34 protein-coding genes are annotated in these 44,176 nt (G+C 49.4%); 18 read left to right on the forward strand and 16 right to left on the reverse strand.

Annotated elements, in window-relative coordinates:
- The first annotated feature begins 192 nt into the window (after positions 1-192).
- Together MRY86_RS11615 and MRY86_RS11620 are read left to right on the forward strand one after the other, a co-directional pair.
- Positions 193-2,718, forward strand: a complete 2,526-nt coding sequence (locus MRY86_RS11615) for a zinc-dependent metalloprotease (protein ID WP_293563643.1) — start codon at positions 193-195, stop codon at positions 2,716-2,718.
- A 118-nt stretch (positions 2,719-2,836) separates the two neighbouring features.
- On the forward strand, positions 2,837-3,292 hold the full coding sequence (locus tag MRY86_RS11620; protein WP_293563641.1) for a hypothetical protein: 456 nt from the start codon (positions 2,837-2,839) through the stop codon (positions 3,290-3,292).
- Between the two features lie 6 nt (positions 3,293-3,298).
- Here MRY86_RS11620 and MRY86_RS11625 read toward each other — a convergent pair whose 3' ends face one another.
- On the reverse strand, positions 3,299-3,994 hold the full coding sequence (locus MRY86_RS11625; protein WP_293563639.1) for a hypothetical protein: 696 nt from the start codon (positions 3,992-3,994) through the stop codon (positions 3,299-3,301).
- 121 nt (positions 3,995-4,115) lie between these two features.
- Entirely contained in the window at positions 4,116-4,898 is a 783-nt protein-coding gene (locus MRY86_RS11630) for an MBL fold metallo-hydrolase (RefSeq protein WP_293563637.1), read from the reverse strand.
- A 193-nt stretch (positions 4,899-5,091) separates the two neighbouring features.
- Between MRY86_RS11630 and MRY86_RS11635 the strand changes: the two genes are divergently transcribed.
- Positions 5,092-5,787, forward strand: coding sequence for a hypothetical protein (locus MRY86_RS11635; protein ID WP_293563635.1), 696 nt, complete (start codon positions 5,092-5,094; stop codon positions 5,785-5,787).
- Between the two features lie 61 nt (positions 5,788-5,848).
- On the opposite strand, the gene MRY86_RS11640 is transcribed toward MRY86_RS11635, so the two are convergent.
- Complete coding sequence (locus tag MRY86_RS11640; protein WP_293563633.1) at positions 5,849-6,991, reverse strand: two-component regulator propeller domain-containing protein; 1,143 nt, start codon at positions 6,989-6,991, stop codon at positions 5,849-5,851.
- A gap of 123 nt (positions 6,992-7,114) precedes the next feature.
- Here MRY86_RS11640 and MRY86_RS11645 point away from each other — a divergent pair, with 123 nt between their 5' ends.
- Entirely contained in the window at positions 7,115-7,993 is an 879-nt protein-coding gene (locus MRY86_RS11645; protein WP_293563631.1) for a winged helix-turn-helix domain-containing protein, read from the forward strand.
- A 127-nt stretch (positions 7,994-8,120) separates the two neighbouring features.
- Positions 8,121-9,029 (forward strand): T9SS type A sorting domain-containing protein, encoded by a 909-nt coding sequence (locus MRY86_RS11650; RefSeq protein WP_293563629.1) that lies wholly within the window; start codon positions 8,121-8,123, stop codon positions 9,027-9,029.
- Between the two features lie 57 nt (positions 9,030-9,086).
- Here MRY86_RS11650 and MRY86_RS11655 read toward each other — a convergent pair whose 3' ends face one another.
- The 4 genes from MRY86_RS11655 to MRY86_RS11670 form a co-directional block, all read right to left on the reverse strand.
- Complete coding sequence (locus MRY86_RS11655) at positions 9,087-9,473, reverse strand: Dabb family protein (protein ID WP_293563627.1); 387 nt, start codon at positions 9,471-9,473, stop codon at positions 9,087-9,089.
- Positions 9,474-9,494: 21 nt separating this feature from the next.
- The gene (locus tag MRY86_RS11660; RefSeq protein WP_293563625.1) at positions 9,495-12,179 is read right to left on the reverse strand and encodes a hypothetical protein; all 2,685 of its coding nucleotides are present in this window, start codon (positions 12,177-12,179) and stop codon (positions 9,495-9,497) included.
- Positions 12,176-12,655, reverse strand: a complete 480-nt coding sequence (locus tag MRY86_RS11665) for a hypothetical protein (RefSeq protein ID WP_293563623.1) — start codon at positions 12,653-12,655, stop codon at positions 12,176-12,178. Before MRY86_RS11665 ends, MRY86_RS11660 begins: the two co-directional genes overlap by 4 nt.
- Positions 12,656-13,054: 399 nt before the next feature.
- Positions 13,055-15,295: an alpha-L-fucosidase gene (locus MRY86_RS11670; RefSeq protein WP_293563622.1), complete on the reverse strand. Its 2,241-nt coding sequence runs from the start codon at positions 15,293-15,295 to the stop codon at positions 13,055-13,057.
- Between the two features lie 184 nt (positions 15,296-15,479).
- On the opposite strand from MRY86_RS11670, the gene MRY86_RS11675 reads away from it, so the two are divergent.
- Positions 15,480-16,628, forward strand: coding sequence for a hypothetical protein (locus MRY86_RS11675; protein ID WP_293563620.1), 1,149 nt, complete (start codon positions 15,480-15,482; stop codon positions 16,626-16,628).
- 88 nt (positions 16,629-16,716) lie between these two features.
- Here MRY86_RS11675 and MRY86_RS11680 read toward each other — a convergent pair whose 3' ends face one another.
- The 3 genes from MRY86_RS11680 to MRY86_RS11690 form a co-directional block, all read right to left on the reverse strand.
- Positions 16,717-16,965: a hypothetical protein gene (locus MRY86_RS11680; RefSeq protein WP_293563618.1), complete on the reverse strand. Its 249-nt coding sequence runs from the start codon at positions 16,963-16,965 to the stop codon at positions 16,717-16,719.
- A gap of 94 nt (positions 16,966-17,059) precedes the next feature.
- Positions 17,060-17,542, reverse strand: a complete 483-nt coding sequence (locus tag MRY86_RS11685; protein ID WP_293563616.1) for a hypothetical protein — start codon at positions 17,540-17,542, stop codon at positions 17,060-17,062.
- Positions 17,543-17,663: 121 nt separating this feature from the next.
- On the reverse strand, positions 17,664-19,553 hold the full coding sequence (locus MRY86_RS11690) for a sensor histidine kinase (protein ID WP_293563614.1): 1,890 nt from the start codon (positions 19,551-19,553) through the stop codon (positions 17,664-17,666).
- Between the two features lie 180 nt (positions 19,554-19,733).
- Here MRY86_RS11690 and MRY86_RS11695 point away from each other — a divergent pair, with 180 nt between their 5' ends.
- From MRY86_RS11695 to MRY86_RS11720, 6 genes are all read left to right on the forward strand, one after another.
- Positions 19,734-22,004 carry an MMPL family transporter gene (locus MRY86_RS11695; RefSeq protein WP_293563612.1) on the forward strand — a complete coding sequence of 757 codons (2,271 nt, stop codon included), beginning with the start codon at positions 19,734-19,736 and terminating at the stop codon, positions 22,002-22,004.
- A 134-nt stretch (positions 22,005-22,138) separates the two neighbouring features.
- Positions 22,139-22,915 carry an outer membrane lipoprotein-sorting protein gene (locus MRY86_RS11700; RefSeq protein ID WP_293563610.1) on the forward strand — a complete coding sequence of 259 codons (777 nt, stop codon included), beginning with the start codon at positions 22,139-22,141 and terminating at the stop codon, positions 22,913-22,915.
- Between the two features lie 3 nt (positions 22,916-22,918).
- Entirely contained in the window at positions 22,919-24,217 is a 1,299-nt protein-coding gene (locus MRY86_RS11705) for a hypothetical protein (RefSeq protein WP_293563608.1), read from the forward strand.
- Positions 24,214-25,149: an alpha/beta fold hydrolase gene (locus MRY86_RS11710; protein ID WP_293571469.1), complete on the forward strand. Its 936-nt coding sequence runs from the start codon at positions 24,214-24,216 to the stop codon at positions 25,147-25,149. Before MRY86_RS11705 ends, MRY86_RS11710 begins: the two co-directional genes overlap by 4 nt.
- A 3-nt stretch (positions 25,150-25,152) precedes the next feature.
- Positions 25,153-25,386, forward strand: a complete 234-nt coding sequence (locus MRY86_RS11715; protein WP_293570285.1) for a hypothetical protein — start codon at positions 25,153-25,155, stop codon at positions 25,384-25,386.
- Positions 25,362-25,979 (forward strand): response regulator, encoded by a 618-nt coding sequence (locus MRY86_RS11720; RefSeq protein WP_044226867.1) that lies wholly within the window; start codon positions 25,362-25,364, stop codon positions 25,977-25,979. Before MRY86_RS11715 ends, MRY86_RS11720 begins: the two co-directional genes overlap by 25 nt.
- A 17-nt stretch (positions 25,980-25,996) precedes the next feature.
- Here MRY86_RS11720 and MRY86_RS11725 read toward each other — a convergent pair whose 3' ends face one another.
- Positions 25,997-27,193, reverse strand: coding sequence for an ATP-binding protein (locus tag MRY86_RS11725; protein WP_293570286.1), 1,197 nt, complete (start codon positions 27,191-27,193; stop codon positions 25,997-25,999).
- A gap of 88 nt (positions 27,194-27,281) precedes the next feature.
- Between MRY86_RS11725 and MRY86_RS11730 the strand changes: the two genes are divergently transcribed.
- From MRY86_RS11730 to MRY86_RS11755, 6 genes are all read left to right on the forward strand, one after another.
- Positions 27,282-28,550 carry a hypothetical protein gene (locus MRY86_RS11730; protein WP_293570287.1) on the forward strand — a complete coding sequence of 423 codons (1,269 nt, stop codon included), beginning with the start codon at positions 27,282-27,284 and terminating at the stop codon, positions 28,548-28,550.
- A 179-nt stretch (positions 28,551-28,729) separates the two neighbouring features.
- Entirely contained in the window at positions 28,730-29,617 is an 888-nt protein-coding gene (locus tag MRY86_RS11735; protein WP_293570288.1) for a hypothetical protein, read from the forward strand.
- A 285-nt stretch (positions 29,618-29,902) separates the two neighbouring features.
- Positions 29,903-31,054 carry a hypothetical protein gene (locus MRY86_RS11740; RefSeq protein WP_293571470.1) on the forward strand — a complete coding sequence of 384 codons (1,152 nt, stop codon included), beginning with the start codon at positions 29,903-29,905 and terminating at the stop codon, positions 31,052-31,054.
- Entirely contained in the window at positions 31,055-31,606 is a 552-nt protein-coding gene (locus MRY86_RS11745; protein ID WP_293571471.1) for a hypothetical protein, read from the forward strand. It abuts the gene before it with no gap.
- A 35-nt stretch (positions 31,607-31,641) separates the two neighbouring features.
- Positions 31,642-32,679, forward strand: a complete 1,038-nt coding sequence (locus MRY86_RS11750) for a carboxypeptidase-like regulatory domain-containing protein (protein WP_293571473.1) — start codon at positions 31,642-31,644, stop codon at positions 32,677-32,679.
- A gap of 322 nt (positions 32,680-33,001) precedes the next feature.
- The gene (locus tag MRY86_RS11755; protein ID WP_293571476.1) at positions 33,002-34,903 is read left to right on the forward strand and encodes a metallophosphoesterase; all 1,902 of its coding nucleotides are present in this window, start codon (positions 33,002-33,004) and stop codon (positions 34,901-34,903) included.
- A gap of 10 nt (positions 34,904-34,913) precedes the next feature.
- On the opposite strand, the gene MRY86_RS11760 is transcribed toward MRY86_RS11755, so the two are convergent.
- From MRY86_RS11760 to MRY86_RS11780, 5 genes are all read right to left on the reverse strand, one after another.
- A complete protein-coding gene (locus MRY86_RS11760; RefSeq protein ID WP_293571477.1) occupies positions 34,914-37,130 on the reverse strand; it encodes a hypothetical protein in 2,217 nt (738 codons plus the stop codon).
- Between the two features lie 245 nt (positions 37,131-37,375).
- Positions 37,376-40,132: a pyruvate, phosphate dikinase gene (gene ppdK / locus MRY86_RS11765; protein ID WP_293563080.1), complete on the reverse strand. Its 2,757-nt coding sequence runs from the start codon at positions 40,130-40,132 to the stop codon at positions 37,376-37,378.
- Between the two features lie 277 nt (positions 40,133-40,409).
- Positions 40,410-41,606 (reverse strand): hypothetical protein, encoded by a 1,197-nt coding sequence (locus MRY86_RS11770; RefSeq protein WP_293571479.1) that lies wholly within the window; start codon positions 41,604-41,606, stop codon positions 40,410-40,412.
- Between the two features lie 86 nt (positions 41,607-41,692).
- Positions 41,693-42,508, reverse strand: coding sequence for an alpha/beta hydrolase-fold protein (locus tag MRY86_RS11775; protein WP_293571480.1), 816 nt, complete (start codon positions 42,506-42,508; stop codon positions 41,693-41,695).
- Between the two features lie 326 nt (positions 42,509-42,834).
- Positions 42,835-43,752 carry a hypothetical protein gene (locus tag MRY86_RS11780; protein ID WP_293571482.1) on the reverse strand — a complete coding sequence of 306 codons (918 nt, stop codon included), beginning with the start codon at positions 43,750-43,752 and terminating at the stop codon, positions 42,835-42,837.
- Positions 43,753-44,176: the final 424 nt, after the last annotated feature.

Consider the following 44,176-nt stretch of genomic DNA (forward strand, 5'->3'; position numbering starts at 1 on the left):
CCTCCTGCCTTTAAGGTGGTCAAAGCCCAAAGGCGACGGGACACGGGCAAGCATTGAGTAGGTTTGCTGTGGCAAACCACTTAATCGTCAGTATAGAGCGTGGTCAGGAGTACTCATTTCCATTTTCATTCCTATCTTTAGGCACAAACCCTGAGCCAAACACTAATCAAATTGTGTAACTATTAAAGACGTATGAAGCAATTAAACATTCTCGCTTTTAGCCTGATGCTGCTTTTTCTCTTCAGTGCCTGCGCGACTTCGCAAAAAACATCAGAAGCTTCGGCGGAAGCCACCGAAACCAAGGAAGAGGACAAGAAAAAAGACAAAGACAAGGACAAAAGCTACGACGACATTATCACGGATGAAGCCATCACGGATGAGGGGCTTTTCACCACGCACAAAGTGGAAGACAAGTACTACTTTGAAATCCCGACGGAGCTGCTCAGTAAGGAAATCCTGGTGGTCAGCCGGATTTCCGGGCACGTGAAAGGGCTCAATTTTGGCGGGGCAGGCATGAAGTCCCGCCCACAGCAGGTCATCCGCTGGGAACAGCAGGACGATCACATCCTGTTGCGCTCGGTTTCCTACAACAGCGTGGCCAGCTTCGAAGACCCGATCTACGAGTCGGTGAAGAACAACAACTTCGAACCCATTATAGAGCGCTTCAAAATTGAGACCTACAACCCGGATTCCACGGCAGTGGTCCTGGAGGTTGGGAAGTTCTTTGTAGAAGATGTGCCTATGCTGGGCCCGCTTTCGGACAGTCAGCGGAAAAACTTTGGCATTAAAGGGCTCGATGGCGGCCGCAGCTTCATCAAGCATTTGAAAGCCTACCCGTCCAATGTTGAAGTACGCCATGTGTTGACCTTCAAAGGAAGTGACCTGCCAGACAATCAGCTGACCGGCACGCTTTCCATTGAAATGAACCAATCGTTTATCGAACTGCCGGAAGAGCCCTGGCAGCCCCGCTACTACGATGACCGGGTGAGCTATTTCAGCCTGAGCCAGATTGACTACAGCGCCGATGAGCAGAAGGCAGCCAGAAAGCGGTACATCACCCGCTGGCGGCTCGACCCTTCCGATATGGAAGCCTACAAGCGGGGCGAACTGGTGGAGCCTAAAAAGCCTATCGTTTACTACATCGATCCAGCCACACCGGAAAAATGGCGCCCTTACCTCAAGCAGGGCGTGGAAGACTGGCAGAGCGCTTTTGAAGCCGCTGGTTTTAAGAATGCCATCATTGCCAAAGACCCACCGAGCAAGGAGGAAGACCCGGAATGGAGCCCGGAAGATGTCCGCTATTCGGTTATCCGCTACGTTTCTACAGAGATTCAAAATGCCATGGGCCCGCACGTGCACGATCCCCGCACTGGCGAAATCCTGGAAAGCGATATCATCTGGTACCACAACGTGATGAACCTCCTCCGCAACTGGTTTCTCATCCAAACGGCTGCCGTCAACCCGGCTGCCCGCAGCGTGAAATTTGAAGATGAGTTAATGGGCGAGCTGATCCGCTTTGTGGCGGCGCACGAAGTTGGGCACACCCTGGGGCTGCCTCACAATATGGGCTCAAGCGTAGCCTACCCGGTAGATTCCCTGCGCAAAGCGGGTTTTGTGCAGCGCATGGGCGTTGCACCATCTATTATGGATTACGCCCGTTTCAACTACGTAGCTCAGCCCGAAGATGAAGGTGCGGGCCTCTTCCCGACGATTGGCCCTTACGACACCTGGTCCATCATTTACGGCTACAAGCTCATTCCGGAAAGTGACAGCGCCGAAGACGAACGCGCTACGCTCAATGACTGGATCAAAGAGCGGGCAGATGATCCGGTTTACCGTTTCGGTCAGCAACAGTGGCGCGTAGTGGACCCCAGCGCGCAGACGGAGGACCTCAGTGGAGAGCCAGTCAAAGCCAGTGATCTGGGTATTAAAAACCTGCAGCGCATACTGCCCCAGCTTATCGACTGGACCAAGCGCGAAGGGGAAGACTACGATGACCTGGAAGAGCTGTACAAGCAGGTCGCCGGTCAGTTCCGCCGCTACGTGGGCCATGTAGGCAATAACGTAGGTGGTGTTTACGAATACGACAAGACCTACGATCAGGAAGGCCCGGTGTACACCCACGTTCCGAAGGACCGTCAGAAAGCCGCTGTAGATTTCCTCGACCGGCAACTGTTCACTACTCCATCCTGGATGATCGATAAGGACATCATCTCCCGTGTAGGCTCTACAGTGATTGTGGACCTTATCCGGGGCTTGCAGTCTTATGGCATCAACCTCCTGTTCGACAGCAAGCGCCTGAACCGAATGATGGAGAACGAAGCGCTCAATGGTACGGACGCTTACACCATGGGCAGCCTTTTCAAAGATACCCGCGATGCCATCTTCCGGGAAGTCCGGCAGGGCGATGCGGTAGGCCCTTACCGCCGCAACCTGCAGCGCCTCTACGTTGACCAAATGGGCGAATTGCTCATGGAGTCCGGCGAGGACGCCGACTACAGTGACCAAAAAGCAATGGCCCGCGCCAGCTTGTCCAGTATTGAAAAACTGCTGGAAGCTCAGGGCGGCAAGGCCAAAGATGCAGCCACCACCGCTCACTACGAAGACCTGCTGGCCCGTATCGACCTGATACAGGAAGGCAAAATGCCCGCTGGCAAAAGTGGCGGGTCAAGCAGCCTGCAGGAAAGCGGTTTGCACTTTAACTGCTGGCATGATTAGCATTGAATGCTGACTCCTTGACGAAAATCAACCACTGCCCCTTTCCGAAAACTCCGGAAAGGGGCAGTTTCTTTGCGCGAAGGTGTTATTTTTGGCGCACAACAATACCACATCAGTTATGCAACGATCTGCTTTCCGGTTTATCGCATCTGCTTCCCTTTTGGCAATCGCACTCTATGCCCTTTCCTGCAGCAGTGAAGCCGCCCCCGAAACCACCGAGCCCAAACTAACCGCCTCCTCTATCAATCCCAATGGCGATAGTGAGCTCGCCCTGCTGATGCGCGCCATGTACGACGATGCCGCACAGATGAAGAATGCCATTGAAAATGGAGAACAGCCGGTTTCCCAGCTAGATCATGAAAAAATCCTAACCGCTTCCGCTACTGAACCAGAGAAAGCAGCTTCTGATACCTACAAGGTACATGCTCAGTCTTACCTCCAAACCCTCAAAGCTTTGGAAAAGGCCGACATCGCCGAAGCAGAGGTGCTATTCAAGGACATGGTAGACAGCTGCATGGGCTGCCATACCGCGCTTTGCCCTGGGCCAAAAATGAAGATTAAGCATTTGTATTAGCGGTTGTCAAAATTCAATATCCCATACCGCTGTATCTCCTGGGGGAACCTGAAAGACTTTTCTTCTCGGCCCTCCTGAGGTAGCTCCGCTTTGGAGTATTTCCAAAATTGCCTCCACTTCATACGCTCCGGGGATAGTAGCATACAAAGTTCTATTCGCGAATGAGTCTGGCTCCAGGTCGTGAAATACGGTAGCTGTGCCTATGGAATTCGGATAGCTTGCATATATGAACTTTGCATTGACTGGAACCATAGGTTCATCGTTAACTAAATTAACCTTTAGGGTTGCTTTGGGATAAACAGCGATACCTTTTTCTTCCGGGTCGGCCTGTTCGGGGGCGAAATCAATGTTCCTCGAATTCCCAACCCCATCCGTCACATAGTCATCGTGCAAGGCAAATAGCTTGAGGTCAAACCCTGAATCAACCTCAAATCCATCATCATGCTCAATCGTTAACTGGTAAATACTGTCGTGCACATAAACGGTATCACTGGCTTGCCACATAACGTTAATGCCATCCCTCCACATAGCATAAACCCGGGCACTGTCCACATAACTTCCGGTAAGCGCATTCCTAACGTGCCCAAAGTAAAAATTGCAGGTGGTTAAACAGCCATCATCCGGTTGTGGCTCCTCTTTTTGGCAGCTTGTGAATAGAATAGAAACAAGTAGAAGAGCGGGAAAAAAGAGTGGAGCTCGCATAGTAAATGAATTGAATTTAGATAAATTTAGGAAAAAAACAACATAAACGTATTTCCCGGTTAGCAATTCTCAGCCTTCCTTCAAGTCGAAAATGCTCAAACTGCGGTATCTCCAATATGCACTACCCCTTCTCCGGGTACCAATTTGCCAGCCGAACTTCCGTTGCGGCAGCCGTCTCCTTAACCATGGCTTTGAACTCCTCCACATCGCTAAAAGTACCGTCTCCGTTGCGGTAATGATAGGGATAGACAACCTTTGGCTTAAAGTCAGCTACCGCAGAGGCAGCCTGCTCAATGCTCATGGTGTAGGGCAGGTTCATGCAAACAAAAGCGATATCGATATTCTCCAGCTTTCGCATTTCGTCAATGTCTTCTGTATCGCCTGAAATATAGACGCGTTGACCGGCAATCTGAATCACGTACCCATTGCCCCAGCCTTTGGGGTGGCGGGACTCTTCAGTCTCCGGCAGGTTGTACATGGGCACTGCATTCACCTCAATACCTTTGGTGCTGAGCGTTTCGCCATTCCCCATTACAGTTACTTTGGTGAAGGTGATCTCTCTGCTCATTTTGTCCACTACGGCCTGTGGAGCGATCAGCTCGGCTTTGCTTAGATCAATGCCCTTGAGTGTTTCTTCGTTGAGGTGGTCGCCATGTGGATGCGTAATGAGCACCACATCGGGTTGCCCAAAAGACTTGTACAGTTCCGGGCCGCCGTAGGGATCGACGAAAACCTTGGCGCCTTCTTGTTCTAAAACCAGGGAGCCGTGCAGTATCGGGTGAATGGTAAGTGCTTCCGTTTCAGTTGCAGCAGGCGTATCGGCAGTAGCTTCAGCATCAACAGGCGCTGTGGGAGCGCCGCAAGCGAAAAACAGGGTAGACAGGATCACAAGTACGTACTTCATAGTGCCGTATTTTTGGTTTAGGTGCAAACTTAAAAGGTTAAAAACCGGATTGTGTTTAGGGGATTTCACTAAAAGGAGATCAGAAAGAAAAAAAGTAATAAATTAGGGCTTATTCATTCTAACTGTGTTTGTTTAGTTCTTGATGAATCAAGGCCTTCAAAACCGCTTCACTTTGTAAAAAAATCTAAACCATATGAAATTTCCAATATCCATCACCTTACTGTTAGCCTTGTTCACCCTGCCCTTCCTAAGCAGCTGCAATCTGGACGATGGCACCGATGTAGACCCAGCAGAAGGGCTTCCTACCATCGATGTCGGTTCGTATAGCTTATTGCCGGAAAGTATTGCGCAAATCCCTTACGTGAATCAATCTGGGATTATTTTTGTGGACACATTCGGAACCGAAGTCTTTTTTAGTATTGAAGAGGAGGACATTTTCGAGTCCAGCGCCGCAAACTACTATAAATACGATGTCTTTGAGGAAGGAGATACCGTAGTTTACGAGTTCAATACAGAAATAAAGACCTTCAATCTGGTATCCACTGCGCTCGGCATGCAGTTCAGGCTCAGGCTGAGGGCTATGCCTTACTACGGAGACCCCGAAAGTGAGGCGGTTGCGGACATTATGGAAATTTCACTGCCATTCCTTAATTCACCCAACTTCTCTAGTCAAATCGTCTTTCGGCATGAGGTGGACACCCGGTCCTACCCTACCTCTTTCAATAATGAACCTATTCCGGAAATCGAAATATTTGACCGGGCGTTCACAGAAGTGATCTGGAATGATTATACCAATCCCATATCCCAGGTGTACTTTAATTTTGAGCATGGCATCGTTTCCTTTACCGACTACCAGGGAAAGCAATGGCGGTTTGAGGACTTTCAGTAAAAAATAGGCAGAACAGGCCCCTTCCTTCCGGAGGAGGCCTGTTCATGCATAATTTGTAGCCTTAACAATTATCCCAGGGGCCGCCTTTTTTTACATTGGTGAAGCGGGCGCCATCCAGGCGGAAGAGCCCTCCGCCCCCACCGACCCAAAGGCGGCCGATGCGGTCTTCAAATACTTCCTGAACAGCCTGTACACCAAGCCCGTCCAATTCGTTGTAATTCCGTAGCCGGATGCCATCGTAGCGGTACAGCCCGAAGCCCTCTGAGCTGAACCAGATTTCGCCCTGATGGTCCCGGTATACCTTCCAGGCTTCATTGTCTCCAATGGTGTCATTCGCTTTGAAGTGCAGTTGGGTCTTGCCTTCTGCATAATAGCTGACGCCATTGAACATCGTGCCCAGCCAGAGCCCGCCTTTCTCATCCGGTACAATGCTTGATATGGTATTTCCAGCTAGTCCGTCTGCTGTGGTATAATTAGTGAATGTATTACCGTCATAGTGGTATAGCCCGCTGCCATCCGTGCCCAACCATAGCTGCCCGGCAGCATCTTCGGCAATGCACATGACCCGGTTAGCGTCCAGTGTTTCCAAGGGCTTGGGTGCATCGGAGGATGGCAGGGCAACGGGGATAAAGCGACCTTTTTCGAACCGGCAAAGCCCCTCCAGCGTACCTACCCAAATTCGACCGCTTCGGTCTTCCAGAATGCTCCATGCCCAATTACTGGGCAGCCCATCCGCTATCGTATATGTGGTAAAAGCCACACCATCGTAGACCGAAACGCCTCCGTTGGTGGTCAGCCAGAGCCGACCTTGCTGGTCCTCAATCATACCCGTCACCTGTGAACCGCCGAGGCCATCCCCAGTAGAAAAATACAGGAGCTGTTGCCCGTCGTACCGGCAAACGCCAAACTGATTGGTGCCAAACCAAAGGTCGCCATTTTTGTCTTGGAAAATGCGGCGCACATACTCGCCAACTTGCATTTCTTCGGGTTTCTGTTGTCCAAGCGCTGCATAATAGGCATCCTCCAGACCGTAGCTAGCCGAACAGCCCTTGCCACTTGCAACGGCACTCTGGCCTGCACGGGTAAATACCGCTCTGCCGGTTTCGGTTTCAGCAGGTGTTGAAGACGGGCCGCAGGCCACGCCAAGGAATACAAGCCCCATTAAAATCAAGGCCGGGAAATCATTTTTCAGTTGCTTCATCATTGGTCGATTATTTTTCATAAAACTACCGGGAAAGGGGGCTTGGTAGCCAGTTTCGATTGTAAATTAGTGTAAAACCCCTTGTAAAACAGTGCGAATGTGGGGATTTACCAATAGCTTTGAACAATGAGCGCGAAGTACTGGATTTTAATTTTGGGGCTGATTCCTGCCCTGTTTTGCCGGGCCAGCAGAACAGATGCCGCCTTTCTGCAGGAGGATAGCCATATAGCGGTCACGCTGCGGGCCATTGGGCATGAGCTCCTGCTTAGCATTGGAGATAGTACTTCAAGAGTATTGCCCGTACAACAGGTCGGCAACCGGTATAAAGTGCCATTTGAAACGGCATTTCCGCTCGACCCCACTCATCTTACCACTTTGGTGGAACAGGTCACTGCCGGCCGGGCTTTCCCCAAAGACTATATTGTGGAAGTGGAAGCCTGCCATGCCCTTGAAATCGTTTATGCCTACGAAATCAGGGATGAAGCGAACAGCAACCTCATTCCCTGTCAGGGGCGGGCGTTGCCAACGGATTGCTACAACCTGGTCTTCACCTTTCCGGAGGACAGGATAGAAATGGCTGCTGAGGGTGCTGCACCTATCGCTAACTATTATAAATACGCTGCCCTGGCTTTTCTCTTCTTTCTATTGGCTGGTACTGTCTTCTACTTTAGCAAAAGGCGATCAAAAGCGACTGTCGGGACAGCAGATCACCGTACGCTCGGCAGTTTCCGCTTTTCGCCAACAGCAATGGAACTCTCTATGGACGGGCAAGTCACCTCCCTCACCGCCAAAGAAGCCGAACTGCTAGCGCTGCTACATGACCATGCTAATGAAACACTGGAACGGGATCTCCTCCTCAAAACCATTTGGGGCAACGAAGACAGCTATGTAGGCCGTACCCTTGATGTATTTGTCTCCCGCCTGCGCAAGAAGCTCGAAGGCGACCCCGCTGTTAAGATTGCCAATGTGCGGGGCGTAGGGTATAAACTAGTGCTAATCCCTTAGCAAAGAAGCTCTGTAAACCTAAAGACATTAAATGACTGGTAAAGGAAGTAAAAAACATGTACATTGTTTATTGTTGTAAACCTCTATGGAAACACTAATCCTGTTCCCGCTATAACCCCATTTGAATATGAAACCGCTCCTGCTAATCTTCAGTTTCTTCATCTCATCGGCTGTGCTTGGACAAGTCCCCTTTTGTGCATTGGGTGCTGAGTGGGGAGGCTATGTTCAATGTTCGCCCGCCTGGTTCCCCTGTGCACCGGGATACCCATTTTCCTATACAGCTAAAGTGACTGAAGATACCATCATACAGGGTAAGTACTGCACCATTATTCCTGAACAGGACTGGTGGGCTACCTCAAGCCCGCTCCCTAACTTAATTGTGCACCAGGATGGGCATCAGATTTACCGATACGACAGAGATTCAGCAGATTTCAAGCTTGTAATGGACTTTGAAAAGAATGTGGGCGAATCGTGGCAAATTGAAGTGCCTAAGTACTGGACAGGTAACGATATCGACACTTTAACTGTAACAGTGACGGAAAAAGATGGACCACTCAGACGGGTAAATATCAACGAGTGGGTGGACAATATACTACTCTATGAGGGCTTCGGTGGCGTAAACCCCAACTGCAGAATGTTTATCAGCCCATCCTTTTTTTACGTTAGTGATCCTTTCGTATGGGACGAGCTGACCTGCTATTCAGACCCAGTTGAGGGCTTGTTATATGGAAGCTCAACGGGATGCATGCCAACTTCTACCCATGACTCAAAACCTAAGGAAGTGGCTTACCGGATTTTCCCGAACCCGGCCTCTGCTCAAATCAACATAGTGAGCAGCTATCCCAATCATTTCAATGAAACCGCAGAATGGATATTAGTGGATGCCGTTGGTAAAGAAGTTCTGCGTGAACGGTTGCGCTCCGGATCTACAGCATCCGTTGCAAGACTAGATGACTTACCTGAAGGCATCTATTTCTGGAAAATAATGGTTAAGCATCAGTCCGTCGAGACAGGTAAATTATTGATAGCCAGATAAAGGACTTGACCAATTCTGTGAAATTCTGATTGACGGCTTAATCAAAAAAGCCAGTTGTTATCTCACCGAATCATAAATCTGCAGTTTGCTCCACAAACCCTTCGTCTTTTCAATAAAGTCGAGGTGCACCTGCTCTGTTTGGTATTGATCATGCTCGGCTTTTGAGGCAAACGTCACAATCAGGCAAAAGTCATAGGAATTGTCCACCACTGCCCGGTCTGTGCCGGCAGGCGTACCGATATGCATGCTTTGAGCGTAAGCAGAAGATTTGATAAAATCCTCCATATCCTTGCGGAAGGTAGCTTTGGCCGCCTCGCTCTGCCCTTCCATCCAGAACAGGACGATATGGGCAAAGTCGCCCGAAATGGGGCGGGGAAGTTTTGTGGACGTGCAGGAAGACAGCACCGTCAATAGGGCAAGAAGCGGTAAAATCCAGTTTTTCATTGAGCTTGGTTTATGATGTTTTTACAGGCCACATTTGCAGGAGGCCTTCAGTTCCCGTAATTGCTGTCTAACTTTTTGAGTGCGGTAGTCTTTATAAGTCTCCGGCAGCAAAGCCTCTGCCTCTTTTAGGAAAAAGCGAATTTCAGCTGCATCCGGGCGTTTCTTTTTTGGAAGCCCAAGGTAATAGCCAGCCAGAGCTGCCATGCCTTCGCTCCGGTACAGGCGATTGATGTCTAAGACCATGCTGCCCGACTGATTAAAAACCTGGATTTCCATGGAAGGCAAATGGTAAGACTTGATCATCTCATCAAGTGCCTGTGCCCAGTCAGCCCGGTCCTCTTTCCTCCCCTCTTTCAGAATTAATAGATCAGAAAGAGAAAGCAGGTAATAATGCCCCACCATTGGCCTATAGGCCTGAGGAGAATTGAGGTAGTAATCTTTATTTGCAGCCGACAATATATTCATGGCAGCTTCCGGATAACCTCGCCTCGCTTCTAATTCTGCTTCTGTAAATCGCATGAGGTAAATAATCGTTTGGAAATTGGCAGGATTTTGAAAAAACAAGCCCTCTACCTCTGCGCTTACCGCATTGAGATAACCTTTAGCCCGCGACAGCTCTCCAAAATTCAAGGCTACACATGCCCTGAAAATATCGATGGTCCGCAATTGCCCTTGGACTAAAAGCTGGGCCTGAGGATGCATACCATTAGTGCGGTCTACCAAAGCTGCGCTGCGGTCTAATAAATCATAGGCGGTCGTTGCATCTGCTGCCCCTACAGCGTTCAGTACCCCAATGTAAGCGGTAAGGCTTAAGCCTGAAAGATACCCCTGTAAAAACTGTACGCTGGGAGCAGGTTGTGCCTCCAGTAAACTTAGCGCACCTTCGACATGGCTTATGCCTTCGGAGTATCGGCCACTTCGGAATGCGGTATAGGCGGCAAACTGTTGAAGCTCCGCCTTAAGATTGCCACCATCACTTAAGCCAGTCCGAATATAAGCATCGAGGCGCGCAATAAGGCTGTCGGTTTCCTGAAGCGCTTGTTCCGGCTGATGATTGAACAGCAGAATGCCCACCAGGCTGGAATAAACCATTCGAAGGCCTCCGTAAGAAGATAAATTTTGATCCGGCTGAAAATAAGGTGTCAATGTAGCAGCTTCCTGATAAGCCTGGGCCGCCCGCTCCGAATGCCCGGCTGTAAATAGGAAGCCCCCGTACTTAAGCAAGGTCTGCGCATAGTACCAAGCCAGATTAAGCGGGCTTTGACTGTAATTTTCGCGCATGTAGCCCAAGACCTCCTGGTAGACGGTATCGGCTTCTGCAAAGGGCTCCACGGTGGGGATCCGTGAGGCCAGATTGGACAACAGAATAAACCGGTTGGGCAGGCGCCATAATGCCGGCGATTGCATGAGCTGGTCCAGGCTGTCCTGAACAGCCAGGCAGAGTGAGTCATAGTGGATGGCCAGGCGGATTTTCTCCTGCGCCTGGCTGAAGCCAGCCTGATCCTGAAGACTGCCTTGGGTATTCACTCCTTTTTGGAAATAGGCGTTAGCCAAAAAACCGTAAGCTTGGTTCCTCACACCTAGCAAGATGGTATCCCGCTGATCGTGGTAGGCATCACAAAGCCGGAGGGCTTCCTGGGCATGGGATTCCATACCGCTTATGTTTTGCAAACCGCCCTGTACAAAGCCCAGTTCGCTCTCTATTTGCAGCAACGTTAAGGTATCCTTAGCGATTCGCTTGGTCCGGGTGAGGATAAGGTTGGCGTTGTAGTAGTCGTTGACGCTCTCTGCCAGAAAACGCCCATAATGCAGCATCACCTCCACTTCTTCGTGAAGGGTAACCGATTGCCGGAGCAGCTTGCCTATTTCGGCGTTCAGGGAGTCAAAGTGAGCTGGGCTGAACCGCAGCATCATAATCCGCGCCTGCAGATAGCAGCCTTTAGCTACTTGCTTTTTAGTGCCTTCCAGTTCTCCGAGGACCAGCAGGGTGCTATCCAGTTTACCCTGTGCAAAATACTGCTGTGCCCTTGCTGTAAGCGTGTCCGGGCTATTGGCCAACAGTTTTTCCACCTCCCGGTACTTGTTGACCCACTGAGCAATCGCCTCATCCCTCATTTCGATGACTCCAGTGAGCTGCTTGTTCTTTTGCCTTGAAAACTTGAGCTCGCGCAGCAATTCCACCGATAACTGCTCCGGCAAGTGGTAGTGGATCACTTTTTTCATAACGTAGGATATTTCCGCTACCTCGGCATACACCACCGGGCTTTGGTTACCCTGTGTGCTAACCGCACTACCGAACGCATTCGGGAAATAGGAACGGACTTGCCCCTGCTCCGGGAATATGCCCAGCAAGGACTCTACTTCCAGAAAGTCGCCTTGCTCAAGTGCTGTTATAGCCCGCTGTGACCGTTGCGTATCTCCTAATTTACGGATCGCTTCGGCCAGCTGATTGTACCTTGAAATCCAGGCGGCAATCGCTTCATCGCTTTTTTCCTGGTCTACCTTGTTGGTGATCAGTAGGCCGGCAAGCAGCGGAATGAGATCCTCGGGGATGGGCTCATTTACGGCTACTTCATTGTGATAGCGCAGGGCGCTTTGCGTAGCAAAAACAACCGGGCTTTGATCACCGTAGGTTGCCGTGCTTTCCTGACAGTACAAAGAAAAGGCCATGAGCAGGGTAAAAGTGGATAGTAAGGTTCGTTTCATTCCTGATGGCTTGAAGAGTCCTGAACAGTGGTGTTTTGGAAGTTCAGCGTGGCATTATCACCCGTCACTACCGGGCTTTGGTTACCGTGCGTAACAGCTTTCACGGCGGGTTCTTCTTTGTCTGTCTTCAGGTTATAAGCCCAAAGGCTTCCGAGCAACAGGAGGATCAGCAGAACAGCCGCAGCCCACATCCACTTACCTCGACGCCTGCGCACCGCTGGCCCTTCTCCAATCTGGTCGATCAGATCAAAAAGCGCACGGGCAGACCGGGCTTGCTGCACGTTATAGTCCTCTACGGAAACCGTACCCGCCTTCCAGGATTGCTCATTGGCAAAAAAGTTATGAACGATGGTGTCCCGGTGGGCCTCCAGTCGTTCGGGGACATCAGCCTGGCTCAACGCTTTAAAAGCAGCAGTTAAATCGCCTGATTTGGCCAGTTGTCGTATTTCAGCCAATGAAGATAGTAGTGGTTTCATAGGAGTAAAGTAGTGCTTTTGGCAGAGTTTGGCAAATGTAGATGATTTTCGATACTCCTCGGAAGCTCCCAACGGGGCTCCCCCCCATGATTGTTATCCCTACCTAACGGAACAGGCTAAACTTCAAGGTCCAGGCTTTGCACATTCCGCACCTATGGCGCGGAGCAGAGCGGCTTCACTTTTTGATTACCTACATATAGTCCTTATCGGGACTTCCAGTGCTTTCCTGTGCATCGCAAAAAGCAGAAAAAGCGATTCGGAAAAGCCCTCTTCGCATTCGGTAGGCCCAATGCTATGCCAAAGCCCTGCCCCAATAGGGGCATCATGTCGGTAACAACGGTACACCCCGGAGGCTCCGCGCCGTTAGGTGCGGAACGTGAACTAATTCGAAAGATAAAACTACTCCGTCAGGACATCAATTTCCGCAAGACAAGCCGCCCGCCCGCCATCAGTTGCCTGATGCACACGGAGGGTTAAGTACCGGGCTTTCACAGGTTCCTTGAAGTGGCGCATCCGCTGAGTCGGGTCATTGATCAGGTTCCCAAACCGGAAAGTTTCTCCCGGCATAAAGTACTTGCCGTCGAGGCTGGTCTCCACCTGACCGCCTTCCAACTTGCTTAGGCTTTTGTCGGCTGGCGGAGTGTAGGCAAAACCAGTCAGAGTATGCACACGGCCCAGATCAATCGTCAGATAGTGGGGCTCAAGGGAAGGCTTCGGGCACCAGGAAGTTTTTGGGTCGCCATCGAAAGCCAGGGAGGCTTCATAGCCAATTTTCTCACTGTCGGCGCGGAGGACCGTCCAATCTGTTTTGAGCAGTCCAAACACGGCAGTAGCGACACTCCCCTGCTCGCGGGCTGCGATTGCACGTGCTTTCACCACCCCTGAAGGTTGCCTAAAAGGCGAGGAATACCGAATCGCTTTTTCACCGGGCGTGGTCCCGTCAGTGGTATAGTGAATAACATATCCACGATTGAGGTTGCCTGCTACATCTTCCCCGTGGGGTTTCCACTCAAAATCGTGCGGCTTTGGCTGAATGTGGACTTGCCCCTTGCTGTCTCTGCTGATAACCAGCTGCGGCGGGCGGGGCCGGTAGTAATGAGCGGAAATCGTCGCAATAGCCGGGGGCTGCCGCCAGGCCGATACGACAAGCTTAAACCGCTGCGCAGTCACCTCCGGAAACCGCAGAATGCGCTGATAACCAATATTGCTGGCTGCTGCGAGGTGTTCCCATTTTCCATTCTGCCAGGCATACAGGGCGTGAGCCTCCACTCTTTCGCTATGCGTGGCAATCGCTTCCTGAATGCGGAACCGATTGATGGTTATGGGTTCGGGGGTTTCGAGGATAATGGCGCTATCGCCTTTGGTAAGCAACTGGAAAGTTGCAGGGTCATTATCCAATACCTCTTCCGGACCTGAAGCTCCCTCCAGGAGATCCACTTCATACGTTTGCTGAATCCGTTTCCCCACCTCTTCAAGCACGGCCACATCTTCATCGGAAAACCGCCCTTCCCGGTTGGGGGGGATATTCAGCAGGAAGATGGAATTACCGCCCACGGAACGTTCGTACATATCGTACACATCATCTGCGCTGCGCACCCGCTGCTTCGTATCATCCCGGTAAAACCAGCCCTCCCGGATGGAGGTATTGGTCTCTGCCATTTGGTAGTGCAGGTAGCGCCCATTGGTCAACTGCTCCCGCTCCCCAAGGGCTTCTGCGGTCAGGTCGCTGAAGTGGTTCATTTGGCGTGGATCTTCTTTGTAGGGTATAATGTTCCACTCCGTATCACGGGTTTTTCCGGCTTCATTCCCGCACCAGCGGACATCCTGCCGGCCAAAGACTACGGCTTCCGGTGCCAGTTGTTGAATTAGTTCCTTCCAGGCCAGGTAATCGTACTGCTGACCGCCCTTACGCTTCGGGTGGGCGCCATCCAGCCATACCTCATGGATAGGCCCGTACTCGGTCAATAGCTCAAAAAGCTGATTGAGAAAATATTCGTTGTAGTCGTCCACTTTAAACCTGAACGTAGTGGTATCCTGAAAGGGCCGCCCCGGTACCGGCCGGGGAATCACCCGCTCGGTTGCCTTACTCAGGTTGCCATACAAACCTTCCGGATGCTCAATCTGATAAAGGTCGGCCGGCGACAGGTACACACCTAGCTCTAGCCCGTATTTCCGACAGGATTCCGAAAGGGCCTGCATCACATCCCCCTTGCCATCTTCAAAAGGGGAAGACATGATACCATGAGTGGTGTACCGGGTCTGCCAAAGACAAAATCCATCGTGGTGCTTCGCGGTAAAAATGACTCTTTTCATGCCAGCTGCCTTCATAGCCCTGCACCATTGGTCGGTATCCAGGTTTTTGAGGTCAAAAATCTGTGGATCTTCCATGCCCGTCCCCCACTCCATCCGGGTGAAGGTATTGGGGCCGAAGTGGATGAAGGCGATGAATTCATTGCGCAGGGCGGCGTACTGATTTGGTGTAGGCACCACATGGGCCGCTTTCAGAAGGATGGAATCCGGGGTGTCATCGGAGTCTACTTCAATAGTGCTTGTGGTGGGCATCAACAAGCCTGAGCCACTATTTGGAGTACAAGCTCCGAGCAAGCTCAGGATCAGTAAGGGGAGCAATAATCGTAACATAGACAGTTTATATTCTGCCCTTAATATAGCGCTTTCAATGCATCTGGAGATTAAGAAAACGCTAAGGAAGGTTTTAAAAATGCGTTAAGCTTCTGAACTGCAGGAACATAATCAAAAAAACAAGAGTCTGTTTTAATGATCAAAGGGCTTGCCCCACTATTATTAACACCTAAAACGATTAGCTATGAAAAACTTGCTTTACCCTTGTATAGCGCTGATCCTAAGCCTTTCCACCCTGTCCTCCTGCACTAAAGATGAAGAAACCGCGGCTCCCACCGGGCCCGCTATCTGGAGCAAATGGGCACCCCATCAACCTACTGCTCCTGATCTGCCCGACAAGATCAGCAACTCAATGCTCCTTGGCGGGTGGACGGTTTCGCCTTCTCTGGAGAACCCTACCTTCGAAGGATTTGATGACCCGGCGCTTCTGGAAGATATCGCTCAGGAGCTGTCGGCTGCTCAGGTGCCGGAAAACCTGATACAGGAACGCCTCACTTTACTGCATGACCCCGATTTTCAATTCAAGGTCAACCATGATCCCAACACCGCCAGATTGCTGCTGACCACTGTCAATCACTCTAATGAAGTTGTAAAATCAGTCTCTGAATCCGTATTTAGTATGCTTTCTCAAAACGCCAGGCGGTTAATCATTACGGATAATCCACCGGCCGGAGGAATCAATGCTTCTTCCATGACCACCGTTGACCGCCGGGTGTACAGTTGGGCAAGCCTTTTCAAAGGCAGCGATGGAAAAGATATGCGCGCTGAATGGTTCAATGAAGCTGCGGAAATCAGTTACCTGGTTTCCGAAATCACCCCTCCGTCTAAAAATGCCCAAATCCTCCAAATTTTACTCCAAACGCTGTATATCATGCACGACTATACCTCTTTTCTGGATGCTGATAATTCCGGATCCATTGCCAACCGGGGCATCAGAGATAATCTGGCATGGCTGTTCCTTACCCTCCACCATCCCGATGAGGCGCAGGAGGACCAGCTTGATAACCGGTACTTCAATCACCCGGACGCTAAAAAACCGGGCGATAACCCCAATACTTCCGATTTTGACGAATCTACCGTCAATACCATGTTTGAATTAGTAGAGCGGATGCGCGAAAATGGTTATGCCTCTGCTCCGGATTTGCCCTATCAGCCCGTACCCAACTGGTTCGCGGAACAATACGAAACTTTGACCGGGGCACCAATGCCAAACGGAAATTTTGCAGATCAGGCCGCCATTGACCTGGCTATTGAGGCTTGCAATACGTTCCTGGATAACCGAACGGAGGCTCGTAACTTCGTCAAAGCCTACTACGGAGTTGAATTCCCGTAACAGGCAGACCTAAACGCATCAAATTGGCAACTCAGGCGGCGATGGCACGGCCGCCGCCTGAGACCAACTACCTTACATTGCTCCCGACTCAGCCCCTCGCCAATAACTCTTCCCGGACCGCTTTCAATTCGGAATAGGAAGTAAACGGCACAGCCAGTGTACAAATCGCTATGGTCAGGATCGCCCAGTCCAGTTCTCCGGTTTTCAAGTAGACCCGTATGACGGCAAAAGCCAACGCAACGGCGAGCCCTAATGAAATGCTCATCATTGTTTTCAGGCCTTTCGCTTTCTTCATCAACTTCTCTTTGGACAAATCAGTTAATTTTGTTTTAGCCATTTATTAAACTTTTTAGGATGGAATCAGGAAAAATCAGAGGAAGGTCGATCAATCTTTTGGACGAAGATGAATTACCGTTACCTATTGATGACTACTAACTTCCTGAAGCGATTATGAGCGTCCAGACCGTGGTGATCGTCAACAGGATTTGGGTGAAATGATTGAAAATAAAAAGCCCCGTCAGCATCATTAACTCATCTTCGATCTGCGATTCGGCCTCACCGCTAAAGGTGCGGCTTTTGTATTTGACGATTGGATTTCCATCCTCAAGCAACTCCCATTTAGTATTCCAGCTATTGGAAAACCTCCATTTGAGCATTTTTTCGCCCAGGGTGATGCTGGCTTTGTTTTTCCAGGTACTCATTTCGATCTGCCCAAGCGTTTCCCCGGTCTCCGGATCAGTAATTTCTACTTTGTTACTGAAAACACCCTTTTTCCGAAAAGAGACTTTTGTTTCATTGAGCACGCCTTCTGCTTTTCGGCTCCATGTCCGTTCCTTCAGGTAACCCGCTTCTTGTTCTCCAGAGAAGAGTTTGTAGGTCGAAGAGAAGATACCTTTTTTCCAACTGAGATTCATACCGATTGACGTTTGCTTCTAGATTGTGCGCGTTTTTTGTTGGACTACATGTGTAAAAATAGCTAAATTCTTCAGAAAACAGACCGGTTGGATTAATTAAATGACCAGGTTTCAATCTACATTACCCCGTTTGCTGCAAAGCACTGTTTTGGATATAATTGGGGATCAGAATCCGAATGGCGGTGCCTTTCTCCGGCTGACTGCTTTCCATTTCCGCTTCCAGTTTCCGCAAAAAAGCCCGGATAAGTCGGGAACCGAAGCCTTTTTGAACCGTTTCCGGGTGCATGCCCACACCATCATCCTTCACCTCTACGAGCAGGCGTCCGCCCGTTTCTTCAATGTTGACCCATATATTACCCATTTGTAATCCCTCAAAGGCATACTTGTAAGCATTAGTCAGGAGTTCATTGAGAATCAGGCCCAGAGGGATCATCACAGAGACATCCAGCAACAGGTTGGGCACTTTCTGGTGCAGCATAATGGTTTTGTCGCCGGGCCGGTAGGAAGCCTCCAGGTTGCTGCAAAGATTGGCAACATACTCCGGCAGGTTGACTTGGCTTAGGTTTTCTCCTGTATACAGATGATGATGGATAATCGACATAGATCGCACCCGATTTTCCCCATCGCTCAGGGCTTCCAGAGCGGAGGGCTCCTCGATATAGCGGGCCTGCAATTGCAAAAGGCTGGAGATGATCTGCAGATTATTCTTCACGCGGTGGTGGATTTCTTTGATGAGGTACTCCTTTTCCTCCAGTGCAACCGCCAGTTGCTCCTGCTGACGGCGGTACTTGCGGTACAGCCCATAGAGGAAGATACTCAGCCCGGTGATCAGCACCAACCCCACAACTCCAATCGTGATCGTCCGGTTTTTCTGGCTGATGACAGCTCTGGCGGTTTGGTTCTCCAGGTCAAGCATAGCAATTTGCTGCTGCTTTTTTTCCGTCTCGTACTGCGCAGACAATTCATTAATGCGGTTGAGCCGGTCTATGCCCGTAACGCTGTCGCTCAGCATTTTGAATTGCTCCAGCGCTTCGAAGCCACGCCGGTAGTCTCCGGTCTGCCGATAGGCTTTGACCAGCAATTCGTAAGCCTCAGCCCGGTCTTTCAGCCCCATGGAGTAAGTAGAATCCGTTTGCGGCAGCAGCATACGGATGCCACGCTCGTATTGTCCCTCCTCGATCAGGAAATCGGCCAGCAGTCGTCGGCTTGCAGCGCTCAGGTCAGGCACATTGATGGAATCGGCGAGCCGGGCGCAGGCTTCCGCGTATGGGGCTGCAGCTTCCCACTTGTCCATTTGGGTGAGAATATGCGCCATATTGTAGCGGTTGAGGACTTTGTCGTAGTCTCCTTCTTTCGCCTCGCTGATTTGGTAAGCCCGTTCGTAGTGGGTGTAGGCTGCGGCCAAATCTCCCTTGTTCTCATAAGCGACGCCCAGATTGGTATAGGCGATTTGCTCCTGCACCTGATTACCAGAAAACCGGGCCATTTCCAGGGTTTCCCTTAACTTGACAATGGCGTCCTCCATCCGGTCGGCTTCAGTGTACAGGGCGCCCAGCTTGTTGCTGGTAAGCAGCATGCCAGCGGTATCCTGTACGGACTCGTAAGCGCGGTAGGCTTCTATAACGGCTTCCATACTGCGGGCAAAATCCCCCATATCTGAATACAAATTGGCCTTAGCCATATTGACGGCAGCTACCAGCCGGGGATGTTTCGCAGCCCGATGAAAAGCCTCGTAACGGTTGAAGTAAGCCTCACTTTCTTCAAACCGGTTCAGGTTCTTGTTGAAGATGCCGTAGTAATACCAAACCACGTCCTCTTTATAACGGCTGCTGTCTACCTTATACAAACTTTCGATATCCCCAAGGATACGAAGGCTCTCTCCGGGCTGAGACCTGCCCTTTGCCCAGGCTACATCCAATAAGGAGTCAATAGCAAGCTGTTCCTCGCTTTTCTGAGCGTGCAGAACAGATACAATGGCGAGGCAAAGCATCAGAAGGAATTGTTTTTTCATCGGAGGTCAGTTTCCAGGTTATAGAGGGTTGGGAAATCAAAATCACCCCATGAAGATAGGGCATATCTCCTCAGCTTGCACGCCCTCCGGTGAAAACTATCCGAACGGGTAGCTTCCCGCCGTGCATATCCCTGTAGCTTGCAGACGATACTGATACCAAACCACACAGACCCAAAAAACATGCATTTTTTCAATCCACTCTTACGGTTGAGCTACACTCGCCCAAAAACGACTTTACTGGCGCTTTTTGCCACCACCTTGCTAATGGCAGGTGGGCTAAAACAACTGGAAACCCGCAATAGCTTCGACGGTGAACTGCCCGCCGATGACCCCATCAACCAGGGCATTGAAGCCGCCAAAGCAACATTTGGAGAACGCAGCATCGTGCTGATCGGGCTTGAAACCGAATCCATATACACACCGGAGGCCGCCCAAAAGATCATCGATATCTCCAATGAGCTCGCGAAGGTTCCCCATGTGCTTTCTGACGAAATCGTAAGCCTGGCAACCCTCTCCAACGTCAGTCAGCGGGAATGGGGGCTGGAAACCGGCGGCTTTTTGGATGAGCTGCCGGCTGATGAAGCGGCCTGGCAGCAACTCAAAGCAGATATAGCAGGCAATGCAATGGTCCTTGACCGACTGGTTAGTGCCGACGAATCCCTCACGGTTATTGCAGCTGCCCTTGAAGAGGGCTTTGAGGGAGGTACGGTCTATGATGCTGTTTCGGAGCTCGCGGATCATTATGCGGGCCCGGAACGCATTCACATTACCGGAGCACCGGTCCTTGTGGAAGATGTGCAGCGCGGGATCAGTGGCGATTCCCGCCGCTTCATACCCATTGCGATCGTGCTGATCTTTATTGGCTTTTACATCTCCTTCCGGCGGCTTCCCGGCGTGCTGCTGCCGGTGGGCATGGTCATCATGAGCATACTGTGGACGATGGGTTTCATGGGCTACGCCGGGCTGCCGGTCACCGTGGTCTCCAATGCATTGCCGGTGATTATGGTAGCAGTGGCCTCTTCCTACGCCATCCACTTTATGAATGCCTACTACCGGCTGGCGGATCAGCACAGTACCGGCCCTGCTTTGGCGGAAGCCACCCTGAAAAAAATCGGATTGCCTATACTAATTACCGGGCTGACATCAGCTCTGGGTTCCGCCAGCCTTCTGATTTTCAAAATCACCTCCCTGCGGGAGTTTGGTATTATCGGCTCGGTTGGCTTTTTACTGGCTACGGTCATTTGCCTGACTTTCCTGCCGGCGGTATGTGCGCTGCTGAAGCCGCCAGCGGGCAAAGCTTACCAATCAGCCAGGCTGCAGCGCTTCCTGCGTTCGCTTACGCAAATGGCACAGGGGCACCGGCGTGCTGTTGCTGCATCATATGTTTTGTTCCTTGTCGGTGCGGTTTACTTCATCGGGCAGGTGAAAATCGGAGATGACTACCTGAAGTTTTTCCCTAAATCCCATCAGGGGCGCATTGCGGCGGAGACCTTCAACGACAAACTCAGCGGAGTACGCACCATGGATATCGTGGTGGATGCCACGCCCTATGGCGGCATTAAAGACGAAGCCTTTTTCCGTAGCCTGAACGGCTTTCAGGATTACCTCATGGATTACGAAGAGGTCGGGCATACCTACTCCTACCGGGATGTGGTGCAACACCTGAGCGCTAACCTCAACGGGGAAACCGATGCCCTGCCCGGCAGCTCCGAAATTGCACAGTACCTGATGCTCCACGAGATGTCAGCCACTCCAGGCGAGGTCTTTGCGCTCCGCTCCGAAGACGATAATCAGGCCCGCATTCAGGTCTTCCTGAAATCCTCAGACCCCGAAGTGCATCAGGCGCTTTACGAAGATATACAACGTGATGCGGCCCGCTTTTTCCCGGAAGGGAATACCCCTCTGACCTTTGGCGGAGACGTCATGCACCGCATCGCCCTCGGCACCTACATCGTGGAGGGGAAGGTACAGAACATCATCCTGGCCCTGCTGATCGTTTTTCTCAGCTGCCTGATCATCTTCCGGTCCTTGCCCAAGAGCCTGATGGCCTTGCTGCCCATCACCGTTTCCCTGCTGATGGTCTTCGGGCTGATGGGCGTGATCGGTATACGGCTGGGTATCAGTACTGCCCTGCTTACCGCCATGATTGTGGGCATAGGCGTGGATTTTGCCGTCCACTACCTCGTTGGGTACTTCCGCGACCGGGAGGAAATGCCGGCAGATGAAGCCATCAAGCATAACAGCCTCCACACCGGGCAGGCCATTGCTTACGATGCCGCTTCCAATATCGCCGGCTTTAGCGTGCTGTCGTTTTCAGGCTTCCTGCCGGTACAGCACTTTGGCTGGCTGCTGGCCTTGTCTATGCTGCTCATATTTCTGAACACCATGGTGCTGTACCCGGCCCTGCTTACACAAAAAGAGCGGCAACTGGCTACCCCCGAATTTGCATAAACCGACGACGAAGTAGTTTGGGACCAAACATGACTTCGTGTCGGCATATACTCGTGCGTCGGGTTTGTGCCTAACGCCCAAACCTCTCCATTCCGAGCATAAACTCATTTTTCAATCCCCAAAAATTCGATACGATGATTTTGGCATTCACTTTGGTTGTAACCCTCTTTTCCACAACTGTACTGCCCGATGCTTCGGCTATCATGGAAGCCCACCGTAAGGCTACCGCTGTGCAGGACCTCACCGGGCAGCTGACGTACACCAATATTAGCAAGTCGGGCAGAAAACAGACCCGCACCCTGCAGCAGTACATCCTGCGCACCGACAAGGGCGACTATACCTACAACCTGCTGCTGGAATTTACAGACCCGCAGGACGTGGCCGGCACGGCAACGCTGACGATTCAGCAGGAGCGTAAAGACGATGAGCAGTGGCTTTACCTGCCTGCCCTTCGTATGAGCAAGCGCATTTCGCCCAGCAAAAAGTCCGACCGGTTTATGGGCACGGAGATCACCTACGAAGATCTCTCCGGGCACCTTTCTGAACCCATCGACGACTATCAGTACACCCTGCTGGGAGAGGAAACCATCAATGGCCGACCAGCCTACAAGCTCGAAGCGCTGCCCCGCGAAGGCCTGCGTACCCAATACGGCAAACGGCTATTGTGGATTGACAAAGCCACGCACCTGATGGCGCAAACCCATTTTTTTGGGCACAAAGGCGAACACCTGAAAACCTACACCGCCACAGATATCCGGCCGGTCGGCTCAGGCGGGCACCACCGGGCACATCAGATCAAAATGGAGAATGTACAGACAGGCAATACCACAAAGGTGCAGTACAGCGGCTTTGCGATCAATGCTGGCGTGGATGCTGCGATGTTTTCTACGACCTGGATGGAAACCCGATAATCCGTGAGGCACCTGAAATACATACTTAAAACCCTGCTGGGGGTATGCTTTGCCGGATTTGCGGCGACCACCGTTGCTCAGGAAGCCGACAACAACTGGTCCACCACGCTCCACGGTCAGGCCAGGGTACTAAGCCGGTACTATCCCGGTCAGAACCCCGCTGGCCTGTACCGCTGGCAGGGCGAAGCCCGGGCAGAGCTGGAAGGCGAAGTGAACTACGGCAATTACTGGAAAGGGCGTACCGTAGTGATCGCCAATGCTAATCCGGATGAGCGCCGCCGCAACCGACTGTGGGCCAATGAGGCATACGTGTACTACCGTCAGGGGCATTACTTCCTCAAAGCCGGCAAGCAAACGGCCAAGTGGGGCGCACTCACCGGATTCAGCGCCATGGATCTCGCCAACCGCTACGACTACTACGATGTGCTGGACACGGAACAAGAGCGGCTGGGGCTTTGGGGGCTGGAAGCACGCTACAGCAAAGGGCGTACGGAGCTCATGCTGCGGGCTTTCCATCCCGATAACCGCTCCCGCCTGTATCTGGAAGACAACCGCTGGGTAAATCTGCCCCAACGCATGGCTGTACCGGGTGGTGAAGCCACGATGGCCTATGAGGGCGCAGCGTCGCATTACCAAAAACGCCTGCCCCTGCTCAGCGGCAGCCTTTCCACGGAAGTGGGGCGGGTGCAGGTTCGCGGCAGCTGGCTGTATGGCAACAACGATATTCCGCTGAGCCAAATACAGCTCCGGACAAGTAGTACCCGCCCGGTCCCCTATCAGGTGCAGCTCCACTTCGAGCCTATGATGATCAGTGCACTGAATTTGGGCACCTGGGCCGGTGAGTGGAATCTCTGGGGAGAAGCGGCTTTTGTGGACAGTAAACGCATCGGCGAGACCGGTGAAATCACCCCCGACCAGTATACCTTCTGCTCCTTAGGAGCGGACCGCTTCTGGACCTTTGAGCACCCGGAACGGCACCTGAGGCTGGTGGCGCAGTTCCTGCAGGTCTTTCCGCACCAAAGTGGAAAGTACGCGCCCACCGAGATCGATCATATTTTTCAAACTGCGCTGCTGATAGTTACTGAATTGCAAATCAACTATAACTGGTCAGCCGCCCTGAGGGCAGTGGCCGAGTTCCGGGCCGAAGGCTTTTACCTGGAGCCCCGGCTGATCTGCAAAGCCTGGGCACCGCTGCGGGCGGAGCTTAGCGGTGGCTGGCTCGGCGGATCCGGGCAGAGCTTTTTCGGGCATTTCAAGACCAACAGCAGAATCGCACTACATCTAATTCGACCCATCCTATGAAAGCTACGACAAAATCTCTATCCGCTCATCAATTGCTGCCAGTCGGGAAGTCTGGTTCAGCACCAGCTATCGATAATACCCAACTTATGGCAGCCCGCTTTTTCCCGCCCTACATCCACCGGGTGGGGCAGGTCATCAATACGGTGCATCAGGTGCACTCCAAGGCCGGCTGCCGGCTGACAATGGGCGCACTTTCGGTGGCGGTCCGCCGGCCAGTCAGGGCTGCCGACCGGGCATTTTACGAAAGTGGACAACGGCAGGAGCACCGCTGTGGCAAGCACCGGTTTTATACTTATACCTTTGGGCAGGGCCCAGCTGTATTGCTACTCCACGGCTGGTGCAGCAACGGCGCACGCTGGGCACCCTACGTACAGGAACTATGCCGGGCAGGCTATCAGGCTGTGGTGATGGATGCGCCCAGCCACGGACAATCGCCCGGGCGGTTTCTGTCAGTACCGGACTACATCCGCTGTGCCGGGCAGCTCATTCGTTCGCGTGCGCACTGGCATGCCGTTCTGGCCCACTCTATGGGGAGCCTGGCCGGGGTGATCAGTGCGAGTGAGCAGGCAGGAAAAGTCCGTATCGGCAAATTTGTGCTCATGAGTACCTTCTCCAATTGCGATGCCCTGATGAGCAAATTTGCCCGCTGCCTCGGCGTATCTGAGACCGTACTATCGGATACCCGGGCATGGATCCCCAAATATACTGGCAAGCCGCTGAGCTACTTTTGCCTCATTGAGCATCTGCAACAGCTTGGTCCGCCTAATACACTACTGGTAGCCGATGAAAAAGATATTGTCGTGCCCCATCAGGAGACCAAAGCTATTCTGAACGCCCTGCCCCATGTAAAGCCCATCATTACGAGCGGGCTGGGGCACAACCTTCGCTGTGACACCGTGCGCCGGCAGGTACTGAACTTTATAACCCCCTAAAGCATGAAATACCCGCAATTATCACCCGACACCCTTGAGCAAATGCTACTGTCCGAACTGGAGAACACCTGGCAGGAAGTGGACACCCTGATCCGTGAACAGGAGCAGGCGAGGACCTCCACAGCTATAATCCGGCAACTTCATCCGAAACCGTATATTTGGAACCGGGCATTTCAATATTGTAAACGCCGTACCGAAAGCCTGTATCGCCTATGCAAGACCAACTTCGGATATTGATTGTGGAAGATGAGCCGCTCATTGCAGAGGACATTGCCGACCTTTGTCAGCTCAATGGGTATGAAGTCTGCGGAATCGCGCACCGGGGCGGCCCCGCCCTTACGCTTATTGAGTCGGAGCGCCCGCAGCTGGTTTTGCTGGATATCAACCTGGAAGATCAAATCAGCGGGCTGGACATTGCTGCCTATCTACGGGAAAAGTATGCCATTCCGTTTATTTTCCTGACCTCCTACGCAGATGCCGGCACCCTGGCTAAAGTAAAGGAGACCGCTCCTTTGGGCTACATCGTCAAGCCCTTCACCGGAGAGCAGCTGTACTCCACGATAGAAATCGCCTGGTCTCAACGGACCAAAACCCTGGCACCGGAACTTGACCTGGAGCGCATCAACAATACCCTGACTGCCCCCCTGAGCCGCCGGGAGCAGGAAGTCCTTTCGTGCATCTACAAGGGCAAAAATGCCCAAGCCACAGCCGATGCCCTTTTTATCAGCATCAATACGGTGAAGTTCCATCTGAAAAACATGTACGGTAAGTTTGACGTGCACAACCGGGTGGAGCTGCTGTATAAGTTGCAGGAGGTGATGAAGGGGTGAGCACTAATTTTTTGGACTTACCAGTTTTGATTGATCCATATCGTCACTTTGAACTTGGTTTGCAAGCTCAGATCGAATTCAGCAGGAGGATTGCCGTTTTTTGCTAACTGTTTCTGCGCATTGAAAATGCCAAAATTGAAACGGTTCACGTAGTTGAGGTTCTTCATGGCGGTTGCCAAAACAGGATTGCGGTAATCACTGGCTCCCGGGAAATTCTCCGGCCGTACTTCACCATACAGGCTACCTGGATTTATGATTTCAATCCGGTCCGTGAAATGGTATATGTAAATAGGTGCGTTGGACTCATAACTGCGGTGCATGACCGCGTTCATGGCTAATTCACGTAGCGCCCATAGGGGATAATTCACCTTTTTTTCCTGCTGAAATCCATCTTTAGCTACTGTCCGTTCTTCTATAATGTTAACCTTTACAAAGTCAGATATTTGCTCTAGCACAGCTACCAGAGCACCCGAAAACTCTTTCTCAGCCCGTAAAGCGCCCATATCCATTTCATTGCTGTTGAATCGGATATATTGGAGATATGCGCCGTGCAGGTGAGCGCGGGGGTCCCGCCCGAACATCAATATCCCGGCATTGGTACAACAGTTTTGGTGCAAATCGAAAAACCCTAAAGAGCTGAGTTGTTCCTTGCTGTCGCCTTGGTTGGCCGCTAAAGTTTCTGCATCAATGGCAGTGGGGAGGTAACGCAGCTTAAAGTATTCCATATTTAAGTCCTCCATGCTACTTTGCAGGCAGGGTTGTTCGTCAAAGGTGCGGGCATGTGCAATCCGCTTTTCGATCAAACGGCGTTCTTCTTGCTCCGTCGCTACTCCTTTTCGGAGACCAACCCGGATGTAGACTCTACCTTTGTAACGAACGGGTGGAAAATCGGCAGGATCAACCTTGACTACAACTACATCTCCTTCATCAAAATGAAAAACAGGGCTTACCATTAATTGTGGCGGGGGTAGCACATTACCATTTTGGCGAACATCGCCGATTTTTTGTAACTCCGTATCACCAATAGTCAGTCCAGCCAAACGGCCATCGTCCTTAACGCCCAACAAGAGGTAGCCAGCCTTTCCAAATCCTGGCAGATCGTTGGCAAATGCACACACCGCCGGACCAAGCTTGTCTTCCCGAAAGCTTATTGTACGCTCAATGCGGTCCGACTCCATATCTTTTAGCAGATCCTCTACTTCTCGCCGTCTCATAAATTATACTTGAACTGTAAAGCTAACAAAATGTCTAATCTACTGGTTGCTATATTACTTTTGTTCTGAGATTGAGTACATTTGAATAATGGGCAAACCGGAAAAACATATTATCCTTCGCATTACCAATGAGGGTGTTTTCTACAACAAGGACGCCCGTATTCCCTGGGCAAATACCAATTTCCCGCCAAAAGAGACTTTCAATTTCAATGAGCGGTCTGAAATCTTTTGGAAAGCCCAGCTGCTTTCCTTTGATGCCGGCCGGTCTCTTCTGAAAGTAGCAATCGTGGACTATGACACAGAAGGGCAGCGGGCTGCCTTTGCCAGGCAAAAGGCTAAGTTTCCTTTCCGGAACCTGTTGTTCAGCCCCTTGCAGTGGGAGGCGCTGGAACCTCTGATGAATATTTACAACAAGCAATTGTTCCAGCCCATTCTGGAAGTCCCCAAAACCTGGCGCATAACCCGCTCTGCGGATGAGGAATGGGTGGATTTTTCGGAGCCGGAAGAGCAAAAGACCCGCATTGACCTGCACTTTAAGTATCCGCTGCACAAAGCCGTCTTCAAAATGGGCTATGTAGAGGTGGAGCACCAGGTAAAAGAACTGCCGGAACAAACCCTGACCATTCCTATTGAGAACCCGAATATCCTGCCGGAATTTGACCATGTGAAGCCGTTTTTTACCAAAGCCCTGGGGAAGAAAAAGATCGAAGTGCGCGGTTATCTGGAGATGGATGAAGCGGACCACATTGAAATCCGGTGCCAATCGAAGGAAATCAGCCAAATCAATGACAAATTCATTGCCACCGTCCGGAAGCTGCGCCTCGAAGATGCCATTTTCAAGCCCAAAAAAATCACGGTAGACAAGAGTCTTTTCACCCCCGAAGAGTATTTCGAAGGCTTCGACGAGGCAGAACTGGGCAACACCATCCGCCAAAGCGACAAGGACTTACTTTCAGACCTGCTGGAGTCCGAAAAAATCAGAAACCGCAAGCAATTACTGTATTTGTCTGGCCAGCTCCAAAGCCAACGTGCCGGGCTGCGGTTTACGCTAAGCCCCAAGTTCGGCTTTCTCTTTCACGTGGAAGGAGAAACCATGGATCACTTCATCTGGGAGCTGCTCAATAGCCACGCCACCTACATCTGGAGCCTGGACCGCATTGGTACTTCACTCAGCCACAAGTTCCGCCTGATTGAACGGGAAATCAACTTCATCCGCGAAAACGGCCGCCGGGTCTATCTGGACCACGCCCGGAATGAAGACCTCCTTTTCAGCAAAGTGAACCATGAAAACAGTGAATCCGGGCTGGTGGATGGATTTCCGAAGTGGCGGGTGCGGGTTGGGGAGGTGTTGGTGTGATTTGACGAGATTTGGAACAGAACGTAATAACCCTTTTTCATATGATAAAAGCTGTTAAATAACCGACCTTTTGCCTGCGAAAGGTCATTTATTTAAAATTTCGGTTGGCATCCAGAAACCAAACTAGATACTGCAATGTTATAAGTGTGTTTGTACTTAAACCTTAAACCTAGCTTTCAATGAAAAGAAGAAATTTTTTAAAAAATACTTCCTTGATGAGTGCAGGTATTTACTTCTCGCCTACGCTCCTGATTCCTGAAATTCAACCTAAACTTGCTGGATTCCTATTTCCGTTGGGGGTCGATCAAGGAGTTAACAGCGCCTTCAATCCACTTCTCAGGTCCAATAGTTCTCCAGACAAAATCATCAATGAAGCGCTCGGTACTCTTATTGACAGAGGGAAAATTAGCAAAAATGAGGAGTTTAAAAAGGTCAGTCTTAAATATAAGGATCATTATGAGTTTGGAATTAAGCCTAACCTTGACAGCAAGGCTTTAAATGGGGAGGGATACTATACCGATACTAAGATGAAAAATGCTATCAATGACTACAACGATAAGACTTCAACTCCTGTCCACTCTGTCAAAGACCTCTTGACTTTTAATCACGAGAAATGGCTTCAGTATTGCGATCTAGCCAATTTACAGATTTCTTCTCAAAATGACCGCTTGTATGTTCGACCATTGGACAATCGAAAGCCAGAATATAAAGGCACTTGGTATATTGACAGTCAATATTCATATATGCTTTACAATCCTGCATATTATTGTTATGGTTTGCCCATCGAAAATCCAACTACAATAGATTTGCAGGAATCTGACTACAGAGAAATGCGGCAAAAAACTAATCAAGTGACAAATGCCAAAAGTTATGTAAAGCAGAGATTTTATTTCAATGGTGAACAGGCTTGTCAATCGATCCAAGGCAAATTGACTACCATTTACTGGGGGTTAGACGAGCCTCTAAAGCAATACCTTGGTACCACGCCGATACAGCCGTGCGGAGACCCAGGGGTAGAATGTGATGGAGACAAACCTCAAGGAGTGCGTCCTAGTATAAGGTCATAAGTTTCTTAGGGAAAACCTAGTAAATCCCTAAGGTATGAAGTGCCCCTAGTGAAAGGGGGCAAATCAAAGGCTTTAAGTGTAAATATTTTTTTATAGAAAAGAAATCACGAAGTGTAAGTGTATGTTTGGAGCAAAAGAGAGTTAATGATAAAAGGGCTATGGTCAGGGCTAAATAAAAAATGGGCGTTTGGTAAGTCAAATAAGCTATTTTTCATGATGCCACTGTTTACAACCTTTGATTGGTAGCTAGAGTGCACCTCCAAACATACACTAAAGAACTCTCATATGAAAAGTAAACTCTTAAAACTGCTGGTAATAACCTTATCCATTAGCGTTACAATTTTAGCGGCTTTAAATTACATTCGCTTGAAAAAAGAGAAGCGAAATTTAGAGGTAGCTACTTTCGGATATGCTCCTAAATTAGTGGGTACGCCATCAAACTTGAAGAACAAAAAGTATCGTTACATTAAATCAATTCCAGATGCAGCGGATTATACGTATGGGTTTTCTAAATATGCGAAGCCTGGTAAAATTTCTTTATTTATTATTTCTGCTCATTGGTGTGCTCCTTGTTATGCGTTGAAAAACAAACTCGAAGAAGACTTAAAATCAGGTAAAATAAATCCAGAAATTGTTGACGTTTACGATTATACCTTAACTAAGTCAAAAAGGGAAACATTAGAAGATCTACGGCAAAAGCCCTCCTATAGACACACGAGTATGATAGATAAGCTTACAAAAGTTTTCCCTACAACCTATATTACAACACAAACTACGAACTGTTATACTATAGTAGAAGGTTCTAAGTATGACGACATTTTAAAGCACATCTCAGACTTAATGTCTGTCAATAAGTACTTTAATATTAACTCTTTTCAGGGCAGGGTGTCTAGTGTGAACGTTCCACCGAGTATTCCAAACCAGGCTCTTTTGGAAGAAAATACGCAATTAAAAACGCAAATTCAAGAGTTGGAATCCCAACTTGATTTAAGGTCTCATGTTAATCCTCCATTTACTCATTATTCAAATGAATATAACCAGGTTTTGCAAGTCGATGAAATTCATATTCAAGAATATGAATATGGCAATGTTGTTTTGTGGTTGCTCCCATCTCCAAACCAGTCGGGAAAATATCTGAGAGATTTAATGCAGAAAAATTTGTTGTATTTAAAAAAATCCCCCTCAAGCGATTTTGGACTCGAAATTCATGGAGTAAGATACGACCCAAGGTTAAACTCAGGAGTAAGCTTTGGAAAAAAACAAACATACTCTTTAGATATTGATTATACAGCGGTTCCTAACGAAAGCTATATCCATTTTAGCTTTTCTGAAGGTTGTCAACACTTTTATAAGCACCCCAAGAAATCTTTGCCCAGCCATCATCTACCTTCGGAGTCATGGATTTATTTTGAAACTAAATTTAAGTTCAATAGGTGAATGGAGACTAACGAAGAGAACAATAAAGGGTTAAAGGAGACTCATATAAAAGGTAGGTACGATATTGTCGGGATTTTACTGGGAATATTGCTTACGTATTTCTTGTATACGTTAATTCCAGAATTGACGGGGGGGACTTCTTCTCGCCAGAACACTAGGGATCAGCAAGAATTGGAAAGTAAGGACTCAGTCCGCAAAGGAATGGAAACTTTTAAGAGAAAAAGTGGTGTTCATTCCGATAAGAAAGACTCAGGTTCTGAAAAAATCGAACAAAATTTTCAAGATAAAAGTCAGAATATCATTGAGCTTAAGCTACTCGATATTAATAATAGGAAAATTGAGTCCTATAATATCATATCAACAAGTTGCAATGAGAGCGATGTTACCAAAACAGGCTCTTCAATTCGCTTCCCTTGCAACATTGCACATGGAGAGTCATTCGCCATTACGGTCTCTGTTGATGGGATACCTGAACCCTTATCTATTTCGAAAGTATATATGGGAGATAATTCTTTCGAAGTAAGACTTCCCATTGAAGTAGATACCAAATGATTTGCCGAAATAGGCTTACTTAAATCATTAAGTAAATGAAAAACATTCGCCTTAAATCTACTTTTTTTATTGGCGTTCTGCTGCTTGCTTCTGGTCAAGTATTATCGCAAGTTGTTCCTGTTTCAATAAGGGTTTTGGATGAAGTTTCTGCACAGCCCATTTTTAATGCGAAAATAACTATAAGCGAAAGTCACTTCAATTTTAAAAGCACGGAGCCTAACGGCGTATCTATTTTTAAAGTAAAGCCGGGTCAAAAAATTCACATTACTGTCAGTGCAGAGGGATACCAATCCGCTATAGACAAAGAATTTAATGTCAGTGACATTCCAGAAAGGAATACACTCACAATAAGGCTTTTTCTAGATGACGGTCAATCTGTCATATATGGCAACATTAAAGATCAAAATTTAAATGTAATTTCGGGTGCAGATATAACAATTAAAATACGAAATCATGAGTATAGGACAACGACCAATGAACTTGGCAATTATAGCGTTTTAGTAAAGCAGTCTGTTCTTAATACAGTTAGTTCTATATCGATAATTTTAAAGCATAATGATGATATCCGTCAAGCTTCAAAGGAGCTCACAATTGCTGAGAGGTATATAGAATTTAATCCAACTTTTGGGGACTTAAGTAGTGAGTATGGTCTTAGCCCTAATTCTGAAGCTACATATAGTGCTTGGCGCTACCTAAAAAAGATTGATGAGGCATTTGGTAATTTTGAAGAACAAGTGAACCCATTATATTTGCAGTATGAAATGCTTGCCGAGTTTTATAAGATAATTGATTTCAACGGAGTAGATGCTGAACTGGTAAATCACATAAATGAATGCATTGTTTTATACAACTCCATCGCTCACTTTTTTAAAGCTCTTGACACTGAAGTCAAAAATCAAGTGGGAGAGAAAACGAGAGAGAAATATATTTTTAAGGCGTCAAAAGCAGTTTTTAACAAATATAAAAGCGAAATAACTGCTATTGAATCTAAAGTGAATGCTTTAGCGGAAAAAGAAAAGCAACTGGGTGCCAAGCTATCGAAAAAATATAGAAGATTATTTGAAAGCATGTAATCAAAAGATAATATTTAGATTGATAACCGTACGCTTTTCAGTGGTCACTCCCCCATTACATGGTTTGATATTCACCACAGCCCAACCCTGTTAAATAAAAAAAATTAAGCAGTTATCAATTCAAGATTATATAAAGCTACTGATCCGGCTGCCAGTTAAGTCGAGATTCTGAAGTAGCTTAGCTGCCTGCCTGAAATCATTGAGAAGCAATGGTAAAGAAAGCACGAATCCGGCAGCCCTTGATTTCACAAAACCTTAAGCCCCATTTCACCTCCCCTTAACACCTATTCCCTTTCTTGCTGATTGATAACAAAACGAAACCATGCAACGCTTCTTCTCCATTTTTTTCCTCCTGGCGCTGCCATACGCGCTCAGCGCCCAGTCAACCGCAGATTCTTTTTTGGTCGAACCGTACCTGCAGTTCGCCACTCAAAACAGCATTTATGTCCTTTGGGAAACGACTGCTGAAGCCAGCACCACGGTGGAATACGGAGAAGCCCTGCTCAATGCCCAAATGCCCAATCTTAGCCAAACCGTGACGCTTGAGGGAGAACGGCACCTCCATGAAGTAAAACTTGGCAATCTTAAAACGGCTACCAAATACCTTTACCGGGTGAAAAGTGTTACCCGGTCAGGAACCGTCATAGAGAGCCCGGTGTACACCTTCCGTACGGCTGTGGGCGACGAAGATGCGGTGTTCTTTGCCCTGATCGGTGACTCCCAGTACAATGACAGAACGCCCTGGGCATGGAACAAAATCGCGCAACGGGTTTGGGAAGACCGCCCTCACTTCATCATCCACGCCGGCGACCTCGTGGATATCGGCACCAAAAAATCGGACTGGACGGAGCACTTTTTTCCGAACGGGCATGTAGCCATGAGCCGCTTCCCAATGTACACAGTGCTCGGCAACCACGAGCAGGATGCCCAGCTATACTACGATTACATGGTCAATCCGGAACCTGAGTATTACTATACTTTTCAGTATGGTAACGTTCAGTTTTTCATGATTGACACCAATAAGGATGTCAGCGAAGGTTCGGAACAGTACGATTGGCTGGAGTGGGCCCTGGCGCAGTCCACAGCCACCTGGAAGATAGCCGTGCATCACCACCCGCCCTACTCCACTGAGGAAAACGACCACGGCGACACCTCTATTGGCGCCTCCTCCTACGGTACGGAGGCCCGGAACCTCGTGCCCCTGTACGAAACCTACGGGGTGGATTTTTGTCTGTTTGGGCACACCCACCTCTACGAGCGCACCTGGCCCATATTTGAACAGCAAGTCAACCTACAGGACGGCGTGGTGTACATCAATTCAGGTGGTGCCGGTGGCGGGCTCGAAGATTTTGATCCCACCCGGTCCTGGTTCACTCAGGAACTGCAGGCCGAGCATCACTATTGCACGTTCGCCATCTACGGCCACCATCTGGTTTTTAAAGCCCTCGACCATGATGGGCACCTTTTCGATACCTTCCAAATGGACAAGAACGAAGACGATGAGAAGGCACAGGGTCAATTGCAACAACCACCTGCCCCCCACTTCGAGGTAGAAGAACTGGTTTTCCGGGAGACCACCAGTGTAAGCCTAAGCGCTCTGGAAAAATCACATGCCATTCACTACACCCTTGATGGTTCAGAACCTGATTTACAGTCGGCAAAATACTCCGCCCCTTTAACCCTCAATGCCTCGGGCACGCTAAAGGCCAAAGCCTATACAGAAAGCGGAAAAGCCAGCCGTACCGTAAGCCGTACCTTTAAAAAGATGGCGCCACTACCCGCCCGAAAGGTACAAGGCGACGAGCCCGGCCTAAGATACCGCTATTACGAAGGCGAGTGGTCCCTCCTACCCGAATTCTCCAGCCTGACGCCCATACGGGAGGGCGTGGTCCAAACGGTCAATGAAGCAGAAGCACAACCCAGGGCGGACCACTTCGGGCTCGTCCTGGAAGGCTATGTAAACCTCCCTGCCACAGACACCTACACCTTCTACACCCGCTCTGACGATGGCTCCAAACTCTACATTGACGGGCAGCTCGTTGTGGACAATGACGGCGACCACGGCGCCTTCTGGCAGTACGGCAAGATCATCCTGGAAAAAGGCAAACACGAAATCCGCATTGAGTACTTCGAAGGCGCAGGCTCACAAATGCTCCGGGCCGGTTTGGTGGACCCTGTTTTAGGGAAGATTCCTTTTCATCCGGGGCAGTTGAGTTATGAGTAGGGCTCTAATTTTACGCCTTAACCAGCCGGACCTTCAAAAGCCTTTCAAATTTCCGCTTTTGTTCGAAGGTCAAGCGAAAAAAGGTTGGCTGGTGGACAGAGTGGTCAAACAAAATATAAATGCCCATTTGCTGACTGGCAAGAAAAGGCTGAATAGCGCGCAGCAGAGCCTGAGTGTTCTTCGTAAGGAATGGGCTAACTGGGCGCACTTCCACGGTTTGGCTCCCATTCTCCATCAACATCAATTGCCCATACGTTGACCCCGGACGTAGATTTTTAGCATCAAAAGTGCCTCCGAGAAAACGATAAATCTCTGGAAACTGCTCTTTGAAGTCTCCCTGCAAGTCTTCAAAAAGCCGCTCATCTGAGCGGGGTTGGACATAGTAAATCCCTTCTATCACCTTCAGTAAATCCTCAGGATCGCTTATTAGTTGGTTCATTAAGGTTTCTTCCGCTGCGGAAAGCATTGGCTTACTCAGGCCCAAGCTCACGCGTTCTTCCCAAATATAATCGAGAAAAGCCCGCTTTGCTTCAGTGGTATAGTATTGTTTAGTGAACGGTGAGGTGGTACCCAACCTGGAGAGCGTGGCCTGTTGACTTTCAAACTCGCTATTGACTGGGAAAGAGATTGGGATGCTGCATACTTTATCCCGATCTTCCTCCGTGGCGTATACCTTCAAAAAGTAAGGATGTTCAAAAAGCGCCAACTCCGGTGCTTGTGCGATTAGCCATTCATAGTTGCGCTGTTCATGAGAGGTGAAGAAGCAATCGTAGAAATTACCTAACTCAATTGACTTGTTTAAGCCCAAATCGGCAGCTATTTGCCGGGCCTCCCGGATGATTCCGTTGTAAAATCGGTGATTAAGCAACAAATTTCCCGTACCCTTATCCTGTGGAGTTCGGAAAACGCCAGGCTCGGTTAGCTCACGAAAGGTAATTGCGTAAGAATGGGTCCCTACCCGGATAATATAGATTAACTTGTCGTCCAATACCGTCAGATCTATCTTCAGCGCATCTGACACCTCAGGTAGTAAAGCGTGAAAGACCTGCCACATTACATCAACACCCTCAATTTCATCAATCCACTCTCCCTGCCGGGGCAGTTCGTGAAGTTCAGGAAGCCCCAATAAGTAATCCGAAAGCGATAGCTCCTTTCGGACAAAAGCCTTGCCCATATCTTCTAGCTCGGGCATTATGTTGTAACAACCAGTGCGCTGCAGGTTGCTCACAATCATCTGCCGGGTATGCTCGGTCCCCAGCATGCGCTGCAACATCCAAGCCTGCACCAACACCTTAAAACGGTCTCTTTTTACAGTCCCCCGAAGACGGCTTTCTTCATCCAAAGGCACGGCTGCGACCTCTTTGCGTAAATCGGCGGCGGCTTCGCCTGAAATAATGCCCTGTCGCTCCCAGCCTTCAATATTTTGCACCCAGTCCTTACTAAAGGCTCCGATCATGGAGCGTTTAAGCTGAATATAGGCATCCTGTTTCACCGTTTCACGCACCTGTATTGATGGCTTGTCAACTCTTAACTGCTTATAAGCTTCCCGACTAATAGCACCGTCAGGAATTGCTGTCGACAGCAACTCAGGGTTTAGCACCTCATTGTATACCGTGTCTATTCCATAAGTGTACAACCGTTCCCCATTAGAAGTCCGATGTACCTGCACTAGAGTAAGCGTATCCAGTAATCGATACCCTGTTATAGTTGGTAAGTCAGGGACAGAGATTTTGAGGTCGTTGGTCAGGTAAAAATGTAAGGTATCTCCATTTTTGCATAGGTATCTTGCGTACCTGCAATTAAAGCCCAAAATATTTTGCCCAAATCCTCCTACTGAATCTTCAGCTATACTACTTTCGTACACACCCTTCATAGCCTTCATCCAAGTGACCGCTTCCCAATTGGCCACTGTATCATACACCATTAAGCTATCTTTATAATACAAGCTAAAGGCTTTATTTGCAGCAGCATCTTGCACCACCCTTGCACTGCCAGCCCTATCGGGCGAATTATTGGAAAAGCCCAGTTTGCCATTTTGAACAACCACCGATATCGGTGAGTCCATCTGCTTCTGTAAGGCTTCCCGTAAGTATTCAGGGGCAGCTGCCAGGGATGGTTCATAATCCGTAAACCGATATACCAACTGTCCTTCAAAAAGAGATTGAGCCTCTGTACCAGATAGCAGGACCAGTATACTGATCCCAATAATACAGGCGCGTAAAAACATAAGTTTGGGTTTGATTTTCGCGATTAAAAATAAGAAAAAAACAAATGAAGCACAAGGGTTACAATGCTACTACGGTTTTGCAAAAAAAAATCTAAGGTGCAATAAAATAGAAATCGGGCAAGTGATTGCCCTTTCGCTTGATTTGCATACTCCGGAGTCACTGACCCCCTCTATTTTCACTAAACACCAACAAAAAAGCCCACCCCAAAGGGCAGGCTTCTTCAAAAAACAAATTCATATTTCACCTACTTCCGCGGATGCTGAATCGCCGCCTGTGCCGCTGCCAGCCTGGCGATAGGTACGCGGAACGGAGAACAGCTCACGTAATCCAACCCGATTCGATGGCAGAAAGCAACGGACTGTGGTTCACCTCCGTGCTCGCCGCAGATACCGGTTTTGAGGCCCGGTCGCTGGGCACGGCCACGCTCAACGGCTAATCTTACAAGCTCGCCTACCCCACGGCGGTCAAGAACCTGGAAAGGATCGTTAACGAGGATGCCTTTTTCGAGGTAGATCGGCAGGAAGCCGCCGATGTCGTCCCGGCTGAAGCCAAAGCTCATCTGTGTCAGGTCGTTGGTGCCGAAGCTGAAGAACTGGGCGATTTCTGCCATCGGCCCGCTGCGCAGAGCTGCACGTGGCGTTTCGATCATCGTACCGAAGAGGTAGGGTATTTCGTCTACCCCCATGGAGGTGCATACGCTTTCGTAAATGCACTTGACGATTTTCTCCTGGTCCTGCAGCTCATTGCGGGAACAGGTGACCGGGATCATAATCTCAGGCAGGGCCTGCCGGCCTTCCATATTCAACTCCGCAGCGGCTTCCAGGATAGCCCGGACTTGTGTCTCCGTAATCTCGGGATAACTGATGCCCAGGCGCACGCCACGGTGGCCCAGCATAGGGTTGTTCTCGTGCAAGGCAAGGACACGTTTTTCCAGAATACTGACGTCAACGGCGAGCTCTTCTGCCAGTTCTTCCAGCCGCTGCCGGTCGTGAGGCACGAACTCGTGCAGTGGCGGATCGAGGAGACGGATGGTGACCGGCTTGCCATTCATGACAGCCAGCGTTTTTTTGATATCGCTCTTAATGTAACCGAAAAGCTCCTTCAGAGCCGCACGGCGTTCCTTGCGGTTGGCGCTGAGGATCATCTTGCGCAGGAGGTACAGGGGCTTTTCGCTACCCTTACCATAAAACATGTGCTCGGTACGGAATAATCCCACGCCTTCAGCGCCGAAGCGTAGGGCATTGGCAGCATCAGCAGGGGACTCCGCATTGGCGCGTACACCCAGCACCTTAGTCTCGTCTACCAGTCCCATCAGCGTTTGATAGGCCTCGTTGTCAGCCAGGTCAACATCTACAACGGGCATGCTTCCGAGGTAGACTTTGCCTGTAGCGCCGTTGAGGCTGATGTAGTCACCTTCCTTTATCTTCGTTCCATCAGGTGTAGTGAAATAGCCTTCGGTTTCATTGATATCGAGATCATTGCAGCCAACGATACAGCACTTGCCCCAACCTCGGGTCACGAGAGCCGCGTGAGAGGTCATACCGCCCTTTGCAGTCAGTACGGCGGCGGCGTGGTACATACCATCTACATCTTCCGGTGAGGTCTCTTCGCGCACCAGGATGACGTTCTCGCCAACTTGTTTGAGCTCAACAGCTCGTTCCGAAGAGAAGACCGCTTTGCCCATTGCACCGCCGGGGCCTGCAGGTAAGCCTTTGGCGATAGGGGTGGCGGCGCGCTCCGCCATGGCATCAAGACGGGGCAGCAGGAGTTCGGTCAATTGATTGGGGTTGACCCGCATGAGGGCAGTCGGACCGTCAATCATGCCCTCCTGATACATCTCGGCGGCCATGCGGACGGCGGCTGTGCCGTTGCGCTTGCCGGTACGGGTCTGAAGGATGTAGAGCTTGCCTTTCTCAATCGTAAACTCCAAGTCCTGCATGTCTTTATAATGCGCCTCAAGTTGCTGCTGATACTTGTTGAGCTGTGCATAAATCTCAGGCATCACTTCCTCGAGGGTCTGTAGGTTTTTGCTTTGAGTGTTTTTGGAGGCTTCGTTGATCGGCTGTGGGGTGCGGATACCGGCTACTACGTCTTCACCCTGTGCATTGAACAGGAATTCGCCGTAGAATTTATGCTCCCCAGTACCAGGATTTCGGGTGAAGGCGACGCCGGTGGCACAATCTTTACCCATGTTGCCGAAAACCATAGCCTGTACGTTCACGGCTGTGCCCCATTCGTCTGGCAAGCCTTCTATACGACGGTATTCTTTGGCACGCTTGCCATTCCAGCTATCAAAAACGGCACCGATACCGCCCCAGAGTTGCGCTACGGGGTCTTCCGGGAAGGGCTCACCAATCTCTCGTTTCACGATAGCTTTAAAGTCAGTGACGATCTGCCGAAGGTCAGCTTCGGTCAGTTCGGTATCGAGTTGGAAACCTCGGGCTTTCTTGATGCTTTCCAGGTGCTCGTCCAGTAGTTTGCGGATGCCTTTGCCCTGTACAGGCGGAATGCCCGCTGCTTTTTCCATCACTACGTCCGCATACATCATGATCAACCGGCGGTAAGCATCAAAAGCGAAGCGGGGATCGTTCGTCTGAGCGATTAGGCCTTGTACGGTTTCATCGTTCAGCCCCAAATTAAGAACAGTGTCCATCATGCCAGGCATGGATTGTCGGGCACCGGAGCGGACGGACAAGAGAAGCGGATTATTGACGTTCCCGTAAATTTTGCCAGTGAGCTCTTCGATACGCTCCAGAGCAGCCATCACTTCGTCTTCCAGTTTGGCTGGAAAATGGCGCCCTGCTTCGTAGTAGGCGTTGCAGGTATCCGTAGTTATAGTAAAGCCGGGAGGAACAGGGAGTTGAAGTTCCGGGTGCCCGGCCATTTCCGCGAGGTTGGCCCCTTTGCCGCCAAGGAGGTTTTTCATTTCCTGGCTTCCATCGGCCCAGCCGCCACCAAAACGGTAGACGAGCTGTTGGTCCATGTTGATTTGTTTTGTCATGACGATTCGTTTTGATCCCTGAGCAAAAAATATTTCCTGCAAACGATTGCTCCAGGTATAAAAAAGTAATGTTCAAGTTAAAGCTATAGGAAAGATGATAGGCAGAAAAGGACGGTTGTCATCCCAGGAGGTGAGAAATGACAGCAGGGTGGCAGGCAGTCGTCAAACAAATGCGATGTTCATCTTATTTTCCATTGACAGCACGAGAAATACTCCTGCTTTTTCGGCTCTTTCATTGCTATTGCCTGCAAAACAGCTAACCGATGGTTGCTCTTATCTATTTTGGCTGTATGGGCTGAGTCCAGGCCATTTCGTACACGAATGTTTCAATGGGGTTCTCCTGCAGTTTGGAAGAAATGATTTTACACCGGACGAAAAGAAGATCTTCTGTCAAGTCAAATGTTGCCTTTTCGCCCTCTACCGAATGTAGTACTCTTGCGTCTGTCTCCCCTTTTTTACACCCGATGAATGTTATCTTGTACCCTACGCCCGGTTCTGCTTCAACCGCGACCGAAAGCCGGTTGGACTGAATTTCCAAATCACGGAGTACCACTCCGGTGCTTGCGTAAAAGTCTCCTGATTCCATAGCGGATAGTATAGCTCCAGGGCTTAAGGAATCAGCCCTCACATGGATCCAGCCCCTGCCAGCGTTGCTCCATTTTGCCCCTGTTTGATGGTAGTGGTGAGAGTCGTCAGTAGCCAAACCATACATTAGCGGCTTACCATCTTGGATATAGGCCACATTAATCAGGTCCCACATTCGCTCAGTAGACAAGTGGCTCGAATCGCCCAGGTTATTTACCATATGGTGACCATTGTAAAGTTCGAAAAACCTGCCATTTCTTAACGCAATAAGATCCTGAAGGGAAATGGCATAGAAGAAATTAGGATGATTGATAATAGTATGCATTGGCTCACCTAATTCCTGACTTTGCTGCTCTACAGCGTCGATATTATTTTGCATCACCTCCAGTACACTACTACCGCCCTGTGGGTCGATCTTGTGCTGCACATTTGTAGCATTCATATGTACCGGCTTTTGCTCAAACTGGTCCGTAATCTCCTCAGATTGAAGAATCAGAAATTTTTCTTTTTCCTCAAATAGCCCACGGTAAGACTCGTAAGTTTTCAATTGCACCTCGGTGCGGCCCAGGGAGTCTGACCGGTATCGCACCCATTCTTCACCATACTTTTCAAGATACTTCCTAAATCCTTCCTGATAGACAGTGTCTTCTGGTATGGTTTTCCACTTTTCACCTTCTGCGAGCGTATTGTGATCCGTCAACGCAACAAACTGATAATCTCGTGATTTGTACCAATCCATTATCATTTCCGGGAACTCGTCTCCATCGCTCCAGTAGGAATGCGTATGTAGATTCCCTTTATACCATTGCTTTTGCAAGGTTTTATTTGGCTCATTGCAGCCTGTAATTGCCACGATAAATACAAGGGCCCATAACTTAGTCTGTCGCATGAAGGTTATTTTGACTCCCCTAATTTAACTTTTTTGCCTTTCACTTTCGACACAAAGTATAAATTATAGCAAATCAGCTTCCATCATCATTTGCCCAAAGTCCAAATCAGCGCTTTCTCTTTTGTGGCCCTGAAAATGGTATGATGCTTTTCATTCGGCTCATCAGAGTATGTCCATTCGAGCCCCTCTGGCTGCTCGTGGTTTAATAACTCAGCGAATTGCCGGGTGTACTCGAAAATATCAGTAGTGTTTGACCCTGCAAACCAGAGCTTTCTGCTGCTATCGGGCAGCTCCGTCAGGTATTCTGCCGCATTTTTCACTAAAAAGTTGTCATTCCACCAAAGCGAAGGGTCCATTGCGATGTAAAAGTCAAAAGCCCCGGGCTGCAGCAGGAAGGTTTCGACGACAAATAAGCCGGCAAGGGACTCCCCGATAATCCCTTTCTTATCCGTAATTCGGTAGTTACGCTCTATTTCAGGAACGAGTTCTTCAAGGATAAAAGCCCTGAAGTTTTTCGCGCCATCAGTCATTGGGATACCATACTTCTCATGGGCATCCACTATGGATCTGCCGGTTAAGTCTCTACCGCGCTCTGTATTCTCAATGCCCACCAGGATGACAGGCTCGATTTTGTTGCTTTTGATCAGCTCAGACAGGGTATTCGCGATGTGCGGAAAGTCTTCTCCTACCCCACCGTCTGGCATGTACAAAACAGAAAAAGCTCTGCCTCCATCTCCATACCCGGGAGGCGTCCAAATATTGATGACACGCTTTTCCTGTACAAACCTGGAATCAATGATAATCGACTCATGTACAGGTACAGGGTCATTGTAAACCATGGACTTGCTTTTGCAGCCCAGCAAGAGTAAGGCGAAAAAGGAGTAGGTAAAAAGTTTGGTCATTGGCTTTGCTACGTTTTTCTTTGATTGGTGTGTTTCAGTAATATACTAATCCAATCGTTCATTTCCGTTTTTTATCGTACGGCTCTTTTAAAGCCAGGGAGGCCACTGAGCCGAATAGCAACAACACCTAATATTCCGATTTCTATATGATAAGTGTATGTTTGGAGCAAACGAGAATTGATAATCAAAGAGTTGTGGTTATGACTAAATGGAAAAATGCGCGTTTGGCGGGTCAAATAAGTATTTTTCCATGACGTTCCCGGTTTGACCGGGATTCACAAGGCTTTGGTTATCAGCCGAAGTGCACCTCCAAACATACACTAAGCTTAAAAACCGGCAATAGTCGTCGTGATCAACTGTTTCCTGACATAGGTTTCCAGTTCTTCCAGACTGGCTTTAGAATTGCCATAACATTTGACCAATACCCCTCCCTCTTCCTGCTCAGGCGCTAATAGTGCCACAAAAACCTTTTTATCTTCCTGCGCTGATGCCCCTCTGGAAAAATAGAATTTCCCATTTTCCAAGTTCTGATAGCCTGTTCTGGGCCGGGCGTCCTTTGCGATCTTTTTTAGCTCTTTTTCTACGAAGCCCATCAGATATATACCATCCAGCGATTTCATTACGGTCCAAGCTGCCATAGCACCATCCTCTGATTCTGTTGGATATTTCCCATCTTTAGTATAGATGATTTCATCCGGACCGGTGATGGTTGCCAACTGGAATAGCTCTGTTTCAACAAGGTCACCTATGTAAACAGAGCCCAGGCTTTTCCTAATTGCCGGATCATAGGAGCTTTTCCGGCTTTCAGGACAAAACGAGGTAATGTTATAAGTGGCCCCGTTGTAACTAATGGAAAGGAGGTACCGAAGCAGGTTTTTGGGCTTGTCATGAACAACGGAAAGAAACCCCTTACCACTTTCCCCATATGCTACGTCACTGAGTTCAATCAGTTTTAAGCCTCGTTTTTTCAAGTTTTTGGGGTCATAGGACTTTTTCAGTTCATCGCTGTTTTTTTCGTGTAGCCGCACCGATATGGAGGAGTTCATCCCCCTTGCCTGATATCCATCATAACTCTTGGCCTTCTTGTATCCTTTTGGGACATTCAGCCATACGCCTTTTCCTAAATGAGATTTTTTCGAACTCTTCTGAGGGCTGAGCGTGATTTGATTCCGGATAACAGGGTCTTCACAACCTATAAATCCAAGAATCATGATACAGGTCATCCATAATTTAATGCTTTTCATATTTAGCCTAGTGTTTAGAGCGCAATAATATAAGTGCACGGAACACTTTACCAGGTATCGCGTAAATGATTAAGAAATTAGCATTTGAATCAGGCTGCCACCGATGGGCAACAGGACGGGCAGTATGACCAATTTATGGCAATCCCAGGATTTCAGAGCCTTGTCCATGTTGCAAGATAAATAAAAAAACTTAGGCGCAACAAAAATAATGATCTGTTTTGTTTCAGCCTGTTTTCGTTTGCACTCCGGATAAAACCCCTAGCTTATACGCAATATAAAGTGGTCACCTACTGGCGCTTACGGCCAGCACGGGGAACGATGAATGTCGGGTCGTTGATCCAGACATTCATCGTCTGGGGTCGTTGATCCAGACATTCATCGTCTGGGGTCGTTGATCCAGACATTCATCGTCTGGGGTCGTTGA

The sequence above is a fragment of the Phaeodactylibacter sp. genome (assembly GCF_022763345.1).
In the GTDB taxonomy this organism is placed as follows: domain Bacteria; phylum Bacteroidota; class Bacteroidia; order Chitinophagales; family Saprospiraceae; genus Phaeodactylibacter.

What these genes read in the sequence shown, in the direction of transcription:
- MRY86_RS11695 (WP_293563612.1), top strand. Translation starts at nt 19,734, where the DNA reads ATGCATTTTTTCAATCCACTCTTACGGTTGAGCTACACTCGCCCAAAA.
- MRY86_RS11735 (WP_293570288.1), top strand. Translation starts at nt 28,730, where the DNA reads ATGAAAAGAAGAAATTTTTTAAAAAATACTTCCTTGATGAGTGCAGGT.
- MRY86_RS11640 (WP_293563633.1), bottom strand. Translation starts at nt 6,991, where the DNA reads ATGATGAAGCAACTGAAAAATGATTTCCCGGCCTTGATTTTAATGGGG.
- MRY86_RS11620 (WP_293563641.1), top strand. Translation starts at nt 2,837, where the DNA reads ATGCAACGATCTGCTTTCCGGTTTATCGCATCTGCTTCCCTTTTGGCA.
- MRY86_RS11755 (WP_293571476.1), top strand. Translation starts at nt 33,002, where the DNA reads ATGCAACGCTTCTTCTCCATTTTTTTCCTCCTGGCGCTGCCATACGCG.
- MRY86_RS11625 (WP_293563639.1), bottom strand. Translation starts at nt 3,994, where the DNA reads ATGCGAGCTCCACTCTTTTTTCCCGCTCTTCTACTTGTTTCTATTCTA.
- MRY86_RS11675 (WP_293563620.1), top strand. Translation starts at nt 15,480, where the DNA reads ATGAAAAACTTGCTTTACCCTTGTATAGCGCTGATCCTAAGCCTTTCC.
- MRY86_RS11660 (WP_293563625.1), bottom strand. Translation starts at nt 12,179, where the DNA reads ATGAAACGAACCTTACTATCCACTTTTACCCTGCTCATGGCCTTTTCT.
- MRY86_RS11655 (WP_293563627.1), bottom strand. Translation starts at nt 9,473, where the DNA reads ATGAAAAACTGGATTTTACCGCTTCTTGCCCTATTGACGGTGCTGTCT.
- MRY86_RS11670 (WP_293563622.1), bottom strand. Translation starts at nt 15,295, where the DNA reads ATGTTACGATTATTGCTCCCCTTACTGATCCTGAGCTTGCTCGGAGCT.
- MRY86_RS11700 (WP_293563610.1), top strand. Translation starts at nt 22,139, where the DNA reads ATGATTTTGGCATTCACTTTGGTTGTAACCCTCTTTTCCACAACTGTA.
- MRY86_RS11730 (WP_293570287.1), top strand. Translation starts at nt 27,282, where the DNA reads ATGGGCAAACCGGAAAAACATATTATCCTTCGCATTACCAATGAGGGT.
- MRY86_RS11760 (WP_293571477.1), bottom strand. Translation starts at nt 37,130, where the DNA reads ATGTTTTTACGCGCCTGTATTATTGGGATCAGTATACTGGTCCTGCTA.
- MRY86_RS11690 (WP_293563614.1), bottom strand. Translation starts at nt 19,553, where the DNA reads ATGAAAAAACAATTCCTTCTGATGCTTTGCCTCGCCATTGTATCTGTT.
- MRY86_RS11740 (WP_293571470.1), top strand. Translation starts at nt 29,903, where the DNA reads ATGAAAAGTAAACTCTTAAAACTGCTGGTAATAACCTTATCCATTAGC.
- MRY86_RS11750 (WP_293571473.1), top strand. Translation starts at nt 31,642, where the DNA reads ATGAAAAACATTCGCCTTAAATCTACTTTTTTTATTGGCGTTCTGCTG.
- MRY86_RS11780 (WP_293571482.1), bottom strand. Translation starts at nt 43,752, where the DNA reads ATGAAAAGCATTAAATTATGGATGACCTGTATCATGATTCTTGGATTT.
- MRY86_RS11775 (WP_293571480.1), bottom strand. Translation starts at nt 42,508, where the DNA reads ATGACCAAACTTTTTACCTACTCCTTTTTCGCCTTACTCTTGCTGGGC.
- ppdK (WP_293563080.1), bottom strand. Translation starts at nt 40,132, where the DNA reads ATGACAAAACAAATCAACATGGACCAACAGCTCGTCTACCGTTTTGGT.
- MRY86_RS11680 (WP_293563618.1), bottom strand. Translation starts at nt 16,965, where the DNA reads ATGGCTAAAACAAAATTAACTGATTTGTCCAAAGAGAAGTTGATGAAG.
- MRY86_RS11725 (WP_293570286.1), bottom strand. Translation starts at nt 27,193, where the DNA reads ATGAGACGGCGAGAAGTAGAGGATCTGCTAAAAGATATGGAGTCGGAC.
- MRY86_RS11650 (WP_293563629.1), top strand. Translation starts at nt 8,121, where the DNA reads ATGAAACCGCTCCTGCTAATCTTCAGTTTCTTCATCTCATCGGCTGTG.
- MRY86_RS11685 (WP_293563616.1), bottom strand. Translation starts at nt 17,542, where the DNA reads ATGAATCTCAGTTGGAAAAAAGGTATCTTCTCTTCGACCTACAAACTC.
- MRY86_RS11635 (WP_293563635.1), top strand. Translation starts at nt 5,092, where the DNA reads ATGAAATTTCCAATATCCATCACCTTACTGTTAGCCTTGTTCACCCTG.
- MRY86_RS11665 (WP_293563623.1), bottom strand. Translation starts at nt 12,655, where the DNA reads ATGAAACCACTACTATCTTCATTGGCTGAAATACGACAACTGGCCAAA.
- MRY86_RS11615 (WP_293563643.1), top strand. Translation starts at nt 193, where the DNA reads ATGAAGCAATTAAACATTCTCGCTTTTAGCCTGATGCTGCTTTTTCTC.
- MRY86_RS11715 (WP_293570285.1), top strand. Translation starts at nt 25,153, where the DNA reads ATGAAATACCCGCAATTATCACCCGACACCCTTGAGCAAATGCTACTG.
- MRY86_RS11770 (WP_293571479.1), bottom strand. Translation starts at nt 41,606, where the DNA reads ATGCGACAGACTAAGTTATGGGCCCTTGTATTTATCGTGGCAATTACA.
- MRY86_RS11720 (WP_044226867.1), top strand. Translation starts at nt 25,362, where the DNA reads ATGCAAGACCAACTTCGGATATTGATTGTGGAAGATGAGCCGCTCATT.
- MRY86_RS11645 (WP_293563631.1), top strand. Translation starts at nt 7,115, where the DNA reads ATGAGCGCGAAGTACTGGATTTTAATTTTGGGGCTGATTCCTGCCCTG.
- MRY86_RS11710 (WP_293571469.1), top strand. Translation starts at nt 24,214, where the DNA reads ATGAAAGCTACGACAAAATCTCTATCCGCTCATCAATTGCTGCCAGTC.
- MRY86_RS11630 (WP_293563637.1), bottom strand. Translation starts at nt 4,898, where the DNA reads ATGAAGTACGTACTTGTGATCCTGTCTACCCTGTTTTTCGCTTGCGGC.
- MRY86_RS11745 (WP_293571471.1), top strand. Translation starts at nt 31,055, where the DNA reads ATGGAGACTAACGAAGAGAACAATAAAGGGTTAAAGGAGACTCATATA.